General features: G+C 73.4%; 48 protein-coding genes and 2 pseudogenes (1 of these 50 cut by a window edge). 28 read left to right on the top strand and 22 right to left on the bottom strand.

Features of this window, described 5'->3' with window-relative positions; translation table 11 throughout:
• On the top strand, positions 1–394 hold the final stretch of the coding sequence (locus MW084_RS13800) for a hypothetical protein (RefSeq protein WP_050986814.1). 476 nt of this gene lie to the left of the window's left edge; the window shows 394 of its 870 coding nt (coding positions 477–870); its start codon lies beyond the left edge, outside the window; its stop codon occupies positions 392–394.
• 3 nt (positions 395–397) lie between these two features.
• On the top strand, positions 398–742 hold the full coding sequence (locus MW084_RS13795) for a rhodanese-like domain-containing protein (RefSeq protein WP_010472893.1): 345 nt from the start codon (positions 398–400) through the stop codon (positions 740–742).
• Between the two features lie 541 nt (positions 743–1,283).
• Here the strand turns inward: MW084_RS13795 and MW084_RS13790 are convergent.
• The 5 genes from MW084_RS13790 to paaA are packed head-to-tail and all read right to left on the bottom strand — an operon-like array spanning position 1,284 to position 4,844.
• On the bottom strand, positions 1,284–2,345 hold the full coding sequence (locus MW084_RS13790) for a 2Fe-2S iron-sulfur cluster-binding protein (protein WP_010472894.1): 1,062 nt from the start codon (positions 2,343–2,345) through the stop codon (positions 1,284–1,286).
• Positions 2,346–2,840, bottom strand: coding sequence for a 1,2-phenylacetyl-CoA epoxidase subunit PaaD (gene paaD, locus MW084_RS13785; protein WP_029553663.1), 495 nt, complete (start codon positions 2,838–2,840; stop codon positions 2,346–2,348).
• Entirely contained in the window at positions 2,834–3,574 is a 741-nt protein-coding gene (gene paaC, locus MW084_RS13780; RefSeq protein ID WP_010472898.1) for a 1,2-phenylacetyl-CoA epoxidase subunit PaaC, read from the bottom strand. The genes paaD and paaC overlap by 7 nt, the downstream gene beginning before the upstream one ends.
• Positions 3,571–3,858, bottom strand: coding sequence for a 1,2-phenylacetyl-CoA epoxidase subunit PaaB (gene paaB / locus MW084_RS13775; protein ID WP_010472899.1), 288 nt, complete (start codon positions 3,856–3,858; stop codon positions 3,571–3,573). The genes paaC and paaB overlap by 4 nt, the downstream gene beginning before the upstream one ends.
• Positions 3,855–4,844 carry a 1,2-phenylacetyl-CoA epoxidase subunit PaaA gene (gene paaA, locus MW084_RS13770; protein WP_050986813.1) on the bottom strand — a complete coding sequence of 330 codons (990 nt, stop codon included), beginning with the start codon at positions 4,842–4,844 and terminating at the stop codon, positions 3,855–3,857. Before paaA ends, paaB begins: the two co-directional genes overlap by 4 nt.
• Before the next feature lie 112 nt (positions 4,845–4,956).
• Between paaA and MW084_RS13765 the strand changes: the two genes are divergently transcribed.
• Genes MW084_RS13765 through MW084_RS13755 form a run of 3 tightly spaced genes read left to right on the top strand, consistent with a single transcriptional unit; the run spans position 4,957 to position 7,564 of the window.
• The gene (locus tag MW084_RS13765) at positions 4,957–5,679 is read left to right on the top strand and encodes a DUF5819 family protein (RefSeq protein ID WP_010472902.1); all 723 of its coding nucleotides are present in this window, start codon (positions 4,957–4,959) and stop codon (positions 5,677–5,679) included.
• Complete coding sequence (locus MW084_RS13760) at positions 5,676–6,899, top strand: HTTM domain-containing protein (RefSeq protein ID WP_010472905.1); 1,224 nt, start codon at positions 5,676–5,678, stop codon at positions 6,897–6,899. The genes MW084_RS13765 and MW084_RS13760 overlap by 4 nt, the downstream gene beginning before the upstream one ends.
• On the top strand, positions 6,896–7,564 hold the full coding sequence (locus tag MW084_RS13755; RefSeq protein ID WP_010472907.1) for a TrmH family RNA methyltransferase: 669 nt from the start codon (positions 6,896–6,898) through the stop codon (positions 7,562–7,564). The genes MW084_RS13760 and MW084_RS13755 overlap by 4 nt, the downstream gene beginning before the upstream one ends.
• A gap of 72 nt (positions 7,565–7,636) precedes the next feature.
• Here MW084_RS13755 and paaN read toward each other — a convergent pair whose 3' ends face one another.
• Positions 7,637–9,331: a phenylacetic acid degradation protein PaaN gene (paaN, locus tag MW084_RS13750; protein ID WP_010472908.1), complete on the bottom strand. Its 1,695-nt coding sequence runs from the start codon at positions 9,329–9,331 to the stop codon at positions 7,637–7,639.
• 123 nt (positions 9,332–9,454) lie between these two features.
• Between paaN and MW084_RS13745 the strand changes: the two genes are divergently transcribed.
• Together MW084_RS13745 and MW084_RS13740 are read left to right on the top strand one after the other, a co-directional pair.
• Positions 9,455–11,005 (top strand): 3-hydroxyacyl-CoA dehydrogenase, encoded by a 1,551-nt coding sequence (locus MW084_RS13745; protein ID WP_010472911.1) that lies wholly within the window; start codon positions 9,455–9,457, stop codon positions 11,003–11,005.
• Positions 11,002–11,595 (top strand): TetR/AcrR family transcriptional regulator, encoded by a 594-nt coding sequence (locus tag MW084_RS13740; RefSeq protein ID WP_010472913.1) that lies wholly within the window; start codon positions 11,002–11,004, stop codon positions 11,593–11,595. Before MW084_RS13745 ends, MW084_RS13740 begins: the two co-directional genes overlap by 4 nt.
• A 107-nt stretch (positions 11,596–11,702) precedes the next feature.
• Here the strand turns inward: MW084_RS13740 and MW084_RS13735 are convergent, their stop codons facing one another.
• The gene (locus MW084_RS13735; RefSeq protein WP_372499247.1) at positions 11,703–12,230 is read right to left on the bottom strand and encodes an Lrp/AsnC family transcriptional regulator; all 528 of its coding nucleotides are present in this window, start codon (positions 12,228–12,230) and stop codon (positions 11,703–11,705) included.
• A 181-nt stretch (positions 12,231–12,411) separates the two neighbouring features.
• Here MW084_RS13735 and pdhA (MW084_RS13730) point away from each other — a divergent pair, with 181 nt between their 5' ends.
• The 7 genes and pseudogenes from pdhA (MW084_RS13730) (at position 12,412) to MW084_RS13700 (ending at position 20,268) form a co-directional block, all read left to right on the top strand.
• Positions 12,412–13,554, top strand: coding sequence for a pyruvate dehydrogenase (acetyl-transferring) E1 component subunit alpha (gene pdhA, locus MW084_RS13730; protein WP_010472916.1), 1,143 nt, complete (start codon positions 12,412–12,414; stop codon positions 13,552–13,554).
• On the top strand, positions 13,551–14,570 hold the full coding sequence (locus MW084_RS13725; protein ID WP_010472918.1) for an alpha-ketoacid dehydrogenase subunit beta: 1,020 nt from the start codon (positions 13,551–13,553) through the stop codon (positions 14,568–14,570). The genes pdhA (MW084_RS13730) and MW084_RS13725 overlap by 4 nt, the downstream gene beginning before the upstream one ends.
• Positions 14,567–15,934 (top strand): dihydrolipoamide acetyltransferase family protein, encoded by a 1,368-nt coding sequence (locus MW084_RS13720; protein WP_275563612.1) that lies wholly within the window; start codon positions 14,567–14,569, stop codon positions 15,932–15,934. Before MW084_RS13725 ends, MW084_RS13720 begins: the two co-directional genes overlap by 4 nt.
• 67 nt (positions 15,935–16,001) lie before the next feature.
• Positions 16,002–16,841, top strand: a complete 840-nt coding sequence (locus MW084_RS13715; protein ID WP_010476710.1) for an NTP transferase domain-containing protein — start codon at positions 16,002–16,004, stop codon at positions 16,839–16,841.
• Positions 16,777–18,150: pseudogene (locus MW084_RS13710) on the top strand (molybdopterin molybdotransferase MoeA); the annotation flags it as partial. The gene MW084_RS13715 and the pseudogene MW084_RS13710, both read left to right, overlap by 65 nt.
• Positions 18,147–19,268: a potassium channel family protein gene (locus MW084_RS13705; protein WP_050986832.1), complete on the top strand. Its 1,122-nt coding sequence runs from the start codon at positions 18,147–18,149 to the stop codon at positions 19,266–19,268. The pseudogene MW084_RS13710 and the gene MW084_RS13705, both read left to right, overlap by 4 nt.
• A 10-nt stretch (positions 19,269–19,278) precedes the next feature.
• On the top strand, positions 19,279–20,268 hold the full coding sequence (locus tag MW084_RS13700) for an NAD(P)H-quinone oxidoreductase (protein WP_010473579.1): 990 nt from the start codon (positions 19,279–19,281) through the stop codon (positions 20,266–20,268).
• A gap of 85 nt (positions 20,269–20,353) precedes the next feature.
• Here MW084_RS13700 and MW084_RS13695 read toward each other — a convergent pair whose 3' ends face one another.
• From MW084_RS13695 to MW084_RS13685, 3 genes are all read right to left on the bottom strand, one after another.
• Complete coding sequence (locus tag MW084_RS13695; RefSeq protein ID WP_029553726.1) at positions 20,354–20,893, bottom strand: bacterial proteasome activator family protein; 540 nt, start codon at positions 20,891–20,893, stop codon at positions 20,354–20,356.
• 225 nt (positions 20,894–21,118) lie between these two features.
• Positions 21,119–21,379: a hypothetical protein gene (locus MW084_RS13690; protein ID WP_158684356.1), complete on the bottom strand. Its 261-nt coding sequence runs from the start codon at positions 21,377–21,379 to the stop codon at positions 21,119–21,121.
• 626 nt (positions 21,380–22,005) lie between these two features.
• Positions 22,006–23,667 (bottom strand): protein kinase domain-containing protein, encoded by a 1,662-nt coding sequence (locus tag MW084_RS13685; RefSeq protein ID WP_010473589.1) that lies wholly within the window; start codon positions 23,665–23,667, stop codon positions 22,006–22,008.
• Between the two features lie 312 nt (positions 23,668–23,979).
• Here MW084_RS13685 and MW084_RS13680 point away from each other — a divergent pair.
• The 5 genes and pseudogenes from MW084_RS13680 to MW084_RS13660 all read left to right on the top strand — a co-directional run bounded on the left by MW084_RS13680 (position 23,980) and on the right by MW084_RS13660 (position 31,481).
• Positions 23,980–25,727, top strand: a pseudogene (locus MW084_RS13680) (protein kinase domain-containing protein).
• Positions 25,728–26,256: 529 nt separating this feature from the next.
• Positions 26,257–27,456: a pyruvate dehydrogenase (acetyl-transferring) E1 component subunit alpha gene (gene pdhA / locus MW084_RS13675; RefSeq protein ID WP_010473594.1), complete on the top strand. Its 1,200-nt coding sequence runs from the start codon at positions 26,257–26,259 to the stop codon at positions 27,454–27,456.
• A gap of 2 nt (positions 27,457–27,458) precedes the next feature.
• Positions 27,459–28,439: an alpha-ketoacid dehydrogenase subunit beta gene (locus MW084_RS13670; RefSeq protein WP_010473596.1), complete on the top strand. Its 981-nt coding sequence runs from the start codon at positions 27,459–27,461 to the stop codon at positions 28,437–28,439.
• 31 nt (positions 28,440–28,470) lie between these two features.
• On the top strand, positions 28,471–29,853 hold the full coding sequence (locus MW084_RS13665; protein WP_050986833.1) for a dihydrolipoamide acetyltransferase family protein: 1,383 nt from the start codon (positions 28,471–28,473) through the stop codon (positions 29,851–29,853).
• A gap of 317 nt (positions 29,854–30,170) precedes the next feature.
• Complete coding sequence (locus tag MW084_RS13660; protein ID WP_106428123.1) at positions 30,171–31,481, top strand: MFS transporter; 1,311 nt, start codon at positions 30,171–30,173, stop codon at positions 31,479–31,481.
• Positions 31,482–31,504: 23 nt separating this feature from the next.
• On the opposite strand, the gene MW084_RS13655 is transcribed toward MW084_RS13660, so the two are convergent.
• The gene (locus tag MW084_RS13655; RefSeq protein ID WP_010473604.1) at positions 31,505–32,329 is read right to left on the bottom strand and encodes a maleylpyruvate isomerase family mycothiol-dependent enzyme; all 825 of its coding nucleotides are present in this window, start codon (positions 32,327–32,329) and stop codon (positions 31,505–31,507) included.
• A gap of 199 nt (positions 32,330–32,528) precedes the next feature.
• On the opposite strand from MW084_RS13655, the gene MW084_RS13650 reads away from it, so the two are divergent.
• From MW084_RS13650 to MW084_RS13635, 4 genes are all read left to right on the top strand, one after another.
• The gene (locus MW084_RS13650) at positions 32,529–33,338 is read left to right on the top strand and encodes a nitrilase-related carbon-nitrogen hydrolase (protein WP_010473605.1); all 810 of its coding nucleotides are present in this window, start codon (positions 32,529–32,531) and stop codon (positions 33,336–33,338) included.
• 102 nt (positions 33,339–33,440) lie between these two features.
• A complete protein-coding gene (locus MW084_RS13645) occupies positions 33,441–33,590 on the top strand; it encodes a thioredoxin domain-containing protein (protein ID WP_010473608.1) in 150 nt (49 codons plus the stop codon).
• A gap of 33 nt (positions 33,591–33,623) precedes the next feature.
• The gene (locus MW084_RS13640) at positions 33,624–35,207 is read left to right on the top strand and encodes a recombinase family protein (RefSeq protein ID WP_010473611.1); all 1,584 of its coding nucleotides are present in this window, start codon (positions 33,624–33,626) and stop codon (positions 35,205–35,207) included.
• Between the two features lie 93 nt (positions 35,208–35,300).
• The gene (locus tag MW084_RS13635; protein ID WP_010473613.1) at positions 35,301–37,145 is read left to right on the top strand and encodes an NHL domain-containing thioredoxin family protein; all 1,845 of its coding nucleotides are present in this window, start codon (positions 35,301–35,303) and stop codon (positions 37,143–37,145) included.
• A gap of 258 nt (positions 37,146–37,403) precedes the next feature.
• Here the strand turns inward: MW084_RS13635 and MW084_RS13630 are convergent, their stop codons facing one another.
• Together MW084_RS13630 and MW084_RS13625 are read right to left on the bottom strand one after the other, a co-directional pair.
• Positions 37,404–37,637, bottom strand: a complete 234-nt coding sequence (locus tag MW084_RS13630; protein WP_010473615.1) for a hypothetical protein — start codon at positions 37,635–37,637, stop codon at positions 37,404–37,406.
• Between the two features lie 81 nt (positions 37,638–37,718).
• Positions 37,719–39,011 (bottom strand): M18 family aminopeptidase, encoded by a 1,293-nt coding sequence (locus tag MW084_RS13625; RefSeq protein ID WP_010473617.1) that lies wholly within the window; start codon positions 39,009–39,011, stop codon positions 37,719–37,721.
• A gap of 106 nt (positions 39,012–39,117) precedes the next feature.
• On the opposite strand from MW084_RS13625, the gene MW084_RS13620 reads away from it, so the two are divergent.
• Positions 39,118–39,621, top strand: coding sequence for a DUF6083 domain-containing protein (locus tag MW084_RS13620; protein WP_255129684.1), 504 nt, complete (start codon positions 39,118–39,120; stop codon positions 39,619–39,621).
• An 89-nt stretch (positions 39,622–39,710) separates the two neighbouring features.
• On the opposite strand, the gene MW084_RS13615 is transcribed toward MW084_RS13620, so the two are convergent.
• Together MW084_RS13615 and MW084_RS13610 are read right to left on the bottom strand one after the other, a co-directional pair.
• Entirely contained in the window at positions 39,711–41,540 is a 1,830-nt protein-coding gene (locus tag MW084_RS13615) for an acyl-CoA dehydrogenase (protein ID WP_275563611.1), read from the bottom strand.
• A 328-nt stretch (positions 41,541–41,868) separates the two neighbouring features.
• A complete protein-coding gene (locus MW084_RS13610) occupies positions 41,869–42,528 on the bottom strand; it encodes an SMI1/KNR4 family protein (protein WP_010476068.1) in 660 nt (219 codons plus the stop codon).
• A gap of 304 nt (positions 42,529–42,832) precedes the next feature.
• Between MW084_RS13610 and MW084_RS13605 the strand changes: the two genes are divergently transcribed.
• Positions 42,833–43,285 carry an SseB family protein gene (locus tag MW084_RS13605; protein WP_010476066.1) on the top strand — a complete coding sequence of 151 codons (453 nt, stop codon included), beginning with the start codon at positions 42,833–42,835 and terminating at the stop codon, positions 43,283–43,285.
• A 467-nt stretch (positions 43,286–43,752) separates the two neighbouring features.
• Here MW084_RS13605 and MW084_RS13600 read toward each other — a convergent pair whose 3' ends face one another.
• Genes MW084_RS13600 through MW084_RS13585 form a run of 4 tightly spaced genes read right to left on the bottom strand, consistent with a single transcriptional unit; the run spans position 43,753 to position 46,487 of the window.
• Positions 43,753–44,271 (bottom strand): sporulation delaying protein family toxin, encoded by a 519-nt coding sequence (locus MW084_RS13600; RefSeq protein ID WP_275563610.1) that lies wholly within the window; start codon positions 44,269–44,271, stop codon positions 43,753–43,755.
• A gap of 51 nt (positions 44,272–44,322) precedes the next feature.
• Complete coding sequence (locus MW084_RS13595) at positions 44,323–45,324, bottom strand: sporulation-delaying protein SdpB family protein (RefSeq protein ID WP_010476062.1); 1,002 nt, start codon at positions 45,322–45,324, stop codon at positions 44,323–44,325.
• Positions 45,315–45,878 (bottom strand): SdpA family antimicrobial peptide system protein, encoded by a 564-nt coding sequence (locus MW084_RS13590; RefSeq protein ID WP_010476060.1) that lies wholly within the window; start codon positions 45,876–45,878, stop codon positions 45,315–45,317. Before MW084_RS13590 ends, MW084_RS13595 begins: the two co-directional genes overlap by 10 nt.
• A gap of 27 nt (positions 45,879–45,905) precedes the next feature.
• On the bottom strand, positions 45,906–46,487 hold the full coding sequence (locus MW084_RS13585) for a sporulation delaying protein family toxin (RefSeq protein ID WP_010476057.1): 582 nt from the start codon (positions 46,485–46,487) through the stop codon (positions 45,906–45,908).
• 736 nt (positions 46,488–47,223) lie between these two features.
• On the opposite strand from MW084_RS13585, the gene MW084_RS13580 reads away from it, so the two are divergent.
• Positions 47,224–48,198 (top strand): pirin family protein, encoded by a 975-nt coding sequence (locus tag MW084_RS13580; protein WP_010475462.1) that lies wholly within the window; start codon positions 47,224–47,226, stop codon positions 48,196–48,198.
• A 206-nt stretch (positions 48,199–48,404) separates the two neighbouring features.
• Here the strand turns inward: MW084_RS13580 and MW084_RS13575 are convergent, their stop codons facing one another.
• The gene (locus MW084_RS13575) at positions 48,405–50,501 is read right to left on the bottom strand and encodes an ATP-binding SpoIIE family protein phosphatase (protein WP_010475460.1); all 2,097 of its coding nucleotides are present in this window, start codon (positions 50,499–50,501) and stop codon (positions 48,405–48,407) included.
• Between the two features lie 152 nt (positions 50,502–50,653).
• Between MW084_RS13575 and aspS the strand changes: the two genes are divergently transcribed.
• Both aspS and MW084_RS13565 read left to right on the top strand, forming a co-directional pair.
• Positions 50,654–52,420, top strand: coding sequence for an aspartate--tRNA ligase (gene aspS, locus MW084_RS13570; RefSeq protein ID WP_010475458.1), 1,767 nt, complete (start codon positions 50,654–50,656; stop codon positions 52,418–52,420).
• 217 nt (positions 52,421–52,637) lie between these two features.
• Positions 52,638–53,390, top strand: coding sequence for a L,D-transpeptidase family protein (locus tag MW084_RS13565; protein ID WP_010475457.1), 753 nt, complete (start codon positions 52,638–52,640; stop codon positions 53,388–53,390).
• A gap of 118 nt (positions 53,391–53,508) precedes the next feature.
• Here MW084_RS13565 and metG read toward each other — a convergent pair whose 3' ends face one another.
• Together metG and MW084_RS13555 are read right to left on the bottom strand one after the other, a co-directional pair.
• Positions 53,509–55,128 carry a methionine--tRNA ligase gene (gene metG / locus MW084_RS13560; protein WP_029553881.1) on the bottom strand — a complete coding sequence of 540 codons (1,620 nt, stop codon included), beginning with the start codon at positions 55,126–55,128 and terminating at the stop codon, positions 53,509–53,511.
• Between the two features lie 191 nt (positions 55,129–55,319).
• Entirely contained in the window at positions 55,320–55,838 is a 519-nt protein-coding gene (locus tag MW084_RS13555; protein WP_255116143.1) for a VWA domain-containing protein, read from the bottom strand.
• Positions 55,839–56,967 lie beyond the last annotated feature (1,129 nt).

Raw genomic sequence — 56,967 nt, 5'->3', positions numbered from 1 at the left:
CCACCCGGACCTGGCGGCCGAGGAGGCGGAGCGCACTCGGCGGGACGAGTTCATCACGCGGGTCAATGCCGCGTACGCCCGCGGGGACGAGGCGCAGCTGCGGCGGCTCGCCGACGAGTGGGAGGCGGGCCCCGCGCCCGCCGTGCCCCTGCTGAGCCGGAGCGAGGAGCTGTACGCCCGCCTGGAGTGGCTGGCACAGCGCAAGGAGATGCTGACGGCCGTCGCGCGGGAGCTGGAGGAGAGCGCGATCGGTGCGATGCTGCGGATGGCGCCGGACGACCCGGACCGGCTCCTCGACGAGGTGGCCGAACAACTGCTCGCCCAGGTGTCCGAGCGTGAGGCGGAGCTCGCGACGCTGACGACTTCTGCGTATCCGCCCCGGGAAGAGGAATGACCCATGAACTTCGCACCGCTGCCCGCCGTGGACGCCGCGTCCGTACCGGCTGACGCCCTGGTCCTGGACGTGCGCGAGGACGACGAATGGGCAGCCGGACATGTCGAGGGCGCTCTGCACGTGCCGATGAGCGACTTCGTCGCCCGCTTCGGAGAGGTGACGGAGGCGGTGGCCGACGGGCGGCGCGCCCATGTGGTGTGCCGGGTCGGTGGTCGCTCCGCGCAGGTCACGCAGTACCTGGTGCAACAGGGCATCGACGCGGTGAACGTCGACGGCGGGATGCTCGCCTGGGAAAGGGCCGGCCGGCCCATGGTGAGCGAGCACGGCGGTCCCGCGGTCGTCGTGTGACCGACGTCCGGGCGGCGCCCCGGACACGGCGGGCTCACCCGGTCGCAAAGGCCGGGAGGGCCGTCGGCCAAGTGGTACCGGAAACCGCGTGGCGAGAAGCGGCCTCCCGGGCGCCGGGTGTCGGGCGTCGGGCGCCGCGAAGGACCCGGACGGCCCCAGGCGACGGCCCCGGCGGTGGGCTCCCGGCGGGCCACGAGTGGAGTCCGGTGCCCCGGGGCGGCCGGGAGCGGGGCGGCCGGGCCCGGAGGGCGCTTGACGATCCGGGGCGGCTGGGTGGGCACGGGGACGGCGGGCACGGGGACACGCCAGTGGCCCGGAGCGATCCGGCGGGACGGTGCGACGGGGCGGTGAGGTCCAGAGCGGTCCGATGGTCCGACGCGGCCGGGCGGGCGGTGCGATTCGTGCTCCGGCGCCGCCCGGTGGCCCGGAGCGATCCGGCGGGACGGCGAGGCCCGGCGGGACGGCGAGGCCCGGCGGGACGGCGAGGCCCGGCGGGACGGTGTGCGACCCGTGTCGCGGACACCGTCACCGCCGTCGTGCATCACCGGTCGAAGTCGAGCTCGACCTCCGGCGTCATCGCATGCGACTGGCACGCCAGCACATAGCCGGCGTCCGTCTCCTCGGCCTCCAGCGCGTAGTTGCGGTCCATCCGGACCTCACCCGAGACCAGGAACGCCCGGCACGTACCGCATACGCCGCCCTTGCAGGCGTACGGCGCATCCGACCGGCTGCGCAGCACGGTCTCCAGCAGGGACTCGCCCTCCTGGACCGGCCATGTCCCGGACCGGCCGTCCAGAGTGGCGGTCAGCGTGGCGGCGGGCACCTCGCCCGGCGTGGGGCGACGGGTCGCCGACGAGCCGTCTTCCACGTGGAAGATCTCCTGGTGGACCCGGTTCTTCGGCACGCCCAGGCCCAGCAGTGCCCGCTCGGCGCCCTTGACCAGCCCGAACGGGCCGCACAGGAACCAGCCTCCCACCTCGTCCACCGTCAGCAGCGCCGGCAGGAGGCGGGACAGCCGCTCCTCGTCGAGCCGACCGGACGGCAGCCCGGCCTGCTGCTCCTCCCGGGACAGCACCGTGACCAGCTGGAAGCGGTCGGGGTAGCGGTCCTTGAGGTCGGCGACCTCGTCGAGGAACATCGTCGACGCGGCCGTGCGGTCGCTGCGCACGAGGCAGAAGCGGGCCTGCGGCTCCCGCGCCAGCAGTGTCGCCGCCATCGACAGCACGGGGGTGATGCCGCTGCCGCCGACGATCGCCGCGAAGTGCCCGGGCCGCGGCGGCAGGACGAACCTGCCCATCGGCTCCATGACCTCCACCGTGTCGCCGACGGCGAGTTCCTTCAGCGCGTAGGTGGAGAACTCGCCGCCCTCGACGTGCCGGATGCCGACGCGCAGTACCGGGTCCTCACCGGGGGCGGCGGCGGGCGAGCAGATCGAGTACGTGCGCCGGATCTCCTCGCCTTCGGCGGTGGTCCGGCGCATCGTCAGGTGCTGGCCGGGGGTGTGGCGGAACGCCTCCCGCAGCTCTGGCGGGACGGCGAAGGTGACGGCCACCGAGTCGTCCGTGAGCCGCTCGACCTCGCTCACCCGGAGCGGATGGAACATCTACAACTCCTTGAAGTGGTCGAAGGGTTCGCGGCAGGAGGCGCAACGGCGCAGCGACTTGCACGCGGTCGAGGAGAACCTGCTCAGCAGCTCGGTGTCGGTCGAGCCGCAGTGCGGGCAGCGGATGGCGAGGGTGAGCGGCACGGGTCCGTCGGACTGCTGCCGACGGGGCGGTGCTATGCCGAACTCGGCGAGTTTCCTCCGGCCCTCGTCGCTGATGTCGTCCGTGGACCAGGCGGGGGAGAGGACCGTGACGACCGAGACCTCCTCGACGCCCCGGTCGTGGAGGACCCGCTCGATGTCCGAGGACATGGCCTCGATCGCCGGGCAGCCCGTGTACGTCGGAGTCAGCTCGACCTTCACCTTGCCGGGACCGAGGACCCGTACGCCCCTCACCACACCCAGGTCCTCCAGGGTGAGCACGGGCATCTCGGGGTCGGGCACCGAACCGGCCAGCCGGCTCAGCTCCTCTTCGAGCGGAGTCATGGTCACCATGACGCTCCCGGGTGGCTGCGGTGCAGGTGCTGCATCTCGGCGAGCATCCGCCCGAACGACTCGGTGTGGACGCCCTGCCGGCCCGCGCCCGCGCTCCACGCGGTCGTCCGGGCTCCCTCGGGAAGGGGGAGGGTCGCCCGGGTCAGCACGGCGGACACCGAGGTCAGCCAGTCGGCCTCCAGCTCCCGCCAGTCGACGTCGAGGCCTTCGACGGGCTGGAACAGCTCACCGGTGAAGCGCCACAGCGCGTCGCAGGCGGTCCGCATCCGGTCATGGCTCTCGGGCGTGCCGTCGCCAAGGCGGAGCGTCCACTGCTCGGCGTGGTCCTGGTGGTAGGCGACCTCCTTGACCGCCTTCGCGGCCAGGCCGCGCAGAGCCTCGTGGGCCTCGTCGTCCGGGCGCACGTCGGCGGCGGCGAGACGCCCGTACAGCAGGCGCTGGTAGGTGGAGAAGTACAGCTGGCGGACGATCGTGTGGGCGAAGTCGCCGTTCGGCTGCTCGACGAGCTGGACGTTGCGGAACGCACGCTCCTCGCGGAGGAACGCCAGCTCGTCCTCGTCGCCGACGAGGGAGAGCAGGACGCGGGCCTGTCCGAGCAGGTCCAGCGCGATGTTGGCGAGGGCGACCTCCTCCTCCAGCACGGGCGCGTGGCCCGCCCACTCGCCCAGTCGGTGGGACAGCACCAGCGCGTCGTCGCCGAGCGCGAGGGCGGCGGTGTTCAGGGAGGCCGTCACAGGTGCTGCACCCCCTCGGGGATCTCGTAGAAGGTCGGGTGCCGGTAGGGCTTGTCGGCGGACGGCTCGAAGAACGGGTCCTTCTCGTCCGGTGACGACGCGGTGATCGCGGCGGCGGGGACGACCCAGATGGACACGCCCTCGTTGCGCCGGGTGTAGAGGTCGCGGGCGTTGCGCAGGGCCATCTCGGCGTCCGGGGCGTGCAGGCTCCCCGCGTGGGTGTGGGACAGCCCGCGGCGCGAGCGCACGAACACCTCCCACAGCGGCCAGTCGCTGGTCGTCATGCCGTCGCCTCCCCGGTGTCCCCGGACTCGTCGCCCTTGTTCCGATCGCTGTGCTTCGCGGCGTACGCCGCCGCCGCGTCCCTCACCCAGGCGCCCTCTTCGTGAGCACGGCGGCGCTGGGTGATCCGCTGTTCGTTGCAGGGGCCGTTGCCCTTGAGGACCTCGCGGAACTCGGTCCAGTCGATCACGCCGAAGTCGTAGTGGCCCCGCTCCTCGTTCCACCGGAGGTCCGGGTCGGGCAGGGTCAGGCCCAGCGACTCGGCCTGCGGGACGCAGATGTCGACGAAGCGCTGGCGCAGCTCGTCGTTGGAGTGGCGCTTGATCTTCCAGGCCATGGACTGCGCGGAGTGCGCCGACTCGTCGTCGGGCGGACCGAACATCATCAGCGACGGCCACCACCAGCGGTCGACGGCGTCCTGCGCCATCTCGTGCTGGGCCGGCGTGCCCTGCGAGAGGGCGAGGAGCGCCTCGTACCCCTGGCGCTGGTGGAAGGACTCCTCCTTGCACACCCGGACCATCGCGCGGGCGTACGGCCCGTAGGAGCAGCGGCACAGCGGCACCTGGTTGGTGATCGCGGCGCCGTCCACGAGCCAGCCGATCGCGCCGACGTCGGCCCAGGTCAGCGTGGGGTAGTTGAAGATCGACGAGTACTTCTGGCGGCCCGAGTGGAGCTTGTCCAGCAGTTCGTCCCGGCTGACGCCCAGGGTCTCGGCGGCGCTGTACAGGTACAGGCCGTGGCCCGCCTCGTCCTGCACCTTGGCCATGAGGATCGCCTTGCGCCGCAGGGAGGGCGCACGGGTGATCCAGTTCGCCTCGGGCTGCATGCCGATGATCTCGGAGTGGGCGTGCTGGGCGATCTGCCGGATCAACGTGGCGCGGTATGCCTCCGGCATCCAGTCGCGCGGTTCGATGCGCTCGTCGGCGGCGACGGCGGCGTCGAACACCGCCTCGTAAGCCTCCTGCGAGTCCGCAGTCACTGCCGTCATCGGGCCCCCTACCGACCGATCGTTCGGTTGAATGGCTTCAATGGTGAGTCGACGGCCCGTATGGTGTCAACCCTGTGGACAACCGGGGCGGGAAGACGCGGAGCGGGGCGGGATGGAGTCGTACGACGAGCGGCGCGGACGTGCCGGGGACGCTGCCGGCGCGGAAGGCCCCGATCGCACCGGGCTGGCGGCGCTCTCCCTGCCCTACCAGGTGGTGGGAGCCGTCGCCCTGGCGGTGATCGGGCTGGTCGCCTGCTTCCACGTGGGCGTGGTGTTCCTGCACGTCGCACCGTCGAACACGCTGTCCAAGCAGCACGGCGAGACCGTCGACGACTGGGTCATGCCGGAGTTCGAGCAGAACTGGAAGCTCTTCGCGCCCAACCCGCTCCAGCAGAACGTCGCGGTCCAGGTCCGCGCCGAGGTGGTGGACGGCGGCGTCCGCGAGGTCACCCCGTGGATCGACCTGACCGCCGACGACGCCGCGGCGATCCGCGGCAACCCCTTCCCCAGCCACACGCAGCAGAACGAGTTGCGCCGCGCCTGGGACTTCTACGCCAACCAGCACGACGGCGACCCGGCGGACCCCCTGCGCGCCGGCCTCTCCGAGCGCTACGTGCGGCGCATCGCCATGATGCGGCTGGAGGAGCACCGGCTGGGCGGGAGGGTCGAGCGGATACAGATACGTTCGACCACCACGAACGTGGCCGCTCCGCCGTGGAGCCGCGAGCGGACCGACACGCGGCCGTACCACCGGATCCTGCCCTGGTGGACCGTGACCGCCGCCGATCTGCCGGGCGGCGTCACCGGCGGCCGGACGGCGGGGGGAGACCGGTGAACCCGAGCAGCGCACCCCGGCACGCGGACCGCCGGGAGAGCCCCGACCAGCGCCTCGCCAGGGCCGTCCAGCGGCTCACCGGAACCGCCCTGGGCCCCTACCAGAGCGCCGTCGTCCGGATCGGGTTCGCCGCGACCTGGCTGGTCTTCCTCCTGCGCGAGTTCCCCCACCGCCACGAGCTGTACGGGCCCCAGGGCCCGTGGGGCTGGCACATGGCGCGGCAGCTGATCGCGGACAACCACTCCTTCACCGTCCTGGTGTGGACGGACTCCGTCCTGTGGTTCGAGGCCGTCTACGCGGGCGCCGTGCTCTCCAGTGCCCTGCTGATGGTCGGATGGCGCACCCGGGCCACGTCGGCGCTGTTCATGGTGGGGGTCCTCTCGCTGCAGAACCGCTCCGTCTTCATGGGCGACGGCGGTGACAACGTCATCCACCTCATGGCGATCTACCTCGTCCTCACCCGCTGCGGGCGCGTCTGGTCGCTGGACGCGCGCCGCCGGTCCCGCCGCCCCGCGGGCGCCGGGACCGACCCGGCGGGAGTGGTGCTGTGGTCGGTGCTGGGCTTCGGCCTGGTGGCGGTCCTGCTGTTCCACGACAGGAGCGGCGAGCCGTGGATCGTCGCGCTGCTGTGGCTGCTGTGGCTCGCCCAGGGCGCGTGGTGGCTGGTGTGCCGCATCGCCCCCGGCCAGCCGCGCGTCCTGCTCGACGTCCTCGCCAACCTGCTGCACAACGCCACCCTCGCGGTGATCATGGCCGAGGTGTGCCTGATCTACGCGACGGCCGGCTGGTACAAGATCCAGGGTTCGCGGTGGCAGGACGGCACCGCCCTGTACTACCCGCTGAAACTCGACTACTTCAGCCCGTGGCCCGCCCTGTCCGGTCTGCTGGCCGGCGCCAGCCTGGTGGTCATGATCATCACCTACGGCACCGTGATCGTGCAGGTGGCCTTCCCGTTCACCCTGTTCAACCGCAGGGTCAAGAACGTGCTGCTCGCGGTGATGATGATGGAGCACGCGGGGATCGCGGTGCTGCTCGGGCTGCCGGCCTTCTCCCTCGCCATGATCACCGCGGACGCGGTGTTCCTGCCGACGGTCTTCCTGCTGTGGCTGGAGGGCCGGGTCCGCCGCGCCGGGAGGCGGCTGCGGCCCGGCCGCGCGACGGGAAGGGAGGGACGGGACCCCGTCCCGGACGCGCCGGCCCCCCGTACCCTCGTCGGGTGAACAGCGAGACCCGGACGGACGTCCCCCTCCAGTACGACGACGGCTACGGCTCCGAGGTCGGCGTCGGGCCGCACCCCCTGCCCTGGCCGCAGGACGGGCGCTACGACCCCGAGCTGCTCGCCGGGGGCGACCGGCGCAACGTCGTCGACCGCTACCGGTACTGGACGCGCGAGGCGATCGTCGCCGACCTGGACACCCGCCGCCACGACTTCCACGTGGCCGTGGAGAACTGGAGCCACGACTTCAACATCGGATCGGTCGTCCGGACCGCCAACGCCTTCCTGGCGAAGGAGGTGCACATCGTCGGCCGCCGCCGCTGGAACCGGCGCGGCGCGATGGTCACCGACCGGTACCAGCACGTGCGCCACCACCCCGACACCGCGTCGCTGACGGCCTGGGCCGAGGCGGAGGGCCTGCCGATCATCGGCATCGACAACCTGCCGGGCGCGGTGCCGCTGGAACGCACGGAGCTGCCCCGCCGCTGCGTGCTGCTGTTCGGGCAGGAGGGGCCGGGCCTCACCGAGGAGGCCCGTGAGCACGCCCGGACGGTGTGCTCCATCGCCCAGTTCGGCTCGACCCGCTCCATCAACGCCGGGGCCGCCGCCGCGATCGCCATGCACGCCTGGATCCAGCGGTACGCCGAGATCGGGGACTCCCCCGCCTGAGGGGCGGGGGAGCGGGGCGCCTGGAACATGTCCGTACGCGGGATCACGTACCAGGCGCCGCGTGCCGCCGGGTCACGCCGGGCGGCGGACCTCCACCACCCGGAAGCGGTTGGCCACGAAGGCGCTGTCGCACAGGGCGGCGTTCGCGGCCGGATTGCCGCCCGAGCCGTGGAAGTCGGAGAACGCGGCGGTCTGGTTGACGTAGACGCCGCCCGTCAGGTTCAGCGAGAGCTGCGCCGACTCCTCCAGGCAGACCTCCTCGACCGCGCGCTCCACGTCCGGGGACGTCGTGTACGCGCCGACCGTCATCGCGCCCTTCTCGCGGACCGTGCGCCGCAGCAGCTCCAGCGCGTCGGCGGTGGAGTCCACGGCCACGGCGAAGGAGACGGGGCCGAAGCACTCCGACATGTAGGCGGCCTCGGCGTCCGGCTTGGAACCGTCCAGCTTGACCACGAGCGGGGTGCGCACCACGGCGTCCGGGAAGTCCGGGTTGACGACCTCGCGGGACGGCAGGGCGACCTCGCCCAGGTCGGCGGCCGCCTCCAGGCGGGCCTTCACGTCCGGGTTGACCAGCGCGCCCAGCAGGCCGTTCGCCCGCGCGTCGTCGCCCAGCAGGCCGCTCACGGCGGCGGCGAGGTCGGCGACCACCTCGTCGTACGACTTGGGGCCGGCGTCGGTCGTGATGCCGCCGCGCGGGATCAGCAGGTTCTGCGGGGTCGTGCACATCTGGCCGCTGTACAGGGACAGGGAGAAGGCCAGGTTGGCCAGCATGCCCTTGTAGTCGTCGGTGGAGTCGACGACGATCGTGTTGACGCCGGCCTTCTCCGTGTAGACCTGCGCCTGGCGGGCGTTGGCCTCCAGCCAGTCGCCGAACGACGTCGAGCCCGTGTAGTCGATGATCCGGATCTCCGGGCGGACGGCCAGCGCCTTGGCGATGCCCTCGCCGGGGCGCTCGACGGCCAGCGCCACCAGGTTCGGGTCGAAGCCCGCCTCGGCCAGCACGTCGCGTGCGATCCGCACCGTCAGCGCCAGCGGCAGCACGGCGCGCGGGTGCGGCTTGACCAGGACGGCGTTGCCGGTCGCCAGGGAGGCGAACAGGCCCGGGTAGCCGTTCCACGTCGGGAAGGTGTTGCAGCCGATCATCAGGGAGACGCCGCGGCCGACCGGGGTGAAGGTCTTGCGGAGCTCCAGCGGGTCCCGCTTGCCCTGCGGCTTGGACCAGTCGGCCTCCAGGGGCGTCCGCGTCTGCTCCGCGTACGCGTAGGCCACCGCCTCCAGGCCGCGGTCCTGCGCGTGGGGGCCGCCCGCCTGGAACGCCATCATGAACGCCTGCCCGCTGGTGTGCATCACCGCGTGCGCGAACTCGTGCGTGCGGGCGCTGATGCGGGCGAGGATCTCCAGGCAGACCAGGGCGCGCGTGTCCGCGCCGGCGTCCCGCCAGGCGCCCATGCCGGCGCGCATCGCCGGCAGCAGCACGTCCGCGTCCACGTGCGGGTACTCCACGCCGAGCGCCGGGCCGTACGGGGAGACCTCCCCGCCGGTCCAGCCGTCCGTGCCCGGCTGGTCCAGGTCGAAGCGGGAGCCGAGGACCGCCCGGTGGGCGGCGAGGCCCTCCGCGGCGCTCAGCGAGCCGTTCTCCCCGTACGCCTTGGGGTGCTCCGGGTGCGGCGACCAGTAGGCACGCGTACGGATCGCCTCCAGCGCCTGGTCGAGCGTGGGACGGTGCCTCTCGGACAGGTGGGCGGGGGTCAGCTGCTCGGCGGCCATGGCGGACCAACTCCTCGATGAGCTGGGCAGGGACAGGCGGACAGAGCTAGAGTAACCGAACGATCGGTCGGGACAAGGGGGTCTCTCGGACCTGTGGAGAACCCAGCGGGGAGGATCACTGACATGACCGGCACCGAGACCACCGGCCGGGCGGCCGGCACCGCCGTCGGACGCGACCGGACGGTCGCCGTCGTCGGCACGGGGACCATGGGCCAGGGCATCGCGCAGGTCGCGCTCGTCGCGGGCCACCCCGTGCGCCTCCACGACGCCGTGCCGGGCCGGGCCGAGCAGGCCGCCGAGTCCGTCGTCGGACGGCTGGACCGGCTGGTCGCCAAGGGCCGCCTCACCCCGGAGGAGCGGGACGCGGCCGCCGCGCGCCTCCACCCGGCCGCCTCCCTCGACGAGCTGGCCGACGCCGCGCTCGTCGTCGAGGCGATCGTGGAGCGGCTCGAGGTGAAGCGGGAGCTCTTCGCCGCGCTGGAGGAGGTCGTCGGCGACGACTGCCTGCTCGCCACCAACACCTCCTCGCTCTCCGTCACCGCCGTCGGCGGCGCGCTGCGCCTCCCCGGCCGCTTCGTCGGCATGCACTTCTTCAACCCGGCGCCGCTGCTCCCCCTCGTCGAGATCGTCAGCGGCTTCGCGACCGACGCCGCCTTCGCCGCGCGTGCGTACGAGACGGCCCGCGCCTGGGGCAAGACCCCGGTGGCCTGCGCCGACACCCCGGGGTTCATCGTCAACCGCCTCGCCCGCCCCTTCTACGCCGAGGCGTTCGCGGTGTACGAGGAGCAGGGCGCCGACCCGGCCACCATCGACGCCGTCCTGCGCGAGTCCGGCGGCTTCCGCATGGGCGCCTTCGAGCTGACCGACCTCATCGGCCACGACGTCAACGAGGCGGTGACCACCTCGGTCTGGGAGGCGTTCTTCCAGGACCCCCGGTTCCGCCCCTCGCTCGCCCAGCGGCGCCTGGTCGAGGCCGGGATGCTCGGCCGCAAGTCGGGCCGCGGCTGGTACTCCTACGACGACCGGGGCGTCCACCGCCCCGAGCCGCACACCGCCGAGCCGGCCGACCCGCCCGCGTACGTCGTGGTCGAGGGCGACCTCGCGCCCTGCGGCGAGGTGCTCGACCTGATCCGCGAGGCCGGGATCCCCCTCCGCGAGGAGGAGGAGGACCGGGGCACGCGCCTGGAGCTGCCCAGCGGGGGCCAGCTGGTGCCGGCCGACGGCCAGACCTCCGTGGAGTTCCGCGACGTCGTCTACTTCGACCTCGCCCTCGACTACCGCCGGGCGACCCGCATCGCGCTCGCCGCGGGCCCCGACACCTCGCAGGAGACCCTCGACCAGGCGATCGGCCTCTTCCAGGCGCTCGGCAAGAAGGTCAGCGTCATCGGCGACGTGCCGGGCATGATCGTCGCCCGGACCGTGGCGAGGCTCATCGACCTCGCGCACGACGCGGTCGCCAAGGGCGTCGCCACCGAGGAGGACGTCGACACCGCGATGCGGCTCGGCGTCAACTACCCCCTGGGTCCCCTCGAGTGGAGCCGCAGGCTCGGCAGGAGCTGGGCGTACGGCATCCTGGAGGAACTCCACCAGCGCGACCCCTCGGGACGCTACGCGCCCTCCCTGGCGCTCTACCGCCACTCCTACGCCGAGGACGAGCGGGAGAGCGAGCGGTGACGGGCGTCAGGCGCGACGCCTACACGCCCGAGACGCTGCTCTCGGTCGCCGTCCGGGTCTTCAACGAGCGCGGCTACGACGGCACGTCGATGGAGCACCTCTCCAGGGCCGCCGGGATCTCCAAGTCCTCGATCTACCACCACGTCACCGGCAAGGAGGAGCTGCTGCGACGGGCGGTCAGCCGCGCCCTGGACGGGTTGTTCGCCGTGCTCGACGAGGAGCCCGCCACCCACGGCCGGGCGGTCGAGCGGGTCGAGTACGTCGCCCGGCGCACGGTCGAGGTGCTGATCGACGAACTGCCGTACGTGACGCTGCTGCTGCGGGTGCGCGGCAACACGCGGACCGAGCGCTGGGCCCTGGAGCGGCGCCGCGAGTTCGACCACCGCATCGCCGATCTGATGAAGGCGGCGGCGGCGGAGGGGGACCTCCGCTCCGACGTGGACATAAGGATCGCGACCAGGCTGCTGTTCGGCATGGTCAACTCGCTCGTCGAGTGGTACCGCCCCCAGGCCGGCGACGGGATCGGCCGCCGGCAGGTGGCGGACACGCTGGTCCGCCTGGCCTTCGAGGGGCTGCGCACCAGCCGCTGAGGCCCTCCCGGCGGGGGACCGGGCCGCCCCCCGCCGGGACGCCCCCGCCACCCGGGAAGGGCGCGTCCCGGCGGGGCCTCCCGCGCTCCGTCCCGGCCGCCGGGCCCCTACACCCCGTCGGCCGCGAACCTGCGGTTGAGCTCCGTCTCCTCGAACACCAGCAGCGTGCGCGTGGACAGCACCTCCGGGATCGCCTGGAGCCTGGTCAGGACCAGTTCGCGCAGGCTGCGGTTGTCCGGCGTGTGCACCAGCAGCAGCACGTCGAAGTCCCCGCTGACCAGGGCGATGTGCGCCGCGCCCGGCAGCGTCTGCAGCTGCTCGCGGACCGTGCGCCACGAGTTCTGCACGATCTTGAGCGTGATGTACGCGGAAGCCCCCTGACCCGCCCGCTCGTGGTTGACGCGCGCACCGAAGCCGCGGATCACCCCGTCGTCGATGAGCCGGTTGATCCGCGCGTACGCGTTCGCACGCGACACGTGGACCCGCTCGGCGACCGACCGTATCGACGCCCGCCCGTCCACCTGAAGGATCCGCAGGATGTCGCGGTCGACGGCGTCGAGCGGACGCGGCGCCGGAGCACGCTCGTCACCCTGCGAAGCCTGCCCCCAACCGTTGGCCATTTGTTCAGCGTCCATATCCCCCCACCTTTCTCTCATGGACGGGCTGCCCTCGCCCCGGGCTGTGCAAAACCGTTTGTCCACAGGGTCGGGGCGCCTGTAGCCAGAATGGCTCCGCGACCGAACAATCGGTAGGTGAGGCGTGCCACACCCGCGCCGTCCCCGGGGCATATGCCCACTCCCACGAGGAGGTGCTGTCATGACGGTCCAAGAGCTGCCCGGCGCGGCCTCTTACCGACCCACTCCGCCGCCGGCGTGGAAGCCGCGCACGGACCCCGCGCCGCTGCTCCCGGACCCCGAGCCCTACCGGGTGCTGGGCACGGACGCGGCGGCCGGCTTCGCCCCCGCCGTGCTGCGCCGGCTCTACGCCGAGCTGGTGCGCGGCCGCCGGTACAACACGCAGGCCACCGCGCTCACCAAGCAGGGCCGTCTGGCCGTGTACCCCTCCAGCACGGGCCAGGAGGCCTGCGAGGTGGCCGCCGCGCTCGTCCTCGAGGAGCGGGACTGGCTGTTCCCGTCGTACCGGGACACCCTGGCCGCCGTGGCACGCGGACTGGACCCCGTCGAGGCGCTGACGCTGCTGCGGGGCGACTGGCACACCGGGTACGACCCGCGCGAGCACCGCATCGCCCCCCTGTGCACCCCGCTCGCCACGCAGCTCCCGCACGCCGTGGGCCTGGCCCACGCGGCCCGCCTCAAGGGCGACGACGTCGTGGCGCTGGCCATGATCGGCGACGGCGGCACCAGCGAGGGCGACTTCCACGAGGCCCTGAACTTCGCCGCCGTGTGGCAGGCCCCCGTGGTCTTCCTCGTGCAGAACAACGGCTTCGCGATCTCCGTGCCGCTCCACAAGCAGACCGCGGCCCCGTCGCTCGCCCACAAGGCCGTCGGCTACGGCATGCCCGGCCGGCTCGTCGACGGCAACGACGCGGCCGCCGTCCACCAGGTGCTCTCCGAGGCGGTGGCCCGCGCCCGGCGCGGCGGCGGCCCCACGCTCGTCGAGGCCGTGACGTACCGCGTCGACGCCCACACCAACGCCGACGACGCGACCCGGTACCGCGAGGCCGACGAGGTCGAGGCGTGGCGGCGGCACGACCCGATCGAGCTGCTGGAGCGGGAACTGACGGAGCGCGGCCTCATCGACGAGGACGGCATCCGCGAGGCGGCCGACGAGGCCGAGACGATGGCCGCACGACTGCGCGAGCGGATGAACGCCGACGCCGTGCTCGACCCCATGGACCTGTTCACCCACGTCTACGCGGAGCAGACCGCGCAGCTCAGGGAGCAGGCCGCGCAGCTGCGGGCCGAGCTGGACGCCGAAGCGGAAGGTGACGACCGATGACCACCGTGGCAGCCAAGAAGGCGGCCAAGCCCGCCACCATGGCGCAGGCCCTCCAGCGGGCCATGCGCGACGCGATGGCCGAGGACCCGACCGTGTACGTCATGGGCGAGGACGTCGGCACGCTGGGCGGTGTCTTCCGCGTCACCGACGGGCTCGCCAAGGAGTTCGGCGAGGACCGGTGCGCCGACACGCCGCTCGCCGAGGCCGGCATCCTCGGTGCGGCCGTCGGCATGGCGATGTACGGGCTGCGGCCGGTCGTCGAGATGCAGTTCGACGCCTTCGCCTACCCGGCTTTCGAGCAGCTCCTCAGCCACGTCGCCAAGATGCGCAACCGCACGCGCGGCGCGATGCCGATGCCGCTGGTCGTCCGCGTTCCGTACGGCGGCGGGATCGGCGGTGTCGAGCACCACAGCGACTCCTCCGAGGCGTACTACATGGCGACCCCGGGGCTCCACGTCGTCACCCCCGCGACGGTCGACGACGCCTACGGGCTGCTCCGCGCCGCCATCGCCTCCGACGACCCGGTCGTCTTCCTGGAGCCGAAGCGGCTGTACTGGTCGAAGTCCGACTGGTCGCCCGACAACCCGGCCGCCGTGGAGCCGATCGGCCGCGCCGTGGTGCGCCGCAGCGGCCGCAGCGCCACGCTGATCACGTACGGCCCGTCCGTGCCGGTCTGCCTGGAGGCGGCCGAGGCGGCGCAGGCGGAGGGCTGGGACCTGGAGGTCGTGGACCTGCGCTCGCTGGTGCCGTTCGACGACGAGACCGTCTGCGCGTCCGTGCGCCGCACGGGCCGCGCGGTCGTCGTGCACGAGTCCACCGGCTTCGCCGGGCCGGGCGCGGAGATCGCCGCCCGGGTCACCGAGCGGTGCTTCCACCACCTGGAGGCTCCGGTGCTGCGGGTGGCCGGCTTCGACATCCCGTACCCGCCGCCGATGCTCGAGCGGCATCACCTGCCGGGAGTCGACCGCGTCCTGGACGCGGTCGCCCGGCTCCAGTGGGAGGCGACGAGCCGATGAGCGAGGTTCTGGAGTTCAAGCTGCCCGACCTCGGCGAAGGACTCACCGAGGCCGAGATCGTGCGGTGGCTCGTCTCGGTCGGGGACGTCGTCGCCATCGACCAGCCGGTCGTGGAGGTCGAGACGGCCAAGGCGATGGTGGAGGTCCCCTGCCCCTACGGCGGCGTGGTCACCGCCCGCTTCGGCGAGGAGGGCGAGGAGCTGCCGGTCGGCGCCCCGCTGCTGACCGTCGCCGTCGGCGCCACGGAGGCGCCGGCCGCCTCCGCGGCGCCCGGGAAGCCCGGTGCGGCCCTGCAGGCGGACACCGTCGGGGGATGCGCCGAACCCGCCGACGAGGGCTCGGGGAACGTGCTGGTCGGCTACGGCACGAGCACGGCGTCCGCCCGCAGGCGGCGGGTCCGTCCGGCGGCGCCGATCGCCGCGTCCGCCCCCCGGACCGCACCCGCTCCCGCACCGGAGCCCGCTCCCGTGCCGGCTCCCGCCGTGCCCGCGGAGGGTCCGGTGCCGGTGATCTCGCCGCTCGTGCGGAAGCTCGCCCGGGAGCGCGGGGTCGATCTGCGGCAGCTGCGCGGTTCCGGCCCGGACGGGCTGATCCTGCGGGCCGACGTCGAACGGGCCCAGGACCGGGCGCAGGACCGGGCGCAGGCCGCCGCTCCGGCGCGGCCCGCACCGGCCGGGGCCGAGCGGGTGCCGCTGCGCGGGGTGCGCGGTGCGGTCGCCGACAAGCTGAGCCGCAGCCGCCGGGAGATCCCCGACGCCACCTGCTGGGTCGACGCCGACGCCACGGAGCTCATGGCCGCGCGCGCCGCGATGAACGCCGCCGGCGGGCCGAAGATCTCCCTGCTGGCGCTGCTGGCCCGGATCTGCACGGCCGCGCTCGCCCGCTACCCGGAGCTGAACTCCCGCGTCGACCTCGACGCCCGCGAGATCGTCCGGCTTCCCGAGGTGCACCTGGGCTTCGCGGCCCAGACCGACCGCGGCCTGGTCGTGCCCGTCGTCCGCGACGCGCACACCCGCTCCGCCGAGGACCTCACGGCGGAGTTCGCCCGCCTCACCGAGGTGGCACGGGCGGGCACCCTGTCCCCGGCCGACCTGACGGGCGGCACGTTCACGCTGAACAACTACGGCGTGTTCGGCGTCGACGGCTCCACACCGATCATCAACCACCCCGAGGCGGCGATGCTCGGTGTGGGCCGGATCATCCCGAAGCCGTGGGTCCACAACGGCGAGCTGGCGGTCCGCCAGGTCGTGCAGCTGTCCCTCGCGTTCGACCACCGGGTGTGCGACGGCGGTACGGCGGGCGGCTTCCTGCGGTACGTCGCCGACTGCGTCGAGCACCCCTCGGTGCTGCTGCGCACCCTGTAGTCCGGGACCCGGCCCCGTTCCCCGGGGCCGGGTCCCGCTCCGCCCCGGCGGCGACCATACTGGGCACGTGACCCGATTCGACGCCGTCGTCCTGGCAGGAGGCGCCGCGAGGCGACTCGGTGGCGCGGACAAGCCCGGCCTGAGCGTCGGGGGGCGCACCCTGCTCGACCGGGTGCTGCACGCCTGCCGCGACGCCGGGCGGGCCGTGGTGGTCGGAGGCCGGCGACCGACCTCCCGGCCCGTTCTGTGGGCGCGGGAGGAACCGCCGGGCGGCGGGCCCGTCGCCGCCCTGGCCGCCGGGGTGCGGCACGTCGGCGCCGACACGGTCGTCGCCCTCGGCGGCGACCTGCCGTTCCTGGACCGAGCGGCCGTGCGGCACCTCGTCGACGCGCTCGCCGCGTCGACCGCCGAAGCCGTCCTCGCCGTCGACGAGGAGGGACGCGACCAACCCCTCCTCGCCGCCTACCGCACCGAACCGCTGCGCCGCGAGATCGCCCTCCTCGCCACCGAGCACGGTCCTCTCTCCGGGTTGCCCCTGCGTCTGCTGACGCAGGAACTGGACATCGCCCGGGTCCCCGCCCGGCCGCTCGCCGCGTTCGACTGCGACACCTGGGAAGACCTCGCCGCGGCCCGGGCCCGCATCAGGGAGCATGGGAACGTGCTGGACGAATGGATCACCGCGGTGAAGGCCGAACTCGGCGTCGAACTCGACGTCGACACCGCCCTGCTGCTCGACCTGGCCCGCGACGCAGCCCACGGCGTCGCCCGGCCCGCCGCGCCGCTCACGACCTTCCTCGTGGGGTACGCGGCGGCCACGGCGGAGGGCGGCCCGCAGGCCGTGGCGGAGGCGGTCCGGAAGGCGGCCGCGCTCGCGAGCCGCTGGGACGGCGAGGCCGACGCGGGATGACCGAGCAGGACGCCGACGGCGTCGACGAAGCCCTCGCCCTGGTCGGCCCCCCGCCGGCCCTCCCGCGACCTTCCCGCCCGGCGGCACCCCCTGGCACCGGGCCCGCGCCGCGGCCGACCGCGCGGGCCGCGGCACGACTCCCCGGACCCGCCGGGTGCCCCTCCACGAAGCGCTCGGACGGGTCCTCGCCGAGCCGTTGGCCGCCCTCACCGACCTGCCGCCGTTCGACACCGCCGCCATGGACGGCTGGGCGGTCGCCGGTCCCGGGCCGTGGGAGGTCCGCGAGGGGGAGGCGGTCCTCGCGGGCCGCGGCGGGGTCCCGGTACTGCCCGACGGCGTCGCGGTGCGCATCGCGACGGGCGCCCGCGTCCCCGCCGACACCACCGCCGTCGTCCGCTCCGAGCACGCCCGCACCGAGGCGGGCCGCGGCGGCACGGGACCGGGCGGCCATCTGCACGCCCGGTACGAGCCGGCGCCCGGCCAGGACATCCGCCCGCGCGGCCAGGAGTGCCGCACCGGCGACGAACTCCTCCCCGCCGCCACGGTGCTCACCCCCGCCGCCCTCGGCCTGGCCGCCGCCGCGGGGTACGACGAACTGGCCACCGTCGAGCCGCCCCGTGCCGAGATCCTCGTCCTCGGCGACGAACTGCTCGCCTCGGGCGTCCCCCACGACGGGCTCGTCCGGGACGCCCTCGGCCCCATGCTGGGCCCCTGGCTGCGCTCCCTGGGGGCGGAGGTCGTCGCCGTGCGGCGCATCGGGGACGACGCGGAGGCGCTGTACGAGGCCGTCACCGGGTCGGGCGCCGACCTCGTCGTCACCACCGGGGGCACCGCCGCCGGACCGGTCGACCACGTCCGCCCCGTCCTGCTCAAGGCGGGCGCCGAACTCCTCGTCGACGGCGTGCGGGTGCGGCCGGGGCATCCCATGCTGCTGGCCCGCCTCACCCCGTCCCGGTACCTCGTCGGGCTGCCGGGCAACCCGCTGGCCGCCGTCTCCGGGCTGCTCACCCTCGCCGAGCCGCTGCTGCGCGGCCTCGTCGGGCACCGGCCCCCCGAGCCGCGCCGGGCACCCCTGCGCGACGAGGTGCACGGCCATCCCCACGACACCCGCCTCGTGCCGGTCGTCCACCGCACCGGGCAGGTCGTGCCCCTCCACTACACCGGCCCCGCCATGCTGCGCGGCCTCGCCGCCGCCGACGGGTTCGCCGTGGTGCCGCCCGGCGGCGCCCGGCCCGGTGACGTGCCGGAGGTCCTCGACCTGCCGTGGGCGGCCGCGGCGGCACCGGCCCGAGAGAGGCGTTTCACGTGAAACACCCCAGCAGGGAAGCCCGTGCCAGCCATGAGGAGGACCAGCTGGCCACCGGCCGGGTCAGCCTGCCGAGGAGGATCGTCGAGCATCCGCTGAGGCAGGTCGGCCAGCGGCTGGCACTCGCCCTTCTCGTCCTGCTCGTGACGGTGCTGATCGTCGTGGCCGACAGCAGCGGGTACAAGGACAACGTCGACGGGCAGGTCAGCGCCCTCGACGCCGTCTACTACGCCACGGTGACGCTCTCGACGACCGGCTACGGCGACATCGTGCCGGCGAGCGACAGCGCCCGGCTGGTCAACGTGCTGGTCGTGACCCCGCTGCGCGTGCTCTTCCTGATCATCCTGGTCGGCACCACCCTGGAGGTGCTGGCCGAGCGCACCCGCGAGGAGTGGCGCCAGAAGCGTTGGAGGTTGGCCTTGCGAGACCACACGGTCGTCGTCGGATTCGGTACGAAGGGGCGCTCCGCACTGGAGACCCTGATGGCCACGGGGCTGAAGAAACAGCAGGTCGTGGTGGTCGACCCGAGCAGCAAAGTGATCGAGATGGTCAACGCGGAGGGGCTGACCGGCGTCGTCGGCGACGGTACCCGCAGCGATGTGCTCCTCCGCGCCGAGGCCCAGCGGGCACGCCAGATCATCGTCGCCACCCAGCGGGACGACACCGCCGTCCTCGTCACCCTCACGGCGCGCCAGCTCAACCGGGGAGTCAAGATCATCGCCGCGGTGCGCGAGGAGGAGAACGCCCCGCTGCTGCGCCAGTCCGGGGCGGACGCCGTCATCACCAGTGCCAGCGCCGCGGGACGGCTGCTCGGCCTGTCCGTGCTGAGCCCCAGCGCGGGCACGGTACTGGAGGACCTGATCCACCAGGGCACCGGACTCGACATCGTGGAGCGGCCGGTGACCAAGGCGGAGGCGGGCCGGAGCGTCCGGGACACCGAGGACCTGGTGGTGAGCGTGCTGCGCGGCCACCGCCTGATCGGGTACGACGACCCGGAGGCCAGCCCGCTCCAGCTGACCGACCGGGTCATCGCGATCAAGCGGTCGAAGGGCGCCAACGGCGTGGCGGCCCCGAAGGGCGCGGCGTGGAACGGCTCCTCGACCGGCATGGCGGCGGAGTAGCCTCGCGGCCATGCGTGCGATCACGATTTCCGAACCCGGAGGCCCCGAGGCGCTCGTCTGGTCCGAGGTGCCCGACCCCGTGCCCGGAGAGGGCGAGGTCCTCGTCGACGTGGTGGCTGGTGCCGTCAACCGCGCCGACCTGCTCCAGCGGCAGGGCTTCTACGACCCCCCGCCGGGCGCGTCCCCGTACCCCGGCCTGGAGTGCTCGGGCCGGATCGCCGCGCTGGGCCCGGGCGTCTCCGGCTGGACCGTCGGCGACGAGGTGTGCGCGCTGCTCGCGGGCGGGGGGTACGCCGAGAAGGCGGCCGTCCCCGCCGGCCAGCTGCTGCCGGTGCCGAAGGGCGTCGACCTGGTGACCGCGGCGGCGCTGCCGGAGGTCACCGCGACCGTGTGGTCGAACGTCTTCATGGTGGCCCGCCTGAGCCCGGGCGAGACCCTGCTGGTGCACGGCGGCGCCAGCGGCATCGGGACGATGGCGATCCAGCTCGGCAAGGCGGTCGGCGCCCGGGTCGCGGTGACCGCGGGCGGCCCGGAGAAACTGGCCCGCTGCGCCGAGCTGGGCGCGGACATCCTGATCGACTACCGCACCCAGGACTTCGCGGAGGAACTGCGCAGGGCCACCGACGGGGCGGGCGCGGACGTCATCCTGGACATCATGGGCGCCAAGTACCTGGGGCCGAACGTCAGGGCGCTCGCGGTGAACGGCCGGCTCGCCGTCATCGGCCTCCAGGGCGGTGTCAAGGGCGAGCTGAACCTGGGGGCGCTGCTCGCCAAGCGGGCCGCCGTGACGGCGACCTCGCTGCGGCAGCGGTCGCCGGAGGAGAAGGCGGCCATCGTCGCCGCCGTACGGGAGCACGTCTGGCCGCTGATCGAGGCGGGCGTCGTCCGCCCCGTCGTGCACCGCGTCCTCCCCCTGGCACAGGCCGCGGAGGCCCATCGGGTGCTGGAGGCCGGCACCCACGTCGGCAAGGTGCTGCTGACCACGGACGCGGCCGCCTGAGGACCGCCTCGGGCACCGCGGAACGGCGAACGGCCCGGCGCACGGGAGGTGTGCCGGGCCGTTCGCCGTTCGCGGGCCTACGGGGTCACAGGTACGGGCCGCCGGTCCGGGCGCGGCCGTGTCCCTCGTCGTCGTGCGGCGCGGCCATGCCCGGGGGAAGGGCCCGGCGCATCTGTTCCAACTGGGCGCGGGCCGCCATCTGCTGGGCGAACAGCGCCGTCTGGATGCCGTGGAAGAGGCCCTCCAGCCACCCGACCAACTGGGCCTGGGCGATCCGCAGTTCCGCCTCCGAGGGGACCTTCTCGTCGGTGAACGGGAGGGACAGCCGCTCCAGTTCCGCGACGAGCTCCGGGGCCAGTCCCTCCTCCAGCTCCTTCACGGAACTGTGGTGGATCTCCTTCAACCGGACGCGGCTGGCCTCGTCGAGGGGAGCCGCCCGCACCTCCTCCAGCAGCTGCTTGATCATGCTGCCGATCCGCATGACCTTGGCCGGCTGCTCGACCATCTCCGTCACCGGGGTCTCACGGGACTCGTCGTCGCCCTCGCCACCGAGCGCCATGCCGTCCTGCCCGACGACCAGGACCTGCGGGGCCTCCTGCGACCGTTCATTCCTCGGCATCTCCATGCCGTCATTCTCTCGCACGGGTGTCTCACCACACGGTGTGCCCCCGCACACGGACGATCCACCCCCGTACGGGACGCACGAACCGGTGCGATCCTCCCCGAACGGCCACGCCGCCTCCAAGCCGTACCGAACGGCCGCGCCGGTCCCGGGCCACCCGGGGCCGCCCCGGCCTCCGCGGGAGGCACGCGGCCCCGGCCCCCGGCGGCCCGACCGCGGACGGCGGCGTCAGGCACGGCGGACGCGGAGCCCGATGAAGCCGAAGCCGATTCCCATCAGGGTGAGCCCCAGGCCCAGTGTCAGGACGGGGACGCGCCGGTCGACGCCGGTCTCGGCGGCCTGCCCGTGCGGCTCCCAGGCGGCGGCGGAGGGGGTGCCCCGCGGTGGTACGACGGCGTGCGAACCCTGCTCCGGTACGGTCTTCGGTCCCGCGTCCCAGCGCTCCCGGTGGTCCCAGGGGGCCCAGTGGTGGCGGCCGAGCTCCGGCACCGTACCGGTGCGCGTGCGGCCGGCGGACGGCGAGGAGGACGGCGACGGGGTGGCGGAGGGGCTCGGGGACGGGCGCTCGGGACGGCCGGGCCGCTCCCGCCCGGCCCCGGCGGGCCGTCCCGCCAGCGAGGGCTCCCCGGTGCCCGGCGGGGCCGGGGTACCGGCCTCGGCACCGCCCGGTCCGGTGGGAGAGGGGCCGGTGGAGGAAGTCGGCGGAGCACCCGTCGGGGAGGCCGGCCCACCGGTCGGGGAGCCGGTCGGGGAGCCGGGCGGGCCGGGCCGCCCGTCCGGTCCGGACGCGGTGGGCCCCGGGGCCGTCGTCCCCGTACCGGGCGTGGGGGAGGCCGTCCCGGCGGGCCCCGTCGCCGTGCCCGCCCGCGGCGGCGCACCGCCGTCCGCGTGCGCGAGGTGGAGCGGGCCCGTCGCGCACAGGAGGAGGAAGCTCAGCGCGACCGCCCGTCCGGTGCGAGGACGTGGAGCCATCGGGGACTCCCTTTCGCGCGGCGTTGCTCGTTTCCGCCCACCCTCACACACGGCGCCGCACCGGGCCTCCCGAAACGGCCGAACGGCCCAGTGCGCGCGGCGGAACGTGCGGCGAACGGCGGGGAAACGCCGAGGCGGCGGCGCTACCGCCGGCCGCGCCCCGTGGAGATCTCCAGGGTGAAGTCGGCCTCGGCCGTGCTGATCTCGGTGCCCTGCGGCGGGTACTGGGTGAGGACCGTCCCGTCGCCGTAGACGTTCTCATCGACCGGGATCTCCTTGGTGATCTTCCAGCCGGCCGCCTGGATGCACTCCTTGACCGAGGTGATGTTCTTGTACCGGAAGTCCGGGACCCGGAACTTCTGCGGGTCGTCGCCCTCGCCGGGTTCCGTGCACTTCTTGGCGTCGATGCGCTTGCCGAGGTCGGGCCCCCGGTAGTCGGAGCCCTCGGTGCCGGTGCCGGTGCCGGTGCCGGTGCTCTCGCTCGGCTGCGCGACCGGCGTGCCCGGGGCGTCGTCCTTGTCGAGGGCGATCGCGGTGATCGTCCCGCCGACGGCGATCAGCGCGGCCAGGATCGCGCCCACGAGCAGCGGCGTGTTCCGCCGGCCGCCTCCGCTCCCGCCGCCCGTCGCCACCGGCTGGTAGGGCGCCTGCGCCGGGTGGACGGGCGCCGGCGCCTGCGCCTGGTGCGGGTAGCCGTACGCGGCCGGAGCCGGAGCCGGAGCCGGCGTCGGGGCCGGGGCCGGGGTCGGCGGGCCGTACGGACCCGGCGCCTGGTACGGCGTCTGGACGCCCTGCGCCGCGGGGGCCGCGTACGACTGGTCCAGCGGCGGGAACACCGTCGAGCCGACGCCCGCGCCGCTGCTCACCGGGGCGCCCGGGACGATCACCGGCGCGCCGGCCTGCCCGGCGGACAGCACGCGCAGGCACTCGTCGCGCATGGCGGCGGCGCTGGGGAACCGTTCGTTCGGGTTCTTCTTCAGCGCCCGTGCGACGAGCGCGTCCATCGCCGGTGTGACCGACCGGTTGACGGAGGACGGCGGGACGGGCTCCTCCTGGACGTGCGCGTACGCGATGGCGAGCGGCGAGTCCGCGTCGAACGGCAGCCGCCCGGTCAGCAGCTGGAACAGCATGATGCCGACCGAGTACAGGTCGGACCGGGCGTCGACGCCGCGGCCGAGGGCCTGCTCGGGCGACAGGTACTGGGGCGTGCCGACGACCATGCCGGTCTGCGTCATCGACGTGACGCCCGACTGCATGGCGCGGGCGATGCCGAAGTCCATGACCTTGACCACGCCGCGCTTGGTGATCATCACGTTGCCCGGCTTGATGTCGCGGTGGACCAGGCCCATCTCGTGGCTGGTCTCCAGCGCGGCCAGCACGTCCGCGGTGATCTTCAGGGCCTTGTCGGCCGGCATCGCGCCGTACTGCCGGACGTCGGCCGCCAGCACCGAGCCGAGCGGCCGGCCCTCCACGTACTCCATGACGATGTACGGCATGACGCCGCCGTCGCCCATCGAGGGGTCGCTGAAGACGACCGTGTCCTCACCGGTGTCGAAGACCGACACGATGTTGGTGTGCTGGAGCTTCGCGACGGCCTGGGCCTCGCGCCGGAACCGCTCGCGGAACGACTGCTCCCGGCCGAGTTCCGTGTGGAGGGTCTTGATGGCGACCTGCCGGTCCAGGGCGCTGTCGTACGCCAGGTACACCGAGGCCATGCCGCCTTCGCCGAGCAGGTCGCGCAGCTGGTAGCGGCCGTTCGCCACCGAACCGCCCGCGTAGCGGCCGTGTGCGCCGTCCTGGCTCATCGTGCTTCCCCCTACGCGCGCGTGCCCGCGGCGATCTGCCGGATATACGGGCCAAGTCTGCCCCAGGGCACGGACACGTCAAGCCGGAGGCCTGTTCCGTGACCGTACGCACCGGAAGCGTCCCGGAAGCGTCACGCGGACCGCGCGGAATTTGCACGGGCGTACGGGAAACCGGTTGGATGGCCGGTCCATCCCGAACCGGCGCGTCACACGAAGGCTGTAGCGTGACGTGGCGAAGCACCCCTGGGAAGACGGCGGCACACCGCTCGCGGGCACAGCGCGCGGACGGCAACGGAAATGACGGCGAGGACGATGGCACCCGGATCCGAAGCAGGTGGCGGCGGCGTGTCGGACGACGGGGCGCCGGGGCGCGGCGAAGCCGTCGAGTTCGGCGCCGGCGGCCTGGTCGGCGACGGCCGCTACCGCCTGACCCGCCGCCTCGGCCGCGGCGGCATGGCCGAGGTGTTCGCGGCGGAGGACGTGCGGCTGGGCCGGACGGTCGCGGTGAAGCTCCTCCGGGCCGACCTGGCGGAGGACCCGGTCTCCAAGGCCCGCTTCACGCGCGAGGCCCAGTCCGTCGCGGGGCTGAACCACCACGCGATCGTGGCGGTGTACGACTCCGGCGAGGACGAGGTGAACGGCCAGTCCGTGCCGTACATCGTCATGGAGCTGGTCGAGGGCCGCACCATCCGGGAGCTGCTGGTCGGCGCGGAGACGATGCCGCCCGAGCGGGCGCTGGCCATCGTGTCGGGCGTGCTGGAGGCGCTGGCCTACTCGCACCAGCACGGCATCGTGCACCGCGACATCAAGCCGGCGAACGTCATCATCACCAACAGCGGCGCCGTCAAGGTCATGGACTTCGGCATCGCCCGCGCCCTGCACGGGGCGTCCACGACGATGACGCAGACCGGCATGGTCATGGGGACCCCCCAGTACCTGTCGCCCGAGCAGGCCCTCGGCAAGGCCGTCGACCACCGCTCCGACCTGTACGCCACGGGCTGCCTGCTGTACGAGCTGCTGGCGCTGCGGCCCCCGTTCGTGGGCGAGACGCCGCTGTCCGTGGTGTACCAGCACGTGCAGGACGTGCCGGTACCGCCGTCCCAGGTGTTCGACGAGGCCCCGCCGGAGCTGGACGGGCTGGTGATGCGGGCGCTGGCGAAGGACCCGGACGACCGGTTCCAGAGCGCCGAGGAGATGCGCGGGCTGATCCAGTACGGGCTGAGCATGCTCCAGGAGCAGGGCGGCCACACCGGGACGTGGAGCACCGGGCAGGTCGACCTGCACGAGGGCGGCCACACCCCGCGCGGCGGCGTCGCGGCGACCGCCGTGATGGGCGGGCTGGCGGGCCCGTCCACGCCGTCCCGGCCGATGCCGCTGCACGGCGACACCTCGCAGGCCCCGATCCTGCCGCCGCCGAACCCCGACGACGGCGCCTACCCGGGCGGGTACGAACGCGGGGGCGGCGGCCGCGGCAAGGTCCTGCTGTTCGTCGCGTTCGCGCTGGTCGCGATCGTGGCGGGCATCGTGTACGCGATGAACGCGGGCGAGACGACGCCCGGCACGGACATGAAGCCGACCACCAGCCCGACCCCGTCGGTCTCGCCCACCCTCACCCCCACCCCCCCACCCCGTCCGCATCGGAGCCCCGGGAGGAGACGCAGCAGCCCGGCACGTCGAGCGGCGGCGGGAACGGCGGCGGGGACCGCCCGTCGTGGCCCCCGAGGGCGCCGTCGTACAGCCGGCCGCCGACGTTCTCCACGAGCGGCGGCACCGGTGACACGGGGGCGACGACGGACGGTCCCACCGATGGCGGCGACACCACCGGCACGACCGACGGCGGCGGCGACACCACCGGCACGACCGACGGCGGCACGACCGGCGGCAGCACCGGCGACGGCGGTACGGGCGACGGAGGCACCGGCGACGGCGGGACGACCGGCTCGACCGACACGGGCGGCGGCAGCGGCGGCGACACCACCGGAGTGACCGGCTCCGGTCAGCAGGGCGGAATGACGACGGGGTCCACGGCCGCCGACGGCGGCTCCACCACCGGCGGCTGAGGCCCCGGCCGCCCCGGCCGGGGAGCGCGCCGCGCACCGGCCCGGGCCTCCGCGGCGCCCGGCCGGACGGGCCGGGGGCGGAGGCGGAGCCGCCGCGGGCCCGTGCGGCATATGCCGGATACCGGGTCGTCACGGGATGACCCGGGTCACATCACGGTCCTGTGAACTCTTCCCGACAACGGGGTGCGCGGGATAACGTGCCGGTGTTCCGGCGGCCGTGAGGCTGTTGCCAGTGTGTTGTCCAAGCGGTGCCAGCGGTGCGACCGGGCTTCGCCCCAGATTCCTCGAATTACTTGGAAATCCAAGAAAAATCGCAGGTCAGGGGGGTTAGCGGGATGGCCGCACACTGGGTAACGTGCTTACCACAGGCGCTCGCCGGAACACTTGTCACGCCTGTTTCCGGCCGAGGGCACCCACCCCGTGCACCGAGCACGGACCAGGCGAGCCGCTTTCCCGAGCTCCGCAGGAGCGGGGAACCCCAGGCCACCCGGCGGACCCCGGGAGCCCGGACAGACGGAGGAGCACGCACGTGACCGTGGACAGCACTGCCGCGCGTCAGCCGCGACGCAGCGGCGGCACCAGCAGCGGCGCCAAAGCCGCCGAGGGCGGTGCCGCCAAGCGCGCCGCCCGCGCGAGGAAGCCGCGGAGTTCCGACTCCGAGCCGCAGCTCGTACAACTGCTGACGCCCGAGGGTGAGCGCGTCCGGCACCCCGAGTACGACGTCGACCTGACCGCCGACGAGCTGCGCGGCCTGTACCGCGACATGCTGATGACCCGCCGTTTCGACGGCGAGGCCACGGCGCTCCAGCGGCAGGGCGAGCTGGGCCTGTGGGCCTCGCTGCTCGGCCAGGAGGCGGCGCAGATCGGCTCCGGCCGCGCCCTGCGGGACGACGACTACGTCTTCCCGACCTACCGCGAGCACGGCGTCGCCTGGTGCCGCGGGGTCGACCCGACGAACCTCCTCGGCATGTTCCGCGGTGTGAACAACGGCGGCTGGGACCCCAGCACCAACAATTTCCACCTGTACACGATCGTCCTCGGCTCGCAGACCCTGCACGCCACCGGCTACGCCATGGGCGTCGCCAAGGACGGCGCGGACTCCGCCGTGATCGCGTACTTCGGGGACGGCGCCTCCAGCCAGGGCGACGTCAACGAGTCGTTCGTCTTCTCCGCCGTCTACAACGCCCCGGTCGTGTTCTTCTGCCAGAACAACCAGTGGGCGATCTCCGAGCCCATCGAGAAGCAGACCCGCGTCCCGCTCTACCAGCGCGCGCAGGGCTTCGGCTTCCCCGGCGTCCGCGTCGACGGCAACGACGTCCTGGCCTGCCTCGCGGTCACCCGCTGGGCCCTGGAGCGCGCCCGCCGCGGCGAGGGCCCGACGCTCATCGAGGCGTTCACCTACCGCATGGCCGCCCACACCACCTCCGACGACCCGACCCGCTACCGGCACGACGACGAGCGGGCCGCCTGGGAGGCGAAGGACCCGATCCTGCGCCTGCGCCGCTACCTGGAGGCCCAGGGCCACGCCGACGCGTCCTGGTTCGAGGAGCTGGAGGCGGAGAGCGAGGCCCTCGGCAAGCAGGTCCGCGAGGTCGTCCGCGCCATGCCCGTGCCGGAGCACATGGCGATGTTCGACAACGTGTACGCGGACGGGCACGCCCTCGTCGACGAGGAGCGCGCGCAGTTCGCCGCCTACCAGGCGTCCTTCGCGAACGGAGAGGCCGAGTAACCATGGCTGTTCAGAAGCTTCCCCTCGCCAAGGCGCTCAACGAGTCGCTGCGCAAGGCCCTGGAGACCGACCCCAAGGTCGTCGTCATGGGCCTGGACGTCGGCAAGCTCGGAGGTGTCTTCCGGATCACCGACGGCCTGCAGAAGGACTTCGGCGAGGACCGGGTCGTCGACACCCCGCTCGCCGAGTCCGGCATCGTGGGCACCGCGATCGGCCTCGCGCTGCGCGGCTACCGGCCGGTCGTGGAGATCCAGTTCGACGGCTTCGTCTTCCCGGCGTACGACCAGATCGTCACGCAGCTCGCGAAGATGCGGGCCCGCTCGCTCGGCACGGTGAAGATGCCGGTCGTCATCCGCATCCCGTACGGCGGCGGCATCGGCGCCGTCGAGCACCACTCCGAGTCGCCCGAGTCGCTCTTCGCGCACGTCGCGGGCCTCAAGGTCGTCACCCCGGCCACCTCGTCCGACGCCTACTGGATGCTCCAGCAGGCGATCCAGAGCGACGACCCGGTCATCTTCTTCGAGCCCAAGCGCCGCTACTGGGACAAGGGCGAGGTCGACACCGAGGCCATCCCCGGCGAGCTGCACAGGGCCCGGGTCGCCCGCGAGGGCACGGACCTCACCCTCGTCGCCTACGGCCCGATGGTGAAGACCTGCCTGGAGGCGGCCGCGGCCGCCGCCGAGGAGGGCCGGTCGGTCGAGGTCGTGGACCTGCGCTCGATCTCCCCGATCGACTTCGACACCCTCCAGGCCTCGGTCGAGAAGACCCGCCGCCTGGTCGTCGTGCACGAGGCCCCGGTGTTCTTCGGTTCCGGCGCGGAGATCGCCGCCCGGATCACCGAGCGGTGCTTCTACCACCTGGAGGCCCCGGTGCTGCGGGTGGGCGGGTACCACGCGCCGTACCCGCCGGCCCGCCTGGAGGAGGAGTACCTGCCGGGTCTGGACCGGGTGCTCGACGCCGTCGACCGCTCGCTGGCGTACTGAGAGAGGACATCCCGTGATCCGCGAGTTCAAGATGCCGGACGTCGGCGAGGGTCTCACCGAGGCCGAGATCCTCAAGTGGTACGTCCAGCCCGGTGACACCGTCACGGACGGGCAGGCCGTCTGCGAGGTCGAGACGGCGAAGGCCGCCGTGGAGCTGCCGTGCCCGTTCGACGGGGTGGTGCACGAGCTGCGCTTCCCCGAGGGCACGACGGTCGACGTCGGCGAGGTCATCATCTCCGTGAACGTGGGCGGCGACGAGCCGGAGGCCGCCGAGGCCCCCGCCGCCGCCCCGGCCCCGGCGGTGGTGGAGGCCCCGGAGGAGTCGCAGGGCCGCCAGCCGGTCCTCGTCGGCTACGGCGTGGCCGCGTCGTCCACGAAGCGGCGCCCGCGCAGGCAGGACACCGCCACCGCCCCCGCCCCGGCCGCCCGCGCGGCCGTCCAGGGCGAGCTGAACGGCCGGGCCCCCGCCCCGGTGGCGCCCGAGCCGCAGGCCCGCCCCCTGGCCAAGCCGCCCGTGCGGAAGCTGGCCAAGGACCTGGGCGTGGACCTGGCGACGGTCGTCCCGACCGGCCCCGACGGGATCGTCACCCGCGAGGACGTGCACAAGGCGGCCGCTCCCGAGCAGGCCCCGGCGGCCGTCCCCGCGCAGCTCCCGGCCCCCGCGGCGCCCGACGAGGCGCAGGCCCCGGCGGCCGGTCCGGCCGCCGTCGGCGCCCGGGAGACCCGTGTCCCGATCAAGGGCGTGCGCAAGGCCACGGCGCAGGCCATGGTCGGCTCGGCGTTCACCGCGCCGCACGTCACCGAGTTCGTCACGGTCGACGTGACCCGCACCCTGCGGCTCGTCGAGGAGCTGAAGGCGGACAAGGACATGGCGGGGCTGCGGGTCAACCCGCTGCTGCTGATCGCCAAGGCCCTGCTCGTCGCCATCCGCCGCAACCCGGAGATCAACGCCTCCTGGGACGAGGCCGCCCAGGAGATCGTGGTCAAGCACTACGTCAACCTGGGCATCGCCGCCGCCACCCCGCGCGGCCTGATCGTGCCGAACATCAAGGACGCCCACGCCAAGACGCTCCCGGAGCTGGCGCAGGCGCTCGGCGAACTGGTCGCCACCGCCCGCGAGGGCAGGACGACCCCGGCGGCCATGCAGGGCGGCACGGTGACGATCACCAACGTCGGCGTCTTCGGCGTCGACACCGGCACGCCGATCCTCAACCCCGGCGAGTCGGCGATCCTCGCGGTCGGCGCGATCAAGCTCCAGCCCTGGGTGCACAAGGGCAAGGTCAAGCCGCGCCACGTCACCACGCTGGCGCTCTCCTTCGACCACCGGCTCGTCGACGGCGAACTGGGATCGAAGGTCCTGGCCGACATCGCGGCCGTCCTGGAGAACCCCAAGCGCCTGATCACCTGGGCGTGACGAACACCCCGGCGTGAGCGGGCCCCCGCCCGCCGCGCCGCCCGGAGGGCCCGGACGCCGACGAGCGTCCGGGTCCTTCCGGTCCTCCGGGTCCTCCGGATCCTTCCGGTCCTCCGGATCCTTCCGGTCCTCCGGGCCCGGTCCGCGCGCCGGACGCGCCCTCCGCCGCGTCCCGCCCGTACCTATCCTGTGTACATGCCACCCGTCGCGCACCCGTCCCCGCCCGCCGCCGCACGGGTCCGCGTCCACACCGGGGCGGCGGCCCCCGGCCGCCGCGCCGGCAGGGCGGGGACCGTGCTCCGGGGCGAGGCCCGGTGATCCCCGCCCCCTCCCCGGCCGCCGCGCTCCCCGCAGATCCGCCCGGCGGCCGCCGGGCGGTCCTCGTGTGGGGCGCCGGCGTCTGCGTGTACCTCGTCGCGGTCGTCTTCCGCACCTCGCTGGGCGTGGCCGGGCTCGACGCCGCCGACCGCTTCCACGTCAACGCCTCCGCGCTGTCGGCGTTCTCCATACTCCAGCTGCTCGTCTACGCGGGCATGCAGATACCCGTCGGCCTGCTGGTGGACCGGCTGGGCACGCGGAGGGTCCTGACCCTGGGCATCGTGCTGTTCACGGCCGGGCAGCTCGGCTTCGCACTGTCCCCGTCGTACGGGACGGCGCTGGCGGCCCGCGCGCTCCTGGGCTGCGGCGACGCGATGACCTTCATCTCCGTGCTGCGGCTGGGCAGCCGCTGGTTCCCGGCGCGGCGCGGCCCGGTGGTCGCGCAGGTGGCGGCGCTGTTCGGGGTCGCCGGCAACCTGCTGTCGACGATCGTGCTGGCGCGGATGCTGGAAGGGCTGGGCTGGACGGCGACGTTCGCCGGGAGCTCCCTGGCCGGGCTGGCCGTCCTGGTGCTGGTCGCCGTCTTCCTGAAGGACCATCCCGAGGGCTTCGAACCGGAGCCCGTGCCGCACGCGGGGGCCGCGTACGTACGGCACCAGATCGCCCGCGCCTGGCGGGAACCGGGCACCCGGCTCGGCATGTGGGTGCACTTCACGACGCAGTTCCCCGCCATGGTGTTCCTGCTGCTGTGGGGGATGCCGTTCCTGGTCGAGGCGCAGGGCCTGTCCCGGGGCCGGGCCGGCGAGCTGCTGACGGCGGTGGTGCTCTCCAACATGGCGGTGGGCCTCGCGTACGGGCAGCTGATCGCCCGCCGCCACGCGGCGCGCGCCCCCCTGGCGCTGGGCACCGTGGGCGCGACGGCCCTGGTGTGGGCGGCCGTCCTGGCGTACCCGGGGGACGACGGGGCGCCGATGTGGCTCCTGGTCTCGCTGTGCGCCGTCCTCGGCGCGTGCGGACCGGCGTCGATGATCGGCTTCGACTTCGCACGGCCCGCCAACCCGCCGGAACGGCAGGGCACCGCCTCGGGAATCGTCAACATCGGCGGGTTCACCGCCTCGATGGCGGCGCTCCTGGCGATCGGCGTCCTGCTGGACGCGACCGGCGGCGACTACCGGACGGCGTTCTCGTCGGTCTTCGTCCTGCAGGCGCTGGGCGTCACCCAGATCCTCCGGCTCCGCGCCCGCACGGCGCGCCGGGAGCGCGAACGGCCGGCCGCCGACCGCGCGGCGCCGCCCCGCGTCCCGGCGTGACGCCCGCACCCCGCGCGGAGCCGCTACGGCGTGACGGCGAAGTGGGCGAGGATGGCGCCCGCCAGGTCCTCGTCGCCCTCCACCTTGACCCGGTCGGCGACCGCGGCGGGCCGCACCCGGCCGCAGGCGAGGCGCACGTACGTCTCCCAGTCCAGCGCCAGCGTCGCGGCCGGACCCAGCGACGGGGCCCCGTCGACCCGGCCGCGCCCCTCCGCGTCGACGCGGACCGTCCGCAGGAACTCGACGGGGCCGCTCACGTCGAAGACCACGGCCGTGTTCGGCGGGGCGCCCGCGTCCTTCGCGACGACCTTCGGCAGGAGGGTCAGCAGGGTGTCCCGCACGACGTACGCGCCGGGGGAGTCGAGGTTGCCGGGCCTGTCGAGCGCGGTGCGCAGGTCCTGCTCGTGCACCCACACGTCGAAGGCGCGCGTCCGGTACGCCACCTCAAGGCTCTGCTCGGCGCCCAGCGGGGCGCGCACCAGCGTGTCGGGGGAGCGGCTCTCGTTGCGCAGCATGCGGGCCCGGCGGATCATGACGTACTCCAGCTCGGCCGTCATCTCCGGCCCCGTGTGGTGCCGCCGCACGTCGACCTGCATCTCCATGTAGCGCGCGAAGTCACCGCGCACGTGGTACAGATCGCGGGGCAGGGAGTGGATCGGGCGCGGGTCGCCCAGCATCTCGCACTCCATGCCGATGATGTGGGAGACGACGTCGCGGACCGACCAGCCGGGACACGGGGTGGCGCGGTTCCACTCGCCCTCGACGAGCGGCTGCACCAGCTCGGCCACGGCTTCGATGGAGTGGGTCCAGGCGTCGGCGTAGGTCTGGAGGCTGGGATGGACGGTCACGGGACCCCTCGTGCGGCTTGGTACGCGGGCTGGGTGCAGTGGCATCCGCCGAGGAGCCCCGGAGGCCTCCCCTGGACGCGGTCCTCGGGGGAGGGATCCCCCAGGGGAGAACAGTACGCTCCCCCCGGCCCCTCGGCAGTGCTTTCGTGTGACGATCGTAGGCCCGTATGGACGGCCTCAACGCCAGGACGGTGGTAGTGTGCGCGCCTCTCTGATCCAGATTGCGGTCAACCCGGACGAAACGGTGGACGCGCGACGGCGGCGCGCCGCCGCGCTCGTGCGCGACGAGTCGGCGTCGGACCTGGTGGTCCTGCCGGAGCTGTGGCCGGTCGGCGCGTTCGCGTACGAGGCGTTCGCCGCGGAGGCGGAGCCGCTGCGCGGGCCGACGTACGAGGCGATGGCGGCGGCGGCCGCGGACGCCCGGGTGTGGCTGCACGCCGGTTCCTTCGTGGAACGCGACGGGGACGCGTTCTACAACACCTCGCTGGTCTTCTCCCCCGACGGAAGGCTCGCCCTGACCTACCGCAAGATCCACCGGTTCGGCTTCGACCAGGGCGAGGCGGTGCTGATGTCGGCGGGCCGCGAACTCGCCGTCGCCCCGTGCCCGCACCTGCCGTTCGGCCTGGCGACCTGCTACGACCTGCGGTTCCCCGAGCTGTTCCGGGGGCTGGTGGACGCGGGGGCCGCGGCCTTCGTCGTCCCGGCGGGGTGGCCGGCCCGGCGGCTCGGGCACTGGTCGCTGCTGGCGCGGGCCCGGGCGGTGGAGAACCAGGCGTACGTGCTGGCGTGCGGGACGGCCGGGACGCACGCCGGGGTCGAGCAGGCGGGGCACAGCGTGGTCGTGGACCCCTGGGGCGAGGTGCTGGGCGAGGCGGGCCGCGGGGAGGAGGTCCTGACCGTGGACCTCGACCCCGCGCGGGTCGCCGCGACGCGGGAGCGGTTCCCCGCGCTCAAGGACCGCGTGCTGGGCGTCGCGGCACCGGACCGCCCGGCGTCCGGCGGCCGGTAGGGGCGCCGCCCCGGGGCGTTCCCGCCNCCCCNGCCGGGCCCCCGTCGCGGGACGGGCACGCCCGCCGCCGGGGCGGCCGCCCGGGGGTGGCACCCTTGAACGATGAACGAAAGCGTTTCCGCGTCTCGGCGCGTTCGGGTACGGGCCCCTGAGCTGGTGGGCGAGGGAGGCTGGCTCAACACGGGCGGAGCCTCGTACAGCCTCGCCGACCTGCGGGGACGTATCGTCATCCTCGCCTTCTGGATTTCCTGAACCGATGTGCGCACTCCTCGCCAGCGTGGGAACGTGCACCAACACACCACTGCCGACCTGTACTTACGCCTCTCCCTGGACCGGGAGGGCAAGACCGCGATCGACCGCCAGGAAGCCGACTGCCGGGCGTGGGCGGAGCGCAACGGACTGACCGTCCGCAAGGTCCACATCGACCGTGGACGTTCCGGCTACAAGAACGTCAGCCGCAAGGGATTCGATGCGGCGATCACAGCAGCCACAGCCGGCGTCGTGGGCGTTCTGATCGTCTGGAAGCTCGACCGCTTGTCCCGCAAGGGCATCGGCGAGGTCGGCAAGGCGCTGGACGGCATAGACCGGGTCGGCGGACGGCTGGTCTCCGTCATGGACGGCCTCGACACGAAGAACGACAGTGCGCGGGTCACCATCGCGATGCTGGCGGAACTGGCGCGCAACGAGTCCCGCGACCTTGGGATGCGCGTCGGCAACGCCAAGCGGTACCTGCGCCAGCGGGGCCAGTGGATCGGCGGACAGCCGCCTTACGGGCTGCTGGTGGACCCGGAGACGAAGAAGCTCGTCCAGGACCCCGAGACCGCTGTGTACGCCCGACTGATCGCCGACGAGGCGCTCTCCGGGAAGGCCCTTGTCCACATCGCCCGGTTGCTGAACGGGCACGGGGTGGAGTCCGCCCGTGGAGGCGAGTGGAACTCGTCCAGCGTCATGCAACTCCTTCGCTCACCGGCCTTCGCTGGTCTCATGCCGCAGACCGAGTACGAGGAGCAGCCGGACGGGACACGCAAGTACACGAACCGGGTCTCTCCCTACCGGGATCCGGAGACGCTCGAAACCGTGAGTATCGGTGAGGGGATCATCACGGTCGGGGAGCGTGAGCTCATCCTTCGCCGGCTCGAAGCGCGCACGTTCCCCCTGGCAGGGAAGCGGCACGGCCAGAAGCAAGGGAAGTCTTTGCTCACCGGGATGGCACGTTGTGGGTTCTGCGGGGCCCGGATGAGCAAGGCCGGCACGTCGTACCAGTGCTCCAGTCACCGGATGGGGCGAGGATGCTCCGGCGTCTCGGTTCGGGTCGAGAGCCTCGACGACTACGTGACCCGGGCATTCCTCTCACGTCTGCCGTCCCTGGAACCCCGGGACCCGCTCCTCGCCGTGATCGCCGATCGCTGGGTACAGCGGGAGGACCCTGAGGTTTTCGCGAAGCGGGACGCGATCGAGGCGGAGATCGCGGACGAAGGGGCCCGTCTGGGGGACCTGGAGGAGGCCAGGTACGTCCGTGGCGAGTTCACCGGCGCAGACGCGATCGACCGGTACAACCGGCTCGCCGGACGACTTCGTACCCGGATCGAGGGACTGCGCGCGGATCTACTGCGGATGCCGATCCCTTCCGTGGACATCTCTCCGCTCCTGGACGCGGGCCTGCTACGTGAAGCCTGGGAGGCCGATGATGCGGCCGGAAGGCGTGAACGCCTCGGCCTCGCAATCGATCGAGTGGAAGTCCAGCGAGGGAGGGTGGGTGTGAGGTTCGACGGTGACGAGCGCTGCCGGATCGTCTGGGCGACGAGAGACGGGGCCCGGCCAGTCACTGGCCGGACCGGGCATATGACCTCCCTCCGAGAATCCTCGTAGGTCGCCGTGATGGAGCGGATCCCATAGGCGTGCTGGGCAACGGCGTCATACGGCCGTGATCTGGCGTTCATGGGCCAATGGCAAGCTTGAAGGATGAACGATGCTGCCCCGGAACCCGCCCCCGCTCCCGCGCCCCGCCGTGCCCGTGTCCGTGCCCCCGAGCTGATCGGCAAGGGAGGCTGGATCAACACCGGTGGGAAGGACCTGAAGCTCGCCGACTTCCGAGGTCGCACAACGATCCTCGATTTCTGGACCTTCTGCTGCATCAACTGCCTGCACGTCCTGGACGAGCTGCGGGAGCTGGAGGAGCGGCACCGCGACACCGTGGTGATCATCGGCGTGCACTCGCCGAAGTTCGTGCACGAGGCCGATCACCAGGCCGTCGTCGACGCCGTCGAGCGGTACGGGGTCGAGCACCCGGTGCTGGACGATCCGGACCTGGCGACCTGGAAGCAGTACGCCGTGCGGGCCTGGCCGACCCTGGTGGTGATCGACCCGGAGGGGTACGTCGTCGCCCAGCACGCGGGCGAGGGCCACGCGAAGGCCATCGGGACGCTGGTCGCCGAGTTGGAGGCCGAGCACGGGGCGAAGGGCACGCTGCGGCGCGGCGACGGCCCGTACGTGCCGCCGGAGCCGACCGCCACGCACCTGCGCTTCCCCGGCAAGGCGCTCGCCCTGGAGTCGGGCAACCTCCTGGTCTCCGATACGACCCGCCACCGGCTGGTCGAGGTGGCGCCGGACGGCGAGACCGTGGTGCGCCGGTACGGCGACGGGCGGCGCGGCCTGGTCGACGGGCCGGCGGAGTCGGCCCGCTTCAGCGAGCCGCAGGGGATGTGCGCGCTGCCCGACGGGCGGATCGTCGTCGCGGACACCGTCAACCACGCGCTGCGCGCCCTGGACCCGGAGACCGGTGCGGTCTCCACGCTCGCGGGGACCGGCGCCCAGTGGATGCAGGGCTCGCCCACGTCGGGTCCGGCCCGCGAGGTCGCCCTGTCGTCGCCGTGGGACGTGGCGTGGTGGCGGGGCCGCGTGTGGATCGCCATGGCCGGCGTCCACCAGCTGTGGGCGTACGACCCGGAGGACGGGACCGTGGAGGTCGCCGCCGGCACGACCAACGAGGGGCTGGTGGACGGCCCGGCCGCGGAGGCGTGGTTCGCGCAGCCGTCCGGGCTCGCGGCGGCCGGGGACCGGCTGTGGGTGGCGGACTCGGAGACCAGCGCCCTGCGCTGGGTGGACGCCGAGGGCCTCGTCCACACGGCCGTGGGCACCGGCCTGTTCGACTTCGGGCACCGGGACGGCGCCGCCGACCAGGCCCTGTTCCAGCACCCGCTGGGCGTGACCGCCCTGCCGGACGGCTCGGTCGCGGTCTGCGACACGTACAACCACGCGCTGCGCCGCTACGACCCGGCGGCCGGGGAGGTCACGACCCTCGCGACGGACCTGCGCGAGCCGAGCGACGCGGTCCTCGTCGACGGGGACCTGGTGGTGGTGGAGTCGGCGCGGCACCGGCTGACGCGGCTGCGGCTCCCGGAGGAGGCCGTGCGGGTGGAGGCGGTGGCGCACCGCACGCAGCGGGAGGCGACGGTGATCGCGCCGGGTTCGCTCCGGCTGGACGTGGTGTTCCGCGCGCCGACCGGGCAGAAGCTGGACGACCGGTACGGGCCGTCGACGCGGCTGCTGGTCTCCTCGACGCCGCCGGAGCTGCTGGCGGGCGGCGCGGGCAGCGGTACGGACCTGTTCCGGGAGCTGGAGCTGGACCCGTCGGTGACGGAGGGCGTCCTGCACGTCTCGGCGATGGCCGCCTCCTGCGACGACGACCCGGACAACGAGTACCCGGCGTGCCATGTCCACCAGCAGGACTGGGGCGTCCCGGTGCGGGTCGGGGAGGGCGGCGCCGCGCGCCTGCCCCTGATCCTGGCGGGACTTGACGAGGCGTAGGCCCGCCGGGAGCCGGCCGCCGCGCACGAGCGCCCCCGGGCACGGTCCGTGGGGCTCGTGCCGGGGGGCGCGGCTCGTGGGGCCGTCGTGCGCGGGGCGCGTCNGCCCCACNANCACGCCCCCGGGGAGGGCGGGCCCGCGGGGGCGCCGCCCTCCCCGGGGGCTCACGGGGGCGGCCCGCCCTTCGGAGCGGGGCCGCGCCGACGCGCCGTCACCGCCGTTCCCCCGCGGCCGCCTTCGCCGGGGCCGCGGCCGGGGTCAGAGCGTGCGGCCGTCGTCGCGCAGGGGGTCGGGTTCGGCGACCGGGGCCACGGGCGCGACCACCGCCCTGCGCCGGCGCGCGACGCTCGTGTAGGCGGCCACGCCGATCAGGCCGACCGCCATCATGATCAGTCCTGCCACGTCCAGGTTGAAACCGCTGATGTCCCAGTCGGTCGCGAACGTGAGGATCGCGCCTCCCGCGATGAGCAGCAGGCATCCGCCCAGGCCCATGATGTGCCTCCTCGTGTGTGAACTCGTCCCGGAGTCTTGCGGGTACCCGCTGCGGTCCCGGCAACGCCTCCGGGCGCGGAGTCACTTGAGGAAGGCGGTCAGGGCGTTGGCGAGGAGGTACGGGTCGTCGGCGCCGCACAGCTCGCGCGCGCTGTGCATGGACAGGCAGGCGACGCCGATGTCGACGGTGCGGATGCCGTGCCGGGCGGCGGTGATCGGGCCGATCGTCGTGCCGCACGGCAGGTCGTTGTTGGAGACGAACGACTGCCACGGCACGCCGGCCTCCTCGCAGGCCGCGGCGAGCACGGTCCGTCCGCTGCCGTCGGTCGCGTACCGCTGGTTGACGTTCACCTTGAGGATGGGGCCGCCGTTGGGGCGCGGGTGGTGCGTCGGGTCGTGCCGCTCGGCGTAGTTGGGGTGCACGGCGTGGCCCACGTCGGAGGAGAGGCAGACGGTCCCGGCGAAGGCGCGGGCGCGGTCCTCGTAGGTGCCGCCGCGTGCGTAGACGGATCGTTCCAGCACCGTGCCGAGGAGGGGGCCCTGGGCGCCGCTGTCGGACTCGGAGCCGTTCTCCTCGTGGTCGAAGGCGGCCATGACGGGGATGTGCGCGGTCGGGCCGGCGGCGGTGGCGGCGGTGAGCGCGGCGGTGCAGGCGTGGACGGACAGGAGGTTGTCCAGGCGCGGCGCGGCGAGCAGTTCGCGGTCGCGGCCGAGGTAGGCGGGGGGCTCGACGGAGTGGACCATCAGGTCCCAGCCGGTGACGTCCCGCGCGTCGAGGCCGGCCTCGTCGGCGAGGAAGCGGATCAGGTCGCCTTCGTGGACGTCGTCGCCCAGGCCCCAGACGGGCTGCATGTGGCGCTGGCGGTCCAGCCTCAGGCCGTCGTTGGCCTGGCGGTCCAGGTGGATGGCGAGTTGCGGGACGCGCAGCAGCGGACGGTCGACGTTCACCAGCCGGTGGCCGCCGTCGCGGAGGGTGAGCCGGCCGGCGAGGCCGAGGTCGCGGTCGAGCCAGGAGTTCAGCAGGGGGCCGCCGTAGATCTCGACGGCGACCTGCCGCCAGCCGTGGGCGCCGCTGTCGGGCTGCGGCTTGACGCGCAGGTTGGGGGAGTCGGTGTGGGCGCCCACGATCCGGAACGGCGTGTGGGCGGCGGCGCCCTCCGGCACGTACCACGCGATGATCGCGCCGCCCCGGACCACGTACCTGCCGCCGGCCGCGCCGTCCCACGCGGCGGTCTCCTCCACCCGGCGGAAACCGGCCTTCTCCAGCCGCTCGGCGACGGTCGCCACGGCGTGGTACGGGGACGGCGAGGCCGTCAGGAAGGTCATCAGGTCGTCGGTGTGGCCGCGGTCGAAGCGGGTGGGAGAGCTGCTCATGCCCACACCTTACGGGCGGCCGCCGGGGCGGACGCAGGGGTTCGTGGCACGGCGTTGTCAGTGGCGGCTGCGAGCATCGACGGGACGACACACCGTTGACCGACGCGTGACCGGAGGTGCACTGGTGGAGACGACGACTTCGGCCGCCCCGCCCGGGGCCGGGCCCGCCCGCCGGGCGGCGCCCGTGTGCGCGGCCTGCGAGGCGCCCGGCGCGCAGTGGAGCGCCCCGCTGATGATGCCGCTGTGCCCGGCCTGCACGAGGGCGGGCACCGGTTCGGCGGACCGCGACCCGGTGCGCCTGGGGGACGTGCTGCGGGTGACGGAGGCGGCGCTGCGGGCGTCCGGGCGCGGCCCGGGGCGGGTCCCGTCGCCGCGTACGGGCTCGCCCATGACGTGCCGGCACTGCGGGGGCCGGGCGCTGTGGCACCGCACGGTGAACGACCGGTGGGTGGCGATCGAGCCGGGGGTGCGTCCGGTGGCGGGCGTGCCGCGCGGCAGGCGCTGGTACATAGCCGGGGACGGCACGGCGGTGCACCTGCACGGCGCCGCCCCGGTGGACACCTGCCGGGTGAGCCACTTCGACGTGTGCCCGGCACGGATCCGGGGCTGAGGGCGGGAGGAGCGGGACGGGGGACGGCCCGCTCCCCCGGACCGGACCGTCCGGGGGAGCGGGCCGTCAGGCCGCGGGCGGGGCGCCGGTCAGAAGGCGGCCTCGTCCAGCTCCATCAGGGAGTTGTCGACGCTCTCGGCGGCCAGGCGCTCGGCGGCGACGCCCGGCAGGACGTTGGCGGCGAAGAACCTCGCCGCCGCGATCTTGCCCTGGTAGAAGGGCACGTCCTTCGCGGAGGCGCCGGCGGCCAGCTTCTCGGCGGCGACGGCGGCGCCGCGCAGCAGCAGGTAGCCGACGACGACGTCGCCGGACGCCATGAGGAGGCGGGTGGTGTTCAGGCCGACCTTGTAGATGTTCCTGACGTCCTCGCCGGTCGAGGTGAGGTCGGTGAGCATCCTGCCGACGATGGCCTCCAGGTCGACGGCCGCCTTGGCGAGCGCCTCGCGGGCGCCGGCCAGCTCCTCGCTGCCGGTGCCGAGCGCGAGGAACTTCCTGATCTCCTCGGAGAGGGCGTTCAGGGAGGCGCCCTGGTCGCGGACGATCTTCCGGAAGAAGAAGTCCTGGCCCTGGATGGCGGTGGTGCCCTCGTAGAGGGTGTCGATCTTGGCGTCGCGGATGTACTGCTCGAGCGGGTACTCCTGGAGGTAGCCGGAGCCGCCGAACGTCTGGAGCGACTGGGCGAGCTGCTCGTAGGACTTCTCGGAGCCGTAGCCCTTCACGATCGGCAGGAGCAGGTCGTTCAGGCCGTGCAGAGCCCTGGCGTCCTCGCCGGCCGCCTCCTTGACCTGGATCTCGTCCTGGACCGCGGCGGTGTACATGACGAGGGCCCGCATGCCCTCCGCGTACGCCTTCTGCGTCATCAGCGAGCGGCGCACGTCGGGGTGGTGGGTGATGGTGACCTTCGGCGCGGTCTTGTCCATGAAGTTCGCCAGGTCGGGGCCCTGCACGCGCTCCTTGGCGTACTCCAGCGCGTTGAGGTAGCCGGTCGACAGGGTGGCGATGGCCTTCGTGCCGACCATCATGCGGGCGAACTCGATGATGCGGAACATCTGGCGGATGCCGTCGTGCTTGTCGCCGATCAGCCAGCCCTTGGCGGGGTGCTTGTCGCCGAAGGTCATCTCGCACGTGTTGGACGCCTTGAGGCCCATCTTGTGCTCGACGTTGGTCGCGTAGACGCCGTTGCGCTCGCCCAGTTCGCCGGTCTCCCAGTCGAAGTGGTACTTCGGGACGAGGAACAGCGACAGGCCCTTGGTGCCCGGACCGGCACCCTCGGGACGGGCGAGGACGTAGTGGAGGATGTTCTCCGACATGTCGTGCTCACCGGAGGTGATGAAGCGCTTCACGCCCTCGATGTGCCACGAGCCGTCCTCCTGCCGGACGGCCCTGGTGCGGCCGGCGCCCACGTCGGAGCCGGCGTCCGGCTCGGTCAGCACCATGGTGGAGCCCCACTGGCGCTCCACGGCGATCTTCGCGATCGCCTTCTGCGCCTCGTTGCCCTCCTCGAAGAGGACGCCGGCGAAGGCGGGGCCGGAGGAGTACATCCAGATCGCCGGGTTCGAGCCGAGGACCAGCTCCGCGTACGCCCAGACCAGTGAGCGCGGGGAGGTGGTGCCGCCGATCTCCTCGGGCAGGCCGAGCCGCCAGTACTCGGAGTCCATGAACGCCTGGTAGGAGCTCTTGAAGGACGCCGGGACCGGCGCGGTGCCCGTCTGCGGGTCGAAGACCGGCGGGTTGCGGTCCGCGTCGGCGAAGGATTCGGCGAGCTCGTTCTCCGCGAGGCGCCGGAGCTCGTCCAGGACGCTCCTGGCGGTCTCGGCGTCCATCTCCTCGAACGGACCGGTGCCGTACACCTTGGCGCGGCCGAGGACCTCGAAGAGGTTGAACTCGATGTCGCGGAGATTCGACTTGTAGTGCCCCATGGCGACGGCTCCGTAAGGGATCGGGAGGCGGGTTCCTCGTGCATCTACCAGCTGGTAATCACGATGATGCTACCCGTGGGTAATAACGGCAACCCCGCCGCCCCGACTGTGACGCGTCACGCCCTCCGCGGCGCTCCGGCGCTTCGGCCGGCGCTCCGGCCGCCGGAGGGCCGCGGCTCCCGGGGCCGGGCGGCGGCGGGCGGCTTCCGCTCCCCGGCCCNGGNNGCCCGTNNGGNCCGGCCCGGGCGGCCCGTCCGGCCCGGCCCGTCCGGCCCGTCCGGCGCGCCCCGGCCCGGTCCGGTCGCGCCGCGACCGCCCGGCGAACCGGTCAGCCCGCGGTCGCCTTCGCGTACGCCTCGTCGAGCCAGTCCAGGTACCACCGGGCGAACGTGACGCCCAGCGGCTCCAGGTCGTCGTGGTCGCAGCGGGTGTCGTCCCACATGCGGCCGCGCTCCGGACCGGACACCACCAGCCACTGCCGCTGGGCGCACCCGAGGTGGCACAGGCAGATCGCGCCGACCGTGTACTCGTCGGACCACAGGGTCGCGAGCAGCCGCTCCTCCCACGCGTCGCAGGCCGCGTCGTACGCCTCCACGTCCTCGTACGCCTCCTCCTCCGGCCGGCCCCCCAGGAGCGCCGCCCTCTCGGCCGGGGACATCCGCTCCCGGAACGGCTCCGCGAGGCGCCGCGGCAGCGTCATGTCGCCGCCGTCCCCCTCCCACCCCCACGTGCCGTCCTCGCCGCGGCGCACCGGGAACACGCCGTACGCCGGGCCGGCCCCGCCCGCCCCGACGTGCAGCAGGAAGTCCCGGTACTCCTCGGGCAGCCGCACGCCGCAGTACCGCTCCAGGTCGGCCACCTCCGCCTCGGTCAGCGGGTCCTCCAGCGGACTTCCACCCCTGGGGAAGCCGAACACCCGCTCCGCGCCGGGTAGTCCGGCCAGTTCCAGGACCCGCTCGCGGACGCCCGCCCATGTCTGTGCGCTCATGGGGACGAGCGTAGGGAGTGCCACCGACAGTCGGCAGGAGCGTCATCGGTGCCCACACCCGGGTCCCGGCGGTCGAGGCTCCGCCACCGCCCGACGGACCGGACCGACGCGGAAGCGGCCGGCGGCGGGGCGGGGCCGGATCCGGCGCCCGGGGCCCTCGGAGCCGTACCGGTGCGGGCGGTTCGGTACCTGCTGCCCGGCCGGCCGCTCGCCGCGCGGCCCGCAGGCCCTGGGCCCCGGAGGCCCCGGCGCACTTCCCGGGCGCGCGTCACGGGCGGGCTCCGCACTCAGTACCCTTGCGTGCATGTACGGCTACGAGCAGAACCCGGGAGCCCAGCAGCAGTACGCCCCGCCCCAGCAGGGGTACGGGCAGCAGCCGCCGCTGTACCCGGAGCCGTCCCCGCCGTCCCTCACGGACGCCGTGCGCGCGTTCACCACGGGCTCGCTGTCCGCCGAGGACTTCCAGCAGATCTTCGCCACGTCGAGGGTGTACTGCCCGCGCGGCGACAACCCGGGCTTCCTCGCGCTGCACAACACGCAGCAGCCGGTCATCCCGATGTTCACGTCGCTCAAGCAGCTCCGCCGGTACGCCGGCAAGGAGTCCAAGTACTTCGTGATCACCGGCGCCGAGGTCCTGGACCTCCTTCCGACCGGGTACGGCTTCGTCCTCGACATGGAGGGCGACCACCGGATCGTCTTCGACGCCAAGGCCGTCGAGGAGATGGTCGCCTTCGCGATGCGCCGCATGTACGGCTAGGGCGTTTCCCCCGGGTCGTCCGATCGCCGGCTGACGTGTGCCGCCGACCGGTGCCCCGTGGGCGAGGACCGAGCGGCCGCTGCCGGAGCGGGCACCGGGGCGGGCGCCGGCGTGGTCACCGGCAGGTGGTCGACGCGATCGCGTTCGCGTACCGCACCGGGCACCGTGGACGGACCCGCCCGAGCGCTTCGACTCGTGGAAGGGCGTCCACGACCGGCTGCGGGGGTGGGCCGCCGGCGACACCCGGGAGAAGGGCCTCACCGCCCCGCCCGCCCGGGCCGACACCGAAGGCGACCTCGGCTGGATCGTCTCGGCGGACTCCACGATCGTCCGGGCCCACCAGCACGCCGCCGCGGCCCGTCAAAAGGAGCCCCGGCCGGCGAACCGGACCGTCATGCCCTGGGGCGGCCCTGGGGCGGACGGTCCGCGCTCCGGTCGGCGGCGGGCGGCCTTTGGCGCCCGTGGCGTCAGCGAATCACGGTGATCATCTTCGCCACCGCCCGTTCCCGCTTCAACCGGTTCTCCGGCGTCGCGGCCACGGGCAGCCAGAACAACGTCCAGAAGGCCCCCGCGTACCACACCGCCACGGCCAGCGCCAGGCAGCGGGGACTCGTCAGGGAGCTGCTCCCACCGCCTCCGGTGATGCGCCTGAGGCGGTGGGCCGCGACTGTCAGCGCCGCGTCCGCTTTCTGGGGGTTGCGCGTGGCGATCGCGTCACTGACCGATCGGACGGTACCGGGATAGCGGTCGTCGAGCAGGTCCATCAGCTCCTCCGCGGCCACCCGGTCCCTGCCGGCGGGGCCCACCGTGCCCGTCCGCAGCATCTCTCCCACCGGTCCCTGGGCGAAGAAGACGCCCCTGAAGACGGTACGCGCATCGGTTTCCAGTGACGTGGTCGCGGCCGCGCCGCTTCTCACGGGGACGGGAGGCGGCTGTGCGGCGCCGGCAGCGGACACGCCGGCCGTCAGAACCGCGACGGCGACCAACCAGACGAGTGGACGAACCTTCTTCAACGGAACCTCCGGGAATCTCCTGTGTTATTTCCCCGTGCACACGGCCTCGGTCGGGGCATCGGGCGGATCTCGGAACGTGCCGGTCGCTTCCGTTCCGCACCCCCGTCGCACCGCGCGCAGCACTTTCGAGGGGACCGGAAGGGGGTCGTAGACGCTCCGGTACGCGAGGAGGTCGACAGCCGCCATCGTGAGCGAGAAGGTCGTGATGCCCATGAAGAACGCGATGCCCGCGTGGAAGGTGAGCGAGGCCGCCAAGAAGGGGCGGCGCAGCCTCCAGGGCACCAGCAGACCGATGGCGAGACCGATCTCCCCGATGAACACGGACCAGGTGAAGAGGTTCACGGAAAACCCGTTCACCAGGATCGGGCGCAGGACCCACTGCTGCCATTCGGTAGCACCGAAGACGGGGTCGGAGAGCCAGTAGTACATCGCCGTCCCGTCCGCCCACTCCTGGACCCCGAGTTTCGCGACACCGGCCTGGAAGTAGATGACGAAAACCTGGACCTGGATCAGGAGGAGGAACGCCAGGGCCGTGAACCTCCGCGCGTACGACAGCCCGAGGACGGGCCCGTCCGTGTCGCCACGCGCGGGCGAAGTCCAGTGCCAGCGGCGGCCGTCGCAGAGGCCGACGGGTACGAGCAGCAGGGTGACGACCGCGCACACCTGGTCTCCGCCGTCCAGGACGGTCGCGTTGTTCTGGACGCTGAACGCCACGTACCAGTGGGGAACGCAGGTCCACCGCGGCCGCCAGCCGACGATCACCGCGAACAGCACCGCCAGGGCCGCCAGCCTGCCCGCCTCGAGCGAGGGCGCGACGCAGAACAGACCGATCGCCGACGCCCCGTCACACTGCTGCGCCCTGCCGGCCGTACCGGGCGCGGATGGGACGAAGAGCGTGTCGGGTCCGTTGACGGCGAGCGTCAGGAAGGTCGCCGACGCGAGCAGGCTCCGGGACACCCCCAGCACGTTGCCGAACGGGTCCCGCGCCGTGATCGCCGTGAGCCATGCCCCGATTCTCAGGAGCATGCGACCTCCAGGTGCAGCACGCGCGTGGCCATGGTCTCCGGGGGGTACTCCTTCGCCCACGCCCAGGGAAGCGGTTCACGCTCGGAGATGCCCAGGGTTCCGCACAGCACCGGCGACGGCGAGTGGTTCCGGAGCCTCGCGGAAACCGGGGTGCCGGCGAGACAGGCGGCCGGGGCCCTGCCCTCGCACTCCACCCAGGTCGCCTTCTCGTCGACCGCCTGCTGGTACAGGTGCCCCAGTTCCACGTTCCGGGCCCGCAGCGCCCTGCTGACACCGAAGAGGTTCGACGGGGACGCGCCCCCGGTCCGCTCCACCTCGCTCCATGCCCCCGGTTCCTTCTCCACCCACACCGACTGCCGCGGCTCGCGGGGGCTCCGGGTGAAGAACGCCCATCCCTCCGGCAGGAAGGAGCGCACGACCGGCGCCGCGGTGGGACTTCCGGCGGCTGTCTCGGGAACGACGCTGAACGCCACTTGAAGGAGGCCCAGCACCGCCACCGACGCCAGGACCAAGGCGGTGCGTGCCCTGCGCACCAGGAAGCGGGACGTGTCCACCCCGGCTCCTCCTCACGCTCTCCGCAGTCACTTCCCCAGGCCGTTCAGCACGTCGACCACGAAGCGCTCGTTCTCCAGGGTGCGGTTGCCGGAGGCGCCGACACTTCCCCAGTCGACGTCGTAGTACCTGAACATGGCGAAGTACACGACCACGAAGTAGAAGGCCCCCGCGATCATCGCCGCGCAGTTCGGGTTCACCAGCGCCTCTGCGGCGCCGCTGGACTTCACCACCTCGTTGAGGTGCGCGGCCGCGGCCCTGATCGCCTCCCTGGTGCGCTGCGGAGAGCCCGAGTCGATCGCGGCCGCGACGGCTCCCACCGTGCCGGGGTGCCTGTGCTCGACCTGGGCCATGAGCCTGTCGACGGCCCGCCTCTGCTCCGGCGAGGCGGGCTTCACCCCCGGGAAGTAGTGCGCGGGGATCCTCGCGGCGACAGGGCCCTGCCCGAAGAAGATCCCCCGGAAGACGGTGGCGGCGTCCCACGAAGGGGAGTCGGCGGCCGCGGACCGGGGTGCGTCCACCGGGCCGGCGTTGGCGTTGCCGATCGTCACGCCGCCGACCGCGAGTGCCAGGACGAGGGAGAAACAGGTGAAGCGGCGCCGGGTAGACATGCCCGCACTCCTTACACAGCTGTTGGCGTCCGATGTCGACGCAGCGGAAGAGGCGACGATCCGGGGCGGTCCGAAGACCCGACGCCCCGTGACCTCACGTTAGGAACATTGCACGGTGAGTGACAGTCCCGTGGCTGATGCACGCCACGTCCGGACGGTGCCCGCCGTACCCGGGAGTGGTCGAGAAGTCGCCCGCCGCGGGCGAGCCCGCCCCGGCACGGGAGGCGCCACCCGGCGCCGGGTGGCCCGACACCGGCTCCGCTTTGTCCGCGCCGCCGGACGGCCGTCGGCTTCCGCGCCGCCCGGTCTTCGGGCCGTCGCCGCGCGGGCCCTCCGGTCGCGGCGCCCCTCGGGTCCCCCGGCTTCCGGGCGGTTGCCTGCCGTCCCGCCGTCCTGCCGTCCTGCCGTCCTGCCGTTCCGCCGTTCCGCCGTCCCGTCGGGGTGGTGCCGGTGCCGTACCGGACGGGCCCGCCGCGGCGGGACCTCGGTACCGCCGCGGCGGACGCGGCCGAACGCCCCCGTCCGCCCCCGTTCCCTCCCGTCCGCTCCCGTCCGCGCGGGGGTGGCGACGGTACCGCCGCGGCCGGCGCGCGCCCCGCGGGGGGCGGCTCCCGCCATGCCCCGTGGACGCGCGCCGACCCGGGGCCGCAGGGTACGGGGAGGTGTTCCACTGGCATGAAGTTCAACGTTCAACTAAAGTGGGCCACGTCGCCCCGTCGAGCCCCGGAGGCCCGCCATGCCCGCCGTCACCGTCCAGAACCCGCTGACCCTGCCCCGCGTCGCCGCGCCCGCGGGCGCCGCGGCCCGTCCCGTACTGGCCGTGACGACCGCGCCGAGCGGCTTCGAGGGCGAGGGCTTCCCGGTGCGCCGGGCGTTCGCGGGGATCGACTACCGGTACCTCGACCCGTTCATCATGATGGACCAGATGGGCGAGGTGGAGTACCAGCCCGGAGAGCCGAAGGGCACTCCCTGGCATCCGCACCGCGGCTTCGAGACCGTCACCTACCTGATCGACGGCACCTTCGTCCACCAGGACTCCAACGGCGGCGGCGGCACCATCACCGACGGGGACACGCAGTGGATGACCGCCGGGGCCGGGCTGCTGCACATCGAGGCGCCCCCGGAGTCGCTCGTCGTGTCCGGCGGGCTCTTCCACGGCCTCCAGCTGTGGGTGAACCTCCCCGCCCGGGACAAGATGAAGGACCCCCGCTACCAGGACATCCGCGGCGGCTCCGTCAGGCTCCTCACCTCACCCGACGGCGGCGCGCTGCTCCGCGTCATCGCCGGCGCGCTGGACGGGCACGAGGGGCCGGGCATCACCCACACGCCCATCACCATGGTCCACGCCACGCTGCGGCCCGGCTCCGAGGTCACCCTGCCCTGGCGCCCCGACTTCAACGCCCTCGCCTACGTCCTCGCCGGGCGCGGTGCGGTCGGCACCGAGCGGCGGCCCGTCCGCACCGGGCAGACCACCGTCTTCGGCGACGGCCGGTCGGTCACCGTGCGGGCCGACGAGAAGCAGGACGGCAACACGCCCGATCTGGAGATCGTGCTCCTCGGCGGACGGCCCATCCGGGAGCCCATGGCGCACTACGGGCCGTTCGTCATGAACACCCGCGAGGAACTCCTCCAGGCGTTCGAGGACTTCCAGGCCGGCCGCCTCGGCCGGGTCCCCGCCGTCCACGGCGCAGAGAGGAAGCGGCCGTTCTGAACCCGGCCGGCGGTGCGTCGCCTCCGGTTCGTCGGCCCCCCCTTTGACGGCCCGTCGCTTTCGGTTCGTCGACGTCCCTTTTACCGGCCCGTCGCCTTCCGGGCCGCCGACCGCCCCGGCCCTTCCCGGCTCCGGCCGCCGGCGGGGTCCCGGCCCGCCGTGTGCCCTGCCGCGGCGCTCGGGGTCTTCGGCGGAGGGCGGCGGCACTACCATCCGGTGTTCGGCGCCCCGTCCTCGTGGAGCTCGAACCAGATGGACTTGCCCTCGCCCCGCGGGTCCACGCCCCAGCTGTGCGCCAGCACCTCCATCAGCATCAACCCCCGTCCCGACGAGGCCATCTCGCCCGGCCGGCGGCGGTGCGGCAGTTCGTCGCTCGCGTCCGCGACCTCCACCCGCAGCCGGCGCCTGCCGTGCTCCCCGCGCGCCTCCGCCACCAGCCGCGCGTCCCCGTCCGTGTGGAGCAGCACGTTGGTCACCATCTCCGACACCATCAGCACCGCCGAGTCGACCTGGTCGCCGTCCGTCCAGTCGTGCAGCAGTTCCCGGAGCAGCTGCCGCGCCCCCGCGATCCGCTCCGGCTCCACCTGTGCCACCGTCAGCGTCATACGCCGCGGCGGGGCCAGCCGCCCGGTCGGCCCGCCGCTGCGCGACAGCAGCAGCACGGCGATGTCGTCCTCCCGGCGATCCGCGAGCGGACCGGTCGTGTGGTGCGAACCGGGCCCGTGCACCGCCTCCACCAGGGAGTCCGCGAGGCCCTCCAGCGTGCGGTACGAGTGGTGCTCCTCCAGGAGCCTGCGGATGCGCAGCCAGCCCGTCTCCAGGTCGTGCCCGCCGGTCTCCAGCAGGCCGTCCGTGCAGACCATCAGCGTCTCGCCCGGTTCCAGCGTCATCCGGGTGGTCGGGTAGTCCGTGTCCGGGACGATCCCCAGCGGCAGCCCTCCGTCCGTCGGCTGGATGATCACCGTGCCGTCCGGCATCAGCACCGCGGGGTCCGGGTGCCCGGCGCGGGCGATGTCCAGCGTGCCCGTCGCCGGATCGACCTCCAGGTACAGGCAGGTCGCGAACCGTGCTCCGTCGGCGTCCCCGCCTCCGCCCCCGCCCTCCGTGATCCCGTGCAGGAACCGCGACGCCCGGGAGAGCACCGCGTCCGGCCGGTGGCCCTCCGAGGCGTACGCGCGCAGGGCGATCCGGAGCTGGCCCATGAGTCCCGCCGCGCGCACGTCGTGCCCCTGCACATCACCGATCACGAACGCGGCCCGCCCGCCGGGCAACTGGATCATGTCGTACCAGTCCCCGCCCACCTGCAGCCCGCCGCCCGTCGGCACGTACCGCGCGGCCACCTCCATGCCGGGGATCGCCGGGCCCAGGATCGGCATCATCGTCCGCTGCAGGCCCAGGGAGAGCTCCCGCTCCGACTCCGCCACCCCCGCCCTGGCCAGGGCCTGCGCCAGCATCCGCGCCACCGTCGTCAGCACCGACCGTTCGTCCGGGGTGAACCCCACCCGATGGGTGAACGCCGCCATCCACGCGCCCATCGTCCGGCCCGCGACGATCAGCGGCAGGAACGCCCACGACTCCCGGCCGAGGTGCCGGACCGACGACCACGTGGCCGGGAATCGCGTCCGGTACTCCTCCGGCGTCGACAGGTACACCGCCCGCCCGGTGCGGACCACTTCCGCCGCCGGGTAGTCCGCGTCCAGCGGCATCTCCGAGAACAGGTCCTCGTCGTCGGGGTGGTACCCGTGCTGCCCGATCATCGTCAGCCGGTCGCCCGTCACCCCGAACACCGCGAGCCCGTCCGGGGAGAAGCCCGGCATCGACAGGGAGGCCGCGACCCGCAGCACCTCCGCCGTCGACCGCGCCTCCGCCAGGGCCCGGCCCGCGTCCAGCAGGAACGCCTCCCGCGAACGCCGCCAGTCACCCGTCACCGGTGTCTGCGCGGCACTTCCCGGGTGCGGTTCGGCGACCTGCTGCAACGTGCCGACCAGGCGCATCCCGGCCTCGTCCGACATCGGCTTGGCCCGCGAGCGGATCGTGCGGACCACCTGGCCCTTCTCGTCCATCACCCGCAGCCGCGCCTCGGCGATGGTGTCCTCCGCGAGGGCCAGGCTGGCCACGGCGCCGAACTCGTTCCAGTCGACCGGGTGGACCCGGGAGCGCACCACACCCTCCGTCACCCCGACCGGCTCGGCGGGCAGCCCGAGCAGGCGGGCCGCCTCGGCGTCGAGCTCGATGATCCCGGTCGCGTGCCCCCACTGCCACAGGCCGGTCAGGATCGTGGCCAGCAGGTCCTCGGTGCGCATTGTCCCACTTTAGGAAGATGGACCGAAGTGACGCCACTGTGCGAAAGCCTGGAACCGGCCGCCCGGTACCCTGGTCGGTGTTTCACGTGGAACACCGTGTGTCGTTTCACGTGAAACACCGACCCCGATCCGCGAAGACTGGATGAACGACGATGCATCGGTACAGGTCCCACACCTGCGGCGAGCTCCGCGCTTCTGACGTCGGCACCGACGTCCGGCTGAGTGGCTGGCTGCACAATCGGCGCGACCTGGGCGGCATCCTCTTCATCGACCTGCGCGACCACTACGGCATCACGCAGCTCGTCGCCCGGCCCGGTACCCCCGCGTACGAGGCCCTCGACAAGCAGACCAAGGAGTCCGTCGTCCGTGTGGACGGCAAGGTCGTCTCGCGCGGTGCCGAGAACGTCAACGCGGACCTGCCGACCGGCGAGATCGAGGTCGAGGTCTCCGAGGTCGAGGTGCTGGGCGCCGCCGGGCCGCTGCCCTTCACCATCAACACGGACGACGGCGTCAACGAGGAGCGCCGCCTGGAGTACCGCTTCCTCGACCTGCGCCGTGAGCGCATGCACCGCAACATCATGCTGCGCACCGCCGTGATCTCCGCGATCCGGCAGAAGATGGTCGCCCTCGGTTTCAACGAGATGGCCACGCCGATCCTCACCGCGACCTCTCCCGAGGGCGCCCGCGACTTCGTCGTGCCGTCCCGCCTCAACCCGGGCAGGTTCTACGCGCTGCCGCAGGCCCCGCAGCAGTTCAAGCAGTTGCTGATGGTCTCCGGCTTCGACCGCTACTTCCAGATCGCGCCCTGCTTCCGCGACGAGGACGCCCGCGCCGACCGTTCGCCGGGCGAGTTCTACCAGCTCGACGTGGAGATGTCCTTCGTCGAGCAGGAGGACGTCTTCCAGCCGATCGAGAAGCTCATGACCGAGCTGTTCGAGGAGTTCGGCGGCGGTCGCCACGTCACCTCGCCGTTTCCGCGGATCCCGTTCCGCGAGGCGATGCTGAAGTACGGCTCCGACAAGCCGGACCTGCGTGCGCGGCTGGAGCTGGTCGACCTCACGGACGTCTTCGCGGACTCCGGGTTCAAGGCGTTCGCCGGCAAGCACGTCCGCGCCCTGCCGGTCCCGGCGGTGCAGGACCAGCCGCGCAAGTTCTTCGACTCGATGGGCGAGTTCGCCGTCGAGCACGGCGCGAAGGGCCTCGCCTGGATCCGCGTCGGCGAGGACATGGCGCTCAGCGGCCCGATCGCGAAGTTCCTCACCGAGGACGACGTCACGACGCTCGTCGACCGCCTCGGCCTGAAGCCCGGTCACGCCGTGTTCTTCGGTGCCGGCGACTTCGACGAGGTCTCCAAGATCATGGGCGCGGTCCGCGTCGAGGCCGCCAAGCGGGCCGGCCACTTCGAGGAGGACGTCTTCCGGTTCTGCTGGATCGTCGACTTCCCGATGTACGAGAAGGACGAGGAGACCGGCAAGATCGACTTCTCGCACAACCCCTTCTCGATGCCCCAGGGCGGCATGAAGGACCTGGAGGAGAAGGACCCGCTGGACATCCTCGCCTGGCAGTACGACATCGTCTGCAACGGCGTCGAGCTGTCCTCCGGCGCGATCCGGAACCACGAGCCGGAGATCATGATCCGGGCCTTCGAGATCGCCGGGTACGACCGGGAGACCGTCGAGCAGGAGTTCGCGGGCATGCTCCGCGCGCTCCGCTTCGGCGCCCCGCCGCACGGCGGCATCGCTCCGGGCGTGGACCGCATCGTCATGCTGCTGGCCGACGAGCCGAACATCCGCGAGACCATCGCGTTCCCGCTCAACGGCAACGCCCAGGACCTGATGATGGGCGCCCCGTCGGAGCTGGACGAGGCGCGTCTGCGCGAGCTGAACATCGCGCTGCGCAAGCCGGTGTCGGACAAGTAGGCCGAAGCGAGGGCCCTGGGGATCGCCGAGAGGCCCCCCGGGGCCCTCGTCCTGTCTGCGGCAGTGCCCGCGGCGGGGTACGGACCGGGGCCGCGGCACCGGCCGTGTGGAGGCTTACGGGGGGTTCCCGGGACGGAGGCGTTCCGGGCGGGGCTCCGCGTGGGAGCTGTGATGGGGAGGACCCCGCACACCTGCCACCGCCACCGAAAGGCCCGCCATGCCCGCCCTGCGACGCCACCGCCTCCTCGCCGCGACGCTGCTCGTGCTCCTGCCGCTGGCCGCCTGCGCCGGCGAACCCGACGGCCGCGACCGGGGGGCCGGCGGGGCCCGGCAGGAGGGGGCCTCCCCGCACGCCGCGCCCGGGCCTCCCACCGCCTCCGCCGAGATCCCCGGCCTCGGCCCGGCCACCCGTACCGCCGTCCCGGACGACAGCCGCCAGGCCGTCGTCGTCCGGGGCCGGGGCCGCGACGCGAACACCGGCACGGTCACCCTGTACGAACGCAGACCCGGCACCGGGTGGACCGCCGTCCTCGGCCCGTGGCCCGCGCACAACGGCGTGCGGGGCTGGACCGACCACCACGTCCGGGACGACCTGCGCTCCCCGGTCGGCGTCTTCGGCCTCACCGACGCGGGCGGCCTCCTGCCGGACCCGGGTGCGAAACTCCCGTACGACCGGGACAGCCGCTTCATCGCCACCGGCAGCGGTTCCCTGGGGGAGCCGCTGGAGGGGTCCTTCGACTACGTCGTCGCCGTCAACTACAACCGCGTCCCCGGCAGGACGCCCCTGGACTGGACCCGCCCGCTCGGCGAGGAGCGCGGCGGCGGCATCTGGATCCACGTCGACCACGAGGGGCCCACGCAGGGCTGCGTGTCGCTGGAGCGCGCCCACATGCGGGAGCTGCTGAGGTGGCTGGACCCGGCGCACAAGCCGGTGGTGGTGATGGGCGACGTACGGAGCCTGAGGCGCTGACGGGGTCCAGGCCGTCCCAGGGTGCGCCGGGCGGCCCCGGCGGGGCGTCCGGGCCGGAGGACCGCCGAACGCCCCGCCGCTCCGGAGCGGCGGGGCGTTCGGCGGGGCACCGGTGCCGTCAGGCGCCCTTTGCGGGCTCCTCCAGGCGGGGGAAGAGGACCGCGCCCTTCGTCACCGTCGCGCCGGGCGGGAGCTGGCCCCAGGTGCCGGCGTCGGCGAGCGGCTGGTCGGCGAGGGCGCCCAGGGCGGGCTCCGCGCCGAGGGACTCCCACAGCTTTCCGGACGTGTCCGGCATCACCGGGTTGAGCAGGACGGCCACCGCGCGCAGCGACTCGGCCGCCGTGTAGAGGATCGTCGCCAGGCGCGCCCGGCCCTCGGGGGAGGCGTCCTTCGCGACCTTCCAGGGCTCCTGCTCCGTGATGTAGCCGTTGACCTGCTTCACGAAGTCGAAGATCGCCAGGATGCCGCCCTGGAAGTCCAGCTCCTCGCCGATCCTCCGGTCGGCCTCGGCGACCGCCTTCACCAGGCCGGCGTGGACGGCCCGCTCGGCGTCACCGTCGGCCGTGGCCTCGGGCAGGGCGCCGTCGAAGTACTTGCCCACCATCGCCGCCACGCGGGAGGCGAGGTTGCCGTAGTCGTTGGCCAGCTCGGAGGTGTAGCGGGCGGTGAAGTCCTCCCAGGAGAACGAGCCGTCGCTGCCGAAGGCGATCGCCCGCAGGAAGTACCAGCGGTAGGCGTCCACACCGAAGTGCGAGGTCAGGTCCTGCGACTTGATGCCGGTCAGGTTCGACTTCGACATCTTCTCGCCGCCGACCATCAGCCAGCCGTGCGCCACGACCCTCCCCGGCAGCGGCAGGCCCTGCGCCATCAGCATCGCGGGCCAGATCACCGCGTGGAAGCGCAGGATGTCCTTGCCGACCAGGTGCACGTCGGCCGGGAACGTCGACTCGAACTTCGCCTGGTCGGAGCCGTAGCCGACGGCCGTCGCGTAGTTCAGGAGGGCGTCCACCCACACGTAGATGACGTGCTTCTCGTCCCACGGGATCGGGATGCCCCAGTCGAAGGCCGAGCGGGAGATCGACAGGTCCTGCAGGCCCTGCTTGACGAAGTTCACGACCTCGTTGCGCGCCGACTCGGGCTGGATGAAGTCCGGGTTCGCCTCGTAGAACTCCAGGAGCTTCGGGCCGTAGGCGGAGAGCTTGAAGAAGTAGTTCTCCTCCTTGAGGATCTCCACCGGCCTCTTGTGGACCGGGCAGAGCTTCACGCCCTGCTCGTCCTCGATCAGGTCGCCGGGGAGCTTGTACTCCTCGCAGCCCACGCAGTACGGGCCCTCGTAGCCGCCCTTGTAGATCTCGCCCTTGTCGTACAGGTCCTGCACGAACTCCTGGACGCGGTCCGTGTGGCGCTTCTCCGTGGTGCGGATGAAGTCGTCGTTCCCGATGCCCAGGTGCTTCCAGAGGGGCTTCCACGCCTCCTCGACGAGCTTGTCGCACCACTCCTGGGGGGTGACCCCCTTCGCTTCGGCCGTGCGCATGATCTTCTGACCGTGCTCGTCCGTGCCGGTGAGGTACCACACCTTCTCGCCGCGCTGACGGTGCCAGCGCGTGAGCACGTCGCCTGCGACGGTCGTGTAGGCGTGGCCCAGGTGAGGAGCGTCGTTGACGTAGTAGATGGGGGTCGAGACGTAGAAGGACTTCACGCCCTCGCCCCCTTGCTTCTCGGATCCAGTGGCCGCCATGCCGAAATCCTATCGGCCGGCCGAAGCGCCCCTCACCTTCGTTCGCCCCGTCCGCCCCCGGGGCACCGGGAACGGACGGGGACGGGGGCGGACGNNNGCGGACGGGGACACGGTGCGGGGCGGGACCGGCCGCGCCCGGCCGGACCGGCGCCCGGGACCGATGTCTCGGACCGGTGTCTCGGGCCGGTGCCTCAGACCGGCCAGGCGGCGAGGAGCTCCCGGTAGAAGCGGGCGTGCGGGATCTCCCGCGGGGCGGGGCCGGCGTGGAAGAAGGCGGCGTTGTCGACGTCCAGTTTGCGCAGGTAGTCGAACGCCTTGCCGTCCTCCTCGCCGAACGCGACGAACTGCCAGAACACCGGCCGCCCGGTCGCCGCGGCGTCCGCGAGGGCCTGGGTGGCGGCGGTCCTCGACTCGGGGGCGCCGTCCGTCTGGAAGACCACCAGCGCGGGCCGGTCGGGGCCGGTCCTCTCGTGGTGGGAGAGCACCTCGCGGACGGCGCGGTCGTAGTTGGTGCGGCCCATGCGGCCCAGGCCCTCGTGCAGGGCGTCGATCCGGCCCTCGGCGTTGTCGAGGGTGAGGTCGCCGGTGCCGTCGACCTCGGTCGAGAAGAACACGACGGGCACGGTCGCGTCCTCGTCGAGGTGGGCGGCGAGCGCGAGCACCCGCTCGCCGAGCTGCTGGGCGCTGCCGTCCTTGTAGTACGGGCGCATGGACCCGGACCGGTCGAGCACGAGGTACACCACGGCCCGCGCCCCGGTGAGGCCCCGCTTGCGCAGCGCGGTGCCGGCGGCCTTGTACGCCTCGACGACGCCCGCGGGCGCCACCGCCTTCACCCGCCGCAGCGCGACGGCGGGCTGCCCGCCCTCGGCCGCGGGCTCCCGCTCGTCGGCGGTGTCCTCGGGGGTGGCGGTGTCCTCGGGGGTGGGGGTGTCCGGGTCGGCCCCCTGCCCGTGGGTGGAGGTGTCCGGGTCGGTCCCCTGCCCGTGGGTGGTGTTCTCCGGGGCGGTGTCCTCCCGGCGGGTGTCCTCCCTGGCGGGAGCGTTCTCCGGGGTGGGGGTGNCCTCGNCGGTGNGNGNGNCCTCNNCGGTGGGGNTGTCCTCGGCGGTGGGGGTGTCCCCGGCCTCGGGTTCCCGCGGCGCGGTCTCGGTGGCGGGTTCGGCCCCGGGAGCGGCGGTGTCCGCGGCGGCCTGTTCCGGTTCGGTCCCGGTCGCCTCGGAAGTGGTCACCTCGGCGGTGTCAGTGATCTCGGCGCCGGCCCCGGTCTCGGCCTCGGAGGCGGCGGTCTCCCGGATACCCGTCTCGCCGTCGCCGTCGCCGTCGCTGTCGCTGTCGCCGTCGGCCTCGGTCTGCGTCGCCGGGGCTTCCGGTACGACGGCGGCCTCGGCCGCCGGTGCGGGGGCCGCTTCCGCTGCGGCGTCCGTGCCGTCCGCCTCGGGTGCGCTCTCGGCCCCGGGCTCCTGCGGCGCGGTTCCGGCCGTGGCGTCGGCGGGCCCGGCGGCCTCCGGCTCGTCCGCCGCGTCGACGGTGTCCGCGTCGGATCGCCCGGCCGACGGCACCTCGGCCTCCGGCTCGGTCTCGGCTCCGGCGGCCGGCCCGGTCTCGGCGTCCGCTTCCGCCACTGCGTCCGCCTCGGCCTCGGCATCAGCCTCCGCCTCGGCGTCCGTCCTGGCCTCCGCTTCGGTACCCGCCTCGGCCTTGGCATCAGCCTCCGCCCCGGCGTCTGTCCTGGCCTCCGCTTCGGTACCCGCCTCGGCCTTGGCGTCCGCGTCCGCCTCGGCGCTCGGCTTGGCCCCCGCCTCGTCGTCCGACTCGACCTCGGACGCCGCCCCGGCCCCNNCT

Source organism: Streptomyces sudanensis, from assembly GCF_023614315.1.
Taxonomy (GTDB): Bacteria; Actinomycetota; Actinomycetes; order Streptomycetales; family Streptomycetaceae; genus Streptomyces; species Streptomyces sudanensis.
The sequence above is the reverse complement of the archived record's forward strand: the minus strand, read 5'-3'. Positions and strand labels throughout refer to the sequence as shown.

Bases quoted from the DNA above. Each gene is read 5' to 3' on its own strand.
- MW084_RS13795 (WP_010472893.1), top strand. From the start codon at position 398: ATGAACTTCGCACCGCTGCCCGCCGTGGACGCCGCGTCCGTACCGGCT.
- MW084_RS13790 (WP_010472894.1), bottom strand. From the start codon at position 2,345: ATGTTCCATCCGCTCCGGGTGAGCGAGGTCGAGCGGCTCACGGACGAC.
- paaD (WP_029553663.1), bottom strand. From the start codon at position 2,840: ATGGTGACCATGACTCCGCTCGAAGAGGAGCTGAGCCGGCTGGCCGGT.
- paaB (WP_010472899.1), bottom strand. From the start codon at position 3,858: ATGACGACCAGCGACTGGCCGCTGTGGGAGGTGTTCGTGCGCTCGCGC.
- paaA (WP_050986813.1), bottom strand. From the start codon at position 4,844: ATGACGGCAGTGACTGCGGACTCGCAGGAGGCTTACGAGGCGGTGTTC.
- MW084_RS13765 (WP_010472902.1), top strand. From the start codon at position 4,957: ATGGAGTCGTACGACGAGCGGCGCGGACGTGCCGGGGACGCTGCCGGC.
- paaN (WP_010472908.1), bottom strand. From the start codon at position 9,331: ATGGCCGCCGAGCAGCTGACCCCCGCCCACCTGTCCGAGAGGCACCGT.
- MW084_RS13745 (WP_010472911.1), top strand. From the start codon at position 9,455: ATGACCGGCACCGAGACCACCGGCCGGGCGGCCGGCACCGCCGTCGGA.
- MW084_RS13735 (WP_372499247.1), bottom strand. From the start codon at position 12,230: ATGGACGCTGAACAAATGGCCAACGGTTGGGGGCAGGCTTCGCAGGGT.
- pdhA (WP_010472916.1), top strand. From the start codon at position 12,412: ATGACGGTCCAAGAGCTGCCCGGCGCGGCCTCTTACCGACCCACTCCG.
- MW084_RS13725 (WP_010472918.1), top strand. From the start codon at position 13,551: ATGACCACCGTGGCAGCCAAGAAGGCGGCCAAGCCCGCCACCATGGCG.
- MW084_RS13720 (WP_275563612.1), top strand. From the start codon at position 14,567: ATGAGCGAGGTTCTGGAGTTCAAGCTGCCCGACCTCGGCGAAGGACTC.
- MW084_RS13700 (WP_010473579.1), top strand. From the start codon at position 19,279: ATGCGTGCGATCACGATTTCCGAACCCGGAGGCCCCGAGGCGCTCGTC.
- MW084_RS13695 (WP_029553726.1), bottom strand. From the start codon at position 20,893: ATGGAGATGCCGAGGAATGAACGGTCGCAGGAGGCCCCGCAGGTCCTG.
- MW084_RS13685 (WP_010473589.1), bottom strand. From the start codon at position 23,667: ATGAGCCAGGACGGCGCACACGGCCGCTACGCGGGCGGTTCGGTGGCG.
- MW084_RS13670 (WP_010473596.1), top strand. From the start codon at position 27,459: ATGGCTGTTCAGAAGCTTCCCCTCGCCAAGGCGCTCAACGAGTCGCTG.
- MW084_RS13665 (WP_050986833.1), top strand. From the start codon at position 28,471: ATGCCGGACGTCGGCGAGGGTCTCACCGAGGCCGAGATCCTCAAGTGG.
- MW084_RS13645 (WP_010473608.1), top strand. From the start codon at position 33,441: ATGAACGAAAGCGTTTCCGCGTCTCGGCGCGTTCGGGTACGGGCCCCT.
- MW084_RS13635 (WP_010473613.1), top strand. From the start codon at position 35,301: ATGAACGATGCTGCCCCGGAACCCGCCCCCGCTCCCGCGCCCCGCCGT.
- MW084_RS13630 (WP_010473615.1), bottom strand. From the start codon at position 37,637: ATGGGCCTGGGCGGATGCCTGCTGCTCATCGCGGGAGGCGCGATCCTC.
- MW084_RS13625 (WP_010473617.1), bottom strand. From the start codon at position 39,011: ATGAGCAGCTCTCCCACCCGCTTCGACCGCGGCCACACCGACGACCTG.
- MW084_RS13615 (WP_275563611.1), bottom strand. From the start codon at position 41,540: ATGGGGCACTACAAGTCGAATCTCCGCGACATCGAGTTCAACCTCTTC.
- MW084_RS13610 (WP_010476068.1), bottom strand. From the start codon at position 42,528: ATGAGCGCACAGACATGGGCGGGCGTCCGCGAGCGGGTCCTGGAACTG.
- MW084_RS13605 (WP_010476066.1), top strand. From the start codon at position 42,833: ATGTACGGCTACGAGCAGAACCCGGGAGCCCAGCAGCAGTACGCCCCG.
- MW084_RS13595 (WP_010476062.1), bottom strand. From the start codon at position 45,324: ATGCTCCTGAGAATCGGGGCATGGCTCACGGCGATCACGGCGCGGGAC.
- MW084_RS13585 (WP_010476057.1), bottom strand. From the start codon at position 46,487: ATGTCTACCCGGCGCCGCTTCACCTGTTTCTCCCTCGTCCTGGCACTC.
- MW084_RS13580 (WP_010475462.1), top strand. From the start codon at position 47,224: ATGCCCGCCGTCACCGTCCAGAACCCGCTGACCCTGCCCCGCGTCGCC.
- MW084_RS13575 (WP_010475460.1), bottom strand. From the start codon at position 50,501: ATGCGCACCGAGGACCTGCTGGCCACGATCCTGACCGGCCTGTGGCAG.
- aspS (WP_010475458.1), top strand. From the start codon at position 50,654: ATGCATCGGTACAGGTCCCACACCTGCGGCGAGCTCCGCGCTTCTGAC.
- MW084_RS13565 (WP_010475457.1), top strand. From the start codon at position 52,638: ATGCCCGCCCTGCGACGCCACCGCCTCCTCGCCGCGACGCTGCTCGTG.
- metG (WP_029553881.1), bottom strand. From the start codon at position 55,128: ATGGCGGCCACTGGATCCGAGAAGCAAGGGGGCGAGGGCGTGAAGTCC.
- MW084_RS13555 (WP_255116143.1), bottom strand. From the start codon at position 55,838: ATGCGCCCGTACTACAAGGACGGCAGCGCCCAGCAGCTCGGCGAGCGG.